The 57671-nt window shown below is 68.7% G+C and carries 47 protein-coding genes, 1 tRNA gene and 8 pseudogenes (1 of these 56 running past the window's edge); 28 read left to right on the top strand and 28 right to left on the bottom strand.

Annotated elements, in window-relative coordinates:
* Positions 1-257 carry the 5' end (the start) of a class I SAM-dependent methyltransferase gene (locus VS93_RS11765; RefSeq protein ID WP_046470005.1) on the bottom strand. The gene continues 577 nt to the left of window position 1, outside the view, so only the first 257 of its 834 coding nucleotides appear in the window; its start codon is at positions 255-257; its stop codon lies off the left edge, out of view.
* A 416-nt stretch (positions 258-673) separates the two neighbouring features.
* Between VS93_RS11765 and VS93_RS11760 the strand changes: the two genes are divergently transcribed.
* The 5 genes and pseudogenes from VS93_RS11760 (at position 674) to VS93_RS11740 (ending at position 5269) form a co-directional block, all read left to right on the top strand.
* Positions 674-1318 (top strand): sigma-70 family RNA polymerase sigma factor, encoded by a 645-nt coding sequence (locus tag VS93_RS11760; protein ID WP_046469987.1) that lies wholly within the window; start codon positions 674-676, stop codon positions 1316-1318.
* Positions 1315-1599 carry a mycothiol system anti-sigma-R factor gene (gene rsrA, locus VS93_RS11755; RefSeq protein ID WP_046469986.1) on the top strand — a complete coding sequence of 95 codons (285 nt, stop codon included), beginning with the start codon at positions 1315-1317 and terminating at the stop codon, positions 1597-1599. Before VS93_RS11760 ends, rsrA begins: the two co-directional genes overlap by 4 nt.
* Positions 1600-2326: 727 nt before the next feature.
* A pseudogene (locus VS93_RS11750) lies at positions 2327-3675 on the top strand (HD-GYP domain-containing protein).
* Between the two features lie 56 nt (positions 3676-3731).
* Entirely contained in the window at positions 3732-4973 is a 1242-nt protein-coding gene (locus VS93_RS11745) for an HD-GYP domain-containing protein (protein WP_236700495.1), read from the top strand.
* An 83-nt stretch (positions 4974-5056) separates the two neighbouring features.
* A complete protein-coding gene (locus VS93_RS11740; protein WP_046469985.1) occupies positions 5057-5269 on the top strand; it encodes a biotin/lipoyl-binding carrier protein in 213 nt (70 codons plus the stop codon).
* An 89-nt stretch (positions 5270-5358) separates the two neighbouring features.
* On the opposite strand, the gene VS93_RS11735 is transcribed toward VS93_RS11740, so the two are convergent.
* Both VS93_RS11735 and VS93_RS11730 read right to left on the bottom strand, forming a co-directional pair.
* Entirely contained in the window at positions 5359-7026 is a 1668-nt protein-coding gene (locus tag VS93_RS11735) for an acetolactate synthase (RefSeq protein WP_046469984.1), read from the bottom strand.
* Between the two features lie 148 nt (positions 7027-7174).
* Positions 7175-7918, bottom strand: coding sequence for a GntR family transcriptional regulator (locus tag VS93_RS11730; RefSeq protein WP_046470003.1), 744 nt, complete (start codon positions 7916-7918; stop codon positions 7175-7177).
* Positions 7919-8079: 161 nt separating this feature from the next.
* On the opposite strand from VS93_RS11730, the gene VS93_RS11725 reads away from it, so the two are divergent.
* On the top strand, positions 8080-9630 hold the full coding sequence (locus VS93_RS11725; RefSeq protein ID WP_046469983.1) for a sensor histidine kinase: 1551 nt from the start codon (positions 8080-8082) through the stop codon (positions 9628-9630).
* A gap of 110 nt (positions 9631-9740) precedes the next feature.
* Here VS93_RS11725 and VS93_RS11720 read toward each other — a convergent pair.
* Both VS93_RS11720 and VS93_RS11715 read right to left on the bottom strand, forming a co-directional pair.
* Positions 9741-9996: pseudogene (locus VS93_RS11720) on the bottom strand (WhiB family transcriptional regulator).
* A 343-nt stretch (positions 9997-10339) separates the two neighbouring features.
* Positions 10340-11274, bottom strand: a pseudogene (locus VS93_RS11715) (diacylglycerol/lipid kinase family protein).
* Between the two features lie 70 nt (positions 11275-11344).
* Here VS93_RS11715 and VS93_RS11710 point away from each other — a divergent pair.
* The gene (locus VS93_RS11710) at positions 11345-11749 is read left to right on the top strand and encodes a hypothetical protein (RefSeq protein WP_173434299.1); all 405 of its coding nucleotides are present in this window, start codon (positions 11345-11347) and stop codon (positions 11747-11749) included.
* Positions 11750-11767: 18 nt separating this feature from the next.
* Here VS93_RS11710 and VS93_RS11705 read toward each other — a convergent pair whose 3' ends face one another.
* From VS93_RS11705 to VS93_RS11680, 6 genes and pseudogenes are all read right to left on the bottom strand, one after another.
* Positions 11768-12526, bottom strand: coding sequence for an RNA polymerase sigma factor SigF (locus VS93_RS11705; RefSeq protein WP_173434298.1), 759 nt, complete (start codon positions 12524-12526; stop codon positions 11768-11770).
* Between the two features lie 41 nt (positions 12527-12567).
* Positions 12568-12993 (bottom strand): ATP-binding protein, encoded by a 426-nt coding sequence (locus VS93_RS11700; protein ID WP_046469981.1) that lies wholly within the window; start codon positions 12991-12993, stop codon positions 12568-12570.
* Positions 12994-13137: 144 nt separating this feature from the next.
* Positions 13138-13620: pseudogene (locus VS93_RS11695) on the bottom strand (N-acetyltransferase family protein); the annotation flags it as partial.
* 85 nt (positions 13621-13705) lie between these two features.
* Complete coding sequence (locus VS93_RS11690) at positions 13706-14518, bottom strand: amino acid ABC transporter ATP-binding protein (RefSeq protein ID WP_046469980.1); 813 nt, start codon at positions 14516-14518, stop codon at positions 13706-13708.
* Entirely contained in the window at positions 14515-15483 is a 969-nt protein-coding gene (locus VS93_RS11685; RefSeq protein WP_082126824.1) for an amino acid ABC transporter permease, read from the bottom strand. Before VS93_RS11685 ends, VS93_RS11690 begins: the two co-directional genes overlap by 4 nt.
* Before the next feature lie 6 nt (positions 15484-15489).
* Entirely contained in the window at positions 15490-16449 is a 960-nt protein-coding gene (locus VS93_RS11680; protein ID WP_046469978.1) for an ABC transporter substrate-binding protein, read from the bottom strand.
* Positions 16450-16801: 352 nt separating this feature from the next.
* Here VS93_RS11680 and VS93_RS11675 point away from each other — a divergent pair, with 352 nt between their 5' ends.
* Positions 16802-17986, top strand: coding sequence for an NAD(P)-dependent malic enzyme (locus VS93_RS11675; protein WP_156184787.1), 1185 nt, complete (start codon positions 16802-16804; stop codon positions 17984-17986).
* Between the two features lie 127 nt (positions 17987-18113).
* Here VS93_RS11675 and VS93_RS11670 read toward each other — a convergent pair whose 3' ends face one another.
* Positions 18114-18314 (bottom strand): DUF397 domain-containing protein, encoded by a 201-nt coding sequence (locus tag VS93_RS11670; RefSeq protein WP_046469977.1) that lies wholly within the window; start codon positions 18312-18314, stop codon positions 18114-18116.
* Between the two features lie 24 nt (positions 18315-18338).
* Positions 18339-19178 carry a helix-turn-helix domain-containing protein gene (locus tag VS93_RS11665; RefSeq protein ID WP_269082843.1) on the bottom strand — a complete coding sequence of 280 codons (840 nt, stop codon included), beginning with the start codon at positions 19176-19178 and terminating at the stop codon, positions 18339-18341.
* Between the two features lie 251 nt (positions 19179-19429).
* Here VS93_RS11665 and VS93_RS11660 point away from each other — a divergent pair.
* Positions 19430-20397: pseudogene (locus VS93_RS11660) on the top strand (zinc-binding dehydrogenase).
* A 15-nt stretch (positions 20398-20412) separates the two neighbouring features.
* Here the strand turns inward: VS93_RS11660 and VS93_RS30065 are convergent.
* From VS93_RS30065 to VS93_RS11630, 7 genes are all read right to left on the bottom strand, one after another.
* Positions 20413-20574, bottom strand: a complete 162-nt coding sequence (locus VS93_RS30065; RefSeq protein ID WP_173434297.1) for a hypothetical protein — start codon at positions 20572-20574, stop codon at positions 20413-20415.
* A gap of 48 nt (positions 20575-20622) precedes the next feature.
* A complete protein-coding gene (locus VS93_RS11655) occupies positions 20623-20910 on the bottom strand; it encodes a type II toxin-antitoxin system RelE family toxin (protein WP_046469974.1) in 288 nt (95 codons plus the stop codon).
* Positions 20907-21179 (bottom strand): type II toxin-antitoxin system Phd/YefM family antitoxin, encoded by a 273-nt coding sequence (locus VS93_RS11650; protein ID WP_236700493.1) that lies wholly within the window; start codon positions 21177-21179, stop codon positions 20907-20909. The genes VS93_RS11655 and VS93_RS11650 overlap by 4 nt, the downstream gene beginning before the upstream one ends.
* A gap of 93 nt (positions 21180-21272) precedes the next feature.
* Positions 21273-22259 (bottom strand): PadR family transcriptional regulator, encoded by a 987-nt coding sequence (locus VS93_RS11645; RefSeq protein WP_046469972.1) that lies wholly within the window; start codon positions 22257-22259, stop codon positions 21273-21275.
* The gene (locus VS93_RS11640; protein WP_046469971.1) at positions 22256-23110 is read right to left on the bottom strand and encodes a DUF4097 family beta strand repeat-containing protein; all 855 of its coding nucleotides are present in this window, start codon (positions 23108-23110) and stop codon (positions 22256-22258) included. Before VS93_RS11640 ends, VS93_RS11645 begins: the two co-directional genes overlap by 4 nt.
* Positions 23111-23324: 214 nt before the next feature.
* The gene (locus VS93_RS11635) at positions 23325-23504 is read right to left on the bottom strand and encodes a DUF6104 family protein (protein ID WP_046469970.1); all 180 of its coding nucleotides are present in this window, start codon (positions 23502-23504) and stop codon (positions 23325-23327) included.
* A 32-nt stretch (positions 23505-23536) separates the two neighbouring features.
* Positions 23537-27172: a multifunctional oxoglutarate decarboxylase/oxoglutarate dehydrogenase thiamine pyrophosphate-binding subunit/dihydrolipoyllysine-residue succinyltransferase subunit gene (locus tag VS93_RS11630; RefSeq protein ID WP_236700492.1), complete on the bottom strand. Its 3636-nt coding sequence runs from the start codon at positions 27170-27172 to the stop codon at positions 23537-23539.
* A gap of 645 nt (positions 27173-27817) precedes the next feature.
* Between VS93_RS11630 and VS93_RS11625 the strand changes: the two genes are divergently transcribed.
* From VS93_RS11625 to VS93_RS11595, 7 genes are all read left to right on the top strand, one after another.
* Complete coding sequence (locus tag VS93_RS11625) at positions 27818-28723, top strand: SDR family oxidoreductase (RefSeq protein ID WP_046469969.1); 906 nt, start codon at positions 27818-27820, stop codon at positions 28721-28723.
* A 178-nt stretch (positions 28724-28901) separates the two neighbouring features.
* Positions 28902-29276, top strand: a complete 375-nt coding sequence (locus VS93_RS11620) for a BlaI/MecI/CopY family transcriptional regulator (RefSeq protein WP_173434296.1) — start codon at positions 28902-28904, stop codon at positions 29274-29276.
* Positions 29277-29308: 32 nt separating this feature from the next.
* The gene (locus VS93_RS11615; protein ID WP_269082842.1) at positions 29309-30487 is read left to right on the top strand and encodes a pyridoxal phosphate-dependent aminotransferase; all 1179 of its coding nucleotides are present in this window, start codon (positions 29309-29311) and stop codon (positions 30485-30487) included.
* 62 nt (positions 30488-30549) lie between these two features.
* A complete protein-coding gene (locus tag VS93_RS11610; protein WP_046469967.1) occupies positions 30550-31191 on the top strand; it encodes a class I SAM-dependent methyltransferase in 642 nt (213 codons plus the stop codon).
* Positions 31192-31375: 184 nt separating this feature from the next.
* The gene (locus VS93_RS11605) at positions 31376-32686 is read left to right on the top strand and encodes a M16 family metallopeptidase (RefSeq protein WP_046469966.1); all 1311 of its coding nucleotides are present in this window, start codon (positions 31376-31378) and stop codon (positions 32684-32686) included.
* A gap of 59 nt (positions 32687-32745) precedes the next feature.
* A complete protein-coding gene (locus tag VS93_RS11600) occupies positions 32746-34092 on the top strand; it encodes a M16 family metallopeptidase (RefSeq protein WP_046469965.1) in 1347 nt (448 codons plus the stop codon).
* A 312-nt stretch (positions 34093-34404) separates the two neighbouring features.
* A complete protein-coding gene (locus VS93_RS11595; protein WP_046469998.1) occupies positions 34405-35661 on the top strand; it encodes a serine/threonine-protein kinase in 1257 nt (418 codons plus the stop codon).
* Between the two features lie 124 nt (positions 35662-35785).
* Here VS93_RS11595 and VS93_RS32495 read toward each other — a convergent pair whose 3' ends face one another.
* Both VS93_RS32495 and VS93_RS33370 read right to left on the bottom strand, forming a co-directional pair.
* Positions 35786-35908, bottom strand: a complete 123-nt coding sequence (locus VS93_RS32495) for a hypothetical protein (protein ID WP_269082841.1) — start codon at positions 35906-35908, stop codon at positions 35786-35788.
* Between the two features lie 82 nt (positions 35909-35990).
* Positions 35991-36323, bottom strand: a pseudogene (locus tag VS93_RS33370) (ABC transporter permease); the annotation flags it as partial.
* Positions 36324-36653: 330 nt separating this feature from the next.
* On the opposite strand from VS93_RS33370, the gene VS93_RS11585 reads away from it, so the two are divergent.
* Entirely contained in the window at positions 36654-37526 is an 873-nt protein-coding gene (locus tag VS93_RS11585; protein ID WP_046469964.1) for a helix-turn-helix domain-containing protein, read from the top strand.
* Positions 37527-37698: 172 nt separating this feature from the next.
* On the opposite strand, the gene VS93_RS11580 is transcribed toward VS93_RS11585, so the two are convergent.
* Positions 37699-38082 (bottom strand): type II toxin-antitoxin system VapC family toxin, encoded by a 384-nt coding sequence (locus VS93_RS11580; protein ID WP_046469963.1) that lies wholly within the window; start codon positions 38080-38082, stop codon positions 37699-37701.
* Positions 38069-38311 carry a type II toxin-antitoxin system Phd/YefM family antitoxin gene (locus VS93_RS11575; protein WP_236700490.1) on the bottom strand — a complete coding sequence of 81 codons (243 nt, stop codon included), beginning with the start codon at positions 38309-38311 and terminating at the stop codon, positions 38069-38071. The genes VS93_RS11580 and VS93_RS11575 overlap by 14 nt, the downstream gene beginning before the upstream one ends.
* A 225-nt stretch (positions 38312-38536) precedes the next feature.
* Here VS93_RS11575 and VS93_RS11570 point away from each other — a divergent pair, with 225 nt between their 5' ends.
* The 4 genes and pseudogenes from VS93_RS11570 (at position 38537) to VS93_RS11555 (ending at position 41810) form a co-directional block, all read left to right on the top strand.
* Positions 38537-39079 (top strand): histidine kinase, encoded by a 543-nt coding sequence (locus VS93_RS11570; RefSeq protein WP_173434294.1) that lies wholly within the window; start codon positions 38537-38539, stop codon positions 39077-39079.
* 80 nt (positions 39080-39159) lie between these two features.
* The gene (locus tag VS93_RS11565) at positions 39160-39954 is read left to right on the top strand and encodes a DUF4097 family beta strand repeat-containing protein (RefSeq protein WP_046469960.1); all 795 of its coding nucleotides are present in this window, start codon (positions 39160-39162) and stop codon (positions 39952-39954) included.
* 100 nt (positions 39955-40054) lie between these two features.
* Positions 40055-41023, top strand: coding sequence for an ATP-binding cassette domain-containing protein (locus VS93_RS11560; RefSeq protein ID WP_046469959.1), 969 nt, complete (start codon positions 40055-40057; stop codon positions 41021-41023).
* Positions 41020-41810 (top strand): annotated as a pseudogene (locus VS93_RS11555) (ABC transporter permease). The gene VS93_RS11560 and the pseudogene VS93_RS11555 overlap by 4 nt, the downstream one beginning before the upstream one ends.
* A 261-nt stretch (positions 41811-42071) precedes the next feature.
* Here the strand turns inward: VS93_RS11555 and VS93_RS26945 are convergent.
* On the bottom strand, positions 42072-42698 hold the full coding sequence (locus VS93_RS26945) for a response regulator transcription factor (protein WP_052745698.1): 627 nt from the start codon (positions 42696-42698) through the stop codon (positions 42072-42074).
* A 2248-nt stretch (positions 42699-44946) separates the two neighbouring features.
* On the opposite strand from VS93_RS26945, the gene VS93_RS11545 reads away from it, so the two are divergent.
* From VS93_RS11545 to VS93_RS11535, 3 genes are all read left to right on the top strand, one after another.
* On the top strand, positions 44947-49242 hold the full coding sequence (locus VS93_RS11545; protein WP_052745697.1) for a non-ribosomal peptide synthetase family protein: 4296 nt from the start codon (positions 44947-44949) through the stop codon (positions 49240-49242).
* A gap of 1075 nt (positions 49243-50317) precedes the next feature.
* A complete protein-coding gene (locus VS93_RS11540; RefSeq protein WP_052745696.1) occupies positions 50318-50896 on the top strand; it encodes a GNAT family N-acetyltransferase in 579 nt (192 codons plus the stop codon).
* Positions 50893-51465 (top strand): CGNR zinc finger domain-containing protein, encoded by a 573-nt coding sequence (locus VS93_RS11535; RefSeq protein ID WP_046469958.1) that lies wholly within the window; start codon positions 50893-50895, stop codon positions 51463-51465. Before VS93_RS11540 ends, VS93_RS11535 begins: the two co-directional genes overlap by 4 nt.
* Positions 51466-51780: 315 nt before the next feature.
* On the opposite strand, the gene VS93_RS11530 is transcribed toward VS93_RS11535, so the two are convergent.
* Together VS93_RS11530 and bcp are read right to left on the bottom strand one after the other, a co-directional pair.
* Positions 51781-51854, bottom strand: a tRNA-Leu gene (locus VS93_RS11530).
* A gap of 128 nt (positions 51855-51982) precedes the next feature.
* Positions 51983-52468, bottom strand: a complete 486-nt coding sequence (gene bcp, locus VS93_RS11525; protein WP_046469957.1) for a thioredoxin-dependent thiol peroxidase — start codon at positions 52466-52468, stop codon at positions 51983-51985.
* 359 nt (positions 52469-52827) lie between these two features.
* Between bcp and VS93_RS11520 the strand changes: the two genes are divergently transcribed.
* The gene (locus tag VS93_RS11520) at positions 52828-53907 is read left to right on the top strand and encodes a CDP-alcohol phosphatidyltransferase family protein (RefSeq protein WP_046469956.1); all 1080 of its coding nucleotides are present in this window, start codon (positions 52828-52830) and stop codon (positions 53905-53907) included.
* Between the two features lie 17 nt (positions 53908-53924).
* Positions 53925-54329, top strand: a complete 405-nt coding sequence (locus VS93_RS11515) for a DUF3618 domain-containing protein (RefSeq protein ID WP_046469955.1) — start codon at positions 53925-53927, stop codon at positions 54327-54329.
* A 67-nt stretch (positions 54330-54396) separates the two neighbouring features.
* Here the strand turns inward: VS93_RS11515 and VS93_RS11510 are convergent.
* A pseudogene (locus tag VS93_RS11510) lies at positions 54397-55601 on the bottom strand (amino acid deaminase/aldolase).
* Between the two features lie 141 nt (positions 55602-55742).
* Here VS93_RS11510 and purU point away from each other — a divergent pair.
* Positions 55743-56624, top strand: a complete 882-nt coding sequence (gene purU, locus VS93_RS11505; RefSeq protein ID WP_046469954.1) for a formyltetrahydrofolate deformylase — start codon at positions 55743-55745, stop codon at positions 56622-56624.
* Between the two features lie 340 nt (positions 56625-56964).
* On the top strand, positions 56965-57570 hold the full coding sequence (locus tag VS93_RS11500) for a DUF6286 domain-containing protein (RefSeq protein ID WP_046469994.1): 606 nt from the start codon (positions 56965-56967) through the stop codon (positions 57568-57570).
* Positions 57571-57671 lie beyond the last annotated feature (101 nt).

The raw sequence follows: 57671 nt of genomic DNA, 5'->3' as shown, positions 1-57671 counted from the left end.
ATCTCCGCAGAGGGCAGCAACGTGACGACGTCATGACCCGCGGTCGTCGCACGCTGGGCGCCGCGGAAGTCCGGGCTGGACAGGTCCAGGATGCGTCCTGGAGACCTAGGGAGCCAGCGTGCGAGCTGCGCGCCGGCCACCGCCCAGTAGAACCGCCAGTACGCCGACAGCGAGTCGGTCGTGGCGAAGTGGGCCGCAGGCGAACGGTCCGGCTGCGGGGCGGTTCCCGATTCGGCGGCCGTTCCGGGTGCTGATATGCGGGCCGCGGAGTCGGAGGACGGTCGCACACTCGCTCCTCTCCACGCCTTCCAAGAAAGTTTTACCCGTACTCTTCCACGCTTCACCTGCCGGGCTCAGCCGAAAACGCAAGTTCGGCGGGTACGTCGACGCACGCCGGCCGGAATCAGCGGCACCGGGCCGTTGTTGAGACGTGGCATCACTGCACGACGGGCCGTCCCCAGAGTAACCAGGACCGTCTCTGACTCTCACGGGGATGTCAATGGCGCGTCGATAAGGAGGTTGAGGCGGATCTATGCCGGCTGCCACAGATAGCCCGCGGGAAGCACGCCCGGACACGCGTCCGTCTGGTGTGGATGTGCGGTCCGCGCCGTTCGAGTCGTATCGTGAGATTACGGTTGCTCCACGGGAGACCAGCACAAGGAGGCCGGCGGGCTTGGATCAGGTCGAGGAGACAGTCGACGAGCGTGGAGCTCGGTTCGAACGGGATGTACTGCCGTACTTGGATCAGCTGTACTCGGCAGCCCTGCGGATGACACGCAACCCGTCCGACGCCGAGGACCTCGTCCAGGAGACATTCGCGAAGGCGTTCGGTTCGTTCCACCAGTTCAAGGAAGGAACGAACCTCAAGGCGTGGCTCTACCGGATTCTCACCAACACCTTCATCAACTCCTATCGCAAGAAGCAGCGGGAGCCGAAGCAGGCCGGCACCGAGGACGTCGAGGACTGGCAGCTCGCCCAAGCGGCGTCGCACTCGTCCAGTGGGCTGAAGTCCGCAGAGGCCGAGGCACTCGAGCACCTGCCCGACACCGACGTCAAGCGTGCGCTGCAGGAGCTGCCCGAGGACTTTCGGATCGCCGTCTACCTTGCAGACGTCGAGGGCTTCGCCTACAAGGAAGTCGCCGAGATCATGGACACTCCGATCGGGACTGTGATGTCGCGGCTGCACCGCGGTAGACGCCAGCTGCGCTCGCTGCTGGAGGGGTACGCGGTGGACCGCGGAATCCTCGAGGAGGCGGAGCGCGACTCCATGGCGTTGGAGGCGTCTCAAGGTGGGGTAAATCGGAGGGACCAACGATGAGCTGTGGAGGACCGCACGCTACACCCTGTAGCGAGGTACTGGCCAAGGTCTATGCCTACATCGACGGCGAGCTCGAAGAGACCAGTTACACGGAGATCCGCGTCCACCTCGACGAGTGCTCGCCGTGCCTGGAGGAGTACGGCCTGGAAGAGGTCGTCAAGAAATTGGTCGCCAAGCACTGCGGGCATGATACGCCCCCCAGTGACCTGCGAAGCAAGGTTCTGAGCCGGCTTGAGGCGGCCAGGGCGGATCTGAGGATCCGGGAGGCGCACGCCGAGTAGCGGAAATCCGCAGACGTGAATTATCGGGACAGGGCGGACAATGGCCGCAATGGCGGCGGTCGATGACATCGGCCGCCGTCTTGGTGTATCCGGACATTGTGCTGGTTTCGCCTCCGAAGGGTCTTCGTATTTTGGAGAAGGGTCCCGTCCCGCCACGGGCGCACGGGGGCGACACGCCGATGGGATACAGGATTTTTAGTCCGGTCAGATCGGCTCACCGGAAGAGCCGATACATCTCGCCCCTGTTAATTGCCGCTACTTAGAGTGACTGCAGCCTGGTCGTGTCAACTGGGATTCTATCCGTCCTCCTCGGGGTGGGGGGCGTTTCCGTTCCCGGCGTGTTTTCGTCGGGGACTGCGTAGCGTCACATGGCGCACTTCTAATTAAATTAGTATTTCCGTAGTTTGAAAATCTGCTCGGAGATGTTTTCCCGAGTTCGTCTCGGCAGTTCGGGAAGAAGGAATCGGACGGCTCTTGTGCACCGTTAAACTGGCCGTCAATCCACCGTATGGGGTAATTCGCGTGCCGGGTCCCGGCATTTAGGTGGGGCCCGGTTCAGGGAAGGGGAGAGGCGGAATGTTCATGAGCGTACTGATCGTGCAGCTCGTTTACCTGGTAATCAACGCCGTATGGCTCATCGCGACGGTCTCCGGGTGGTCGTGGTGGTAGAACGGAACAAGTGAAACCGTGACAGTTCGGTCGCCAACGGGGCAGGAGGTGCCGGGGAATGCGTTCGCTTCCTCTGGCGGCGCGTTTGTACGTCGGCCTCGTCGCCTTGAGCGCGGCCGTCATCGTTCTTCTTGGCCGTTATGACGAGATCGACCCGGCGACGTTGATCCTGGTCGCGATCCTGTTCGTGATCGCGGAATCCATTAGCACGATGGTCGACAGCGGAAAGGCCGGCATCTCCCCGAGCTCGTCGGCGTCCCTGGCGGCCGTCGTGTTGGTGGGGCCTGTCGGCGCCGCTGTGGTGGGCTTCTCCTCATGTCTGATCTTCCGGCGCCAGAGCATCGTCAAACGCGTGTTCAACGGCGCCCAATTCGCTCTCGCCGGGTACCTGGCGGGCAAGGTCTTCCTGCTACTGGGGGGTGGAATCGGGGTTCCCGAACGCGGGGACTTCCCCTGGATCGTGCTCCCCTTCACCGCCGCGATCCTGGCGCACACGGTCGTCAACGCCGCGCTCGTCGCCGGACTCATGTGGTGCCTGGGCGTCGTGCGCATCCAGCGGCCGCACAAGATCCGCTGGCGCCCGCTGGCCACCCTGGAGCTCTCCTCGATCGGCTACGGGACGCTGGGCCTGTTCATCGCCGCGATCTGGGGGGTGGTCGGGCCCTTCGCCGTGCTCCTGGTACTGCTGCCGCTGTTCATCGCGCGCTGGACCTTCGACCAGTACATCGCCGAGCAGCGTGCGCACGACGCCACTCTCGCGACTCTCTGCCAGGCCGTCGAGACCAAGGACTACTACACGCGCGGCCACTGCATGCGGGTTTCCAAGGCGTCCGGATGATCGCCCAGGAGCTGGGTATGCACGCCGAACGCGTGCAGACCATCCGCTACGCCGGGATGCTGCACGACGTCGGGAAGCTCGGGGTGCCCACGAAGGTGCTGCAGAAGTCCGGTCGGCTCACCGAAGAGGAGTTCGCGGCCATCCAGCTGCACCCGATGCGCGGGTATGAGATCGTCCGGGAGATCGGCTTCCTCGACGAGGCCCTCGCCGGGATCATGCACCACCATGAGCGCATGGACGGCCGGGGGTACCCGATGGGCCTGGCGGACAAGGAGATCCCGGAGTTCGCCCGGATCATCTCGGTGGCCGACGCCTTCGACTGCATGACCTCCACGCGCTCCTACCGCAAGGCGCGCTCCGTCGAGGAGACGATCGCCGAGCTGCGCCGCTGCGCCGGAACGCAGTTCGACCCGGTGATGGTGGACGCCCTGATCAGCGCGGTCGGCCGCGACGGCTGGGAGACTCCCGACATCGTCGAGCCGCCCGATGACGATATCGCGGAGATCGCCCAGCAGGACCACGACGACCCAAGCGTCCCGCTCCGTCTCACAGAGGAGGCCGAGCGGTGATAACGCTGGGTTCTGCGAACGAGGCGCCGCAGCGCCGCTGGCAGCAGAATAGCCGGATCAACCCGACGCGATCGCTAGTGATCATCGTTGCGGCGGTGTGCGCCGGCGGCTCGCTGCTGTGGACGCTCTTCACCGGGTTCGTGGAGCCGAACGCCGCGCTCGCCTTCGGCGCGCTCATCGCGGCCGGCGAGCTGGCCCGCATCACACTGCCCGGCCATCGCGAGATCGCGCCGATCGCGTCGGCCGGCGCCCTCGGCTACACCTTCCTGCTCGACATCGGCGGGGAACCGGTCCACCATTCGGCCTGGCAGGCCATCGCCCTGGTCGCCCTCGGTCTCGCCTTGGGGGAGTTACCGCACATCGCTGTCGGGCGCGGCCCCCGCTGGAGCGACCTCGCCCGCCGCGTGCTGATCGTCGTGGTGATCGCGCTGGTGTTCCGGCCCTTCGCCGAGCAGGTGGTCCCCGAGTCCGGCCGCTGGTGGCTCGTGCTGTCCGTGATGGCCGGCCTGGTCATGATGGCGTGGGTGATCGACTCCGGTATCGCCGCGGCGATCCGGGCCGAACGGTTGCGGACCCGGCTCAACGTGGCGTTCCGCGACGAGCTGCGGGCGCAGTTCGCGATCGGTATGGCCATCGGCTCCTCGGGCATCCTCATAGCCCTGGCCAGCACCGTGACCGGGCTCGCGGGGCTGCTGGTGTTCACCGCCCCGCTCCTGGTCACACAGGTGGCGTTCCGGCGCTACGCCGAGATCCGGTTCACCTACCTGCAGACCGTGCGCGCGTTGTCGCGTGTCACCGAGGTCGGCGGGTACGTGGAGACGGGCCACTCCCGCCGGGTGAGCCGACTGGCCGGAGAGATCGGCTGCGAGATGGGTTTGCGGGAGTCGGAGCTGCTGGAGCTGGAGTACGCCTCGCTGATGCACGACATCGGGCAGCTCTCCCTCCGCTCGCCGATCGCCAGTGGGGCGACGGTGCTCGCCTCGCCGCGCGAGCAGCGTCGGATCGCCGAGCTCGGGTCGGCGGTGATCCGGGAGACCGGGGTGCTGGACTCCGTCGCCGAACTGGTCCGCCGCCAGTGCGAGTCGTGCCACGGCGACGGGGACGAAGGCCCGCCGCCGCTGGGCAGCCGTATCATCAAGGTCGCCAACGCGTTCGACGACCTCGTGGGGGAGTCCACCGACCGCGAGCGGACCGAGGCGGTGCTGCAGCGGCTGTGCATGGACGCCGGTCACGAGTACGATCCCGCTGTCGTCGAGGCGATGGCCCGGGTGCTCGATCGGCCGACACCCCGGTGGTGACCGGGAGTTCTACCTGCGGGTACTGCCGTAAGATCAGCCCCGTCGGGTAGGAAGCAGTCACCGGGTAGGAAAAGGGGCGCGAGATGGCGGAAATCCGCGCGGAAATGGTCGCGAACGTCTTCAAGGTGACGGCGGCCCCCGGCGACGAGCTTGAGGAGGGGGACGCGGTGGTGATCCTGGAGTCCATGAAGATGGAGATCCCGGTTCTGCTCGAAGAGCCGGGCCGGATCGTCAGCGTCGACGTCTTCGAGGGCGACGTCGTGCAGGAGGGCGACCTCCTGGCGGTGGTCGGCTAGCGTTTCCGTTCCGCCGGTCCCGGCGGAACCGGTCCCAGCGCTCGCCGGGGCACCGGTTCCGCCGAGAGTGGCGACGGAGGCACTGGCCGTTAGACCCCCATCGTCTTCCGCGGGTAGACGTTCTCCGGGTCGGTGGCGATGTTGACCATGTACGGCACGCCCGAATCGAAGGCGCGGCGCAGAGCAGGGCCGATCTCACCGGGATCGGTGACCAGCTCCCCGCCGCCGCCCAGCGCGCGGACGACCTCGTCGTAGCGGGTCTGCGGGGCCAGTTCGGCGACCACGTCGTAATCGTAGATCATCTGCATCGGCGCCTTCTCCAGGCCCCAGATCCCGTTGTTACCGCAGATCATGACCACGGGCAGCTCGTGCCGGACCAGCGTGTCCACATCCATCAGCGAGAACCCGGCCGCGCCGTCGCCCATCAGCGTCACGACCTGCGCGGACGGGCGGGCCAGCCGGGCGGCGATGGAGTAGCCCATCCCCGTTCCCAGGCAGCCGAACGGGCCCGGGTCGAGCCAGGTGCCGGGCTGGCGCGGTTCGACGTATTTGCCGGCGTAGGAGACGAAGTCGCCGCCGTCGCCGATCACCACAGCGTCGTCGTCCAGTATCCGGTTGAGCTCGCCGTAGATCCGGGCGGGGTGGATCGGGTCGGCGTCGCTGGCGAGCGCTTCGGTGTCGTCCCCGGACGCCGCGGCCGCCGCCTCGGCGAGGGTGCCGCGCCACCGGCCGACCCCGGGGCCGGGCTTGGCGGTGTCGCCGATGCTCCGCAGGATGGCCGACAGGTCACCGCAGGCCGAGCCGGCCAGTGTCAGGTGGGTCGCGACCTGGCCGGGGGAGTCGGCGATGTGCACCACCTTCGCCAGTGGGGCGCCGTCCCTTCCGCCGAACAGGCCGTGGCCGAGGCGGAAGTCCAACGGTGTCCCGACCACCACGACCAGGTCGGCCTGGCCGAACGCCGTTCCGCGCGCGCGGGCGGCCAGCAGCGGATGGCCCGCGGGCAGCACACCGCGTCCCTGGCCGTTGGTGATGACGGGCAGGCCGAGCTCTTCGGCCACCTCAAGGGCGGTGCGCTCGGCGCCGTCGAGCCAGACATCGGAGCCGTAGACCAGGACCGGGCGCTCCGCCTCACTGATCAGCCGGGCGATCTCCTGGACCCGGTCGGGGTCGGCGGCGCGTTCCGCGGGAGCGGCGGCCCCTTTGACCTCGACCTCCGCCTGGTCGTAGAGCCGGTCCATCGGTATGTCCAGGAAAACGGGGCCGCGGTGGGCGGTGTTGGCCAGGGTGAACGCCTCGTCCACGTCCACGCCGATCTCGTCGGTGCCGTGCACGGTCCGGGCGCGCTTGGTGATCGTCTCCAGCAGCGGCGGCTGGTCGAGCTCCTGGAGGAGTCCCTGCCCCCAGCGGCCGTCCGGGGCGCGGCCGCCGATGAGGACCATCGGCGAGCCGTTGAAGTGCGCCGTGGCGACGCCGCTGACGCCGTTGGTGACGCCGGGGCCCGCGGTGACCACGGCCAGGCCCGCCCGGCGGGTGAGCTTGCCGATCCCCTCGGCGCCGAACACCGCGGTCTGCTCGTGCCGGACGTCCAGCAGCCGCATCGTCGGATCGGGCCGCACCGCGCCGTCGTAGAGGGGGAACACGTGCCCGCCGCTCAGCGTGAACATCGTGTCGACGCCGTGGTGCCGTGCCGCGGCGACGGCGTGCGATCCTCCGTGGCCCGTGAGGCGGCCGGTGAACGGGGGCGGGGACGGGGGCATAACACTCTCCTTAGGCGCCTTGCCGGACACCTCCATAACTTACCAGTCAGTAGGGTCGGGGGTGAGCCAGTCCACACTTCCCGAGCGGGGAGTCTCGGGGCCGGCTCCCACCGATCTTGAGCATTGCGTTCCTTCCCGGCGGAGCGCCTCACTCCTCCGCCGGGGGGCGCAGGCGGGTGACGAACTTGTACCGGTCGCCGCGGTAGAGCGAACGCACCCACTCCACCGGGTGGCCCTCCGCGTCGAAGCTGTGCTGGCAGTGCAGCACCAGCGGCAGGCCGACGTCGACCCCGAGCAGCCGGGCCTCGTTCGGTGTGGCCAGCACGGTCTCGATGGACGCCTCGGCCTCGGCCAGTCGGACGTCGTAGGCCCTGGCCAGCGCCTCGTACAGCGACGCGAAGCGCTCAAGCTGGCGGCGCAGCCCGGGGAACCTGCGCGCCGCCAGGTGCGCGGTCTCCACCGCCATGGGTTCGCCGTTGGCCAGCCGCAGCCGTTCGATCCGCAGCACCCGGCCGCCGGAGCGGATCGCCAGCAGTTCGGCCAGGTGGTCGTCGGCGTTGATGTAACTCACATCGAGGATGCGGGTCGCCGGGTGCAGACCGTGCGAGCGCATCTCCTGGGTGTAGCTCGTCAACTGCAGGACCTGCGCCACCTTGGGTTTGGCGACGAAGGTTCCCTTGCCCTGGATGCGGAGCAGCCGGCCTTCGACCACCATCTCGGTCAGGGCCTGCCTGACCGTGGTTCGCGACGTGCCGAACTGGGTTGCGAGCGCGCGTTCCGGGGGCACCGGATTGCCCGCGGGCATCGCCTCGATCAGGTCCAGAAGCTGCTTCTTGACCTGGTAGTACTTGGGGACACGGGGATTCTCCTCGAGCGTTCGCTGACCCGTCACGTCGGCTTCCTCCACCACTTCCCACCCCGTTCGGCGACTCGTCGCGTCCTCGCCGGGTCGGGCCCCGGGTCGGCTGCGGGCTGCCGAACCGGCTGCCATTGGTTTGGACCACTGGTCGAGTCCGTCCCTTGAGTATGCCCTCAACCATGGATGATTTGTGAGTGCCTCACCTCAGCGATCTGATCCGGCGCTACACGGCGCTCAAAACGGGCGACCTCGAGTGGTTCCACTCGCTGGTCTCCGACTGGCAACTGCTCGCTGACCTGTCGTTCGCCGACCTGGTGCTCTGGGTGCGGTTGCGCGACGACACCGGCTGGGTCGCGGTCTCGCAGATGCGCCCGACCACCGGGCCGACCGCCTTCCAGGACGATCTGGTGGAGACCATTCTCCGGGATGACCCGGCGGGAACCGCGGGCGGGAGTGGCCGGACACGTCCCAGCAGCAAGCGCGTCCTGATCGACCACGCGTGGCGCGAGGGCCGGATCTGCCGCGAGGGCGATCCGGACTGGTCCGGAGGCGTGCCCGTCCGGGAGGAGACGATCCCGGTCCGCCGCGACGGGCGGCTGATCGGTGTGATCCAGCGCAGCACCAACCTCAGCGCGGCGCGCACGCCCAGCCGCCTGGAGCTCACCTACCTGCAGAGCGCCAGCGACCTGGCGCAGATGATCGCGGAGGGCGAGTTCCCGTTCAGTGACCAGGGTCCGCTGATGGTGCGCTCGCCGCGCGTCGGCGACGGTCTGCTCCGGCTCGACCAGGACGGAGAGGTCATCTACGCCAGTCCCAACGCGCTGTCGGCCTACCGCCGTCTCGGACTCGCGGCGGACCTGGTGGGCGCCCGGCTGGACCGGACCACCCTGGACCTCGCCGCCGCGGGGGACGCCCGGGACGAGGTGCTCACCTGGACCGCGGGTGGCCGCGTCCCGCAGGAGGCCGAGGTGGAGGCGCGCGGCTCGACGGTACAGCTGCGTTCGATCCCGCTGGTCATCGGGGGAGTCCGGATAGGCGCGCTGGTCATGGTCCGAGACGTGACCGAGCTGCGCAGGCGTGAGCGCGAGCTCATGACCAAGGACGCGACGATCCGGGAGATCCATCACCGGGTCAAGAACAACCTGCAGACGGTGGCGGCGCTGCTGCGCCTGCAATCGCGGCGGTTGCGGCACCCCGAGGGCAGGGCGGCGCTCGACGAGGCCGTGCGCAGGGTGGGGTCGATCGCGATCGTGCACGAGATGCTCTCGCACACCCCGGACGAGGTCGTGGACTTCGACGACATCGCCGACCGGGTGATCGAGATGGCCGCTGAGGTCTCCTCGACCGGGGATCCGGTGGAGCCGCACCGGGTGGGCCAGTTCGGTCTGCTATCGGCGCTGGTCGCGACACCGCTGTCGATGGTGCTGGCCGAGCTGGTGCAGAACGCGGTGGAGCACGGTCTCGACTACGGTCCGGGTCGGATCGAGGTGCGGGTGTACCGGGAGGACGCCCGTCCCGACGAGGAGGAGAACGGGAGCCGACTGCTGGTCGAGGTGAGTGACGACGGCGGGGGGCTGCCCCCGGAGTTCGACATCGACGACACGGCGAGCCTGGGACTGCAGATCGTGCGTACCCTGATCGTGGGGGAGCTCGGCGGGCAACTGGAGATCAAGCCGCAGGAGAGCGGGGGAACAAAGGTCTCGATCGAGCTCCCGGTCGAACGGGATGTAGAGTCCTACGTGTGAAGTGGATTACCGTCCCTGTCCCCCCGCGGCCCCGGGCGTCGTCGTACCGCTGGTGGACGCCCGGACTCGGCCGCCGGAAGATGGGGTTCTCGGGTAGCGGGTGCGCGGCTTCAGACGGCGGTGCGCAGCATCGGACGCGAGGTGCGGCGGCGCTTGATCGCACGGCGCTCGTCCTCGCTCATGCCGCCCCAGACACCGCTGTCCTGCCCGCTCTCAAGTGCCCACTGCAGGCAGGAGCTGCTCACGGGACAACTCCGGCATACCTCTTTGGCTTCCTCGATCTGGATCAGTGCCGGACCGGAATTCCCGATAGAAGAACAGCTCCGGGTCTTCGTCACGGCAGGCGGCGTGGTAGCGCCAGTCCATGCGGTCCACTCCTCACGTGAAGCAATCTGGGGGACGTGCCCTTGTGAACAAATTCACGAAGTTGACGATGCTTCAGGGCCACGCCGTTGTCGGTCCCCGTTCCGTGTCGCTGAACGAGCGCGGTGATACCAGTCTGATCCGACAGTCCCAGCGGCGCCGCCGAGTCAGTGTCGGGGTGCGGGCTGTGACCGCGGATTCATTCGTTTTACTCGTCCGTAACGTGCGGCGACACTTTTGACTGTGGCAGGGTTGACGGACGGGCGCAAGGGTGAGGATTGTCTATCTGCGACAACGCGATGTCGTGTGCATCACATGCGGTATGACCTGCATGCTTTGCCCTGACTTAGCCGAATATTCGTAATACCTTCGGTATCGAGTGGAAATTGACCCGTTTGCGGGGTCCGAGGTATTCACCGTCGATCTGGAACGCTCGGGGATGGTGCGAACTGATCGTTAAGGTGTCCTCGTCATGCCACCCGACGTATCCGCGGCCGTGCGGCGGAACCCCCTTACGCGACATCATCCGCAGCAGTAGCCGTGCCGTCGTCACCGTGTGCACCTGGGTGAGCGCGAACGCGTCGAGGCCGAGCTGGAAACCGGAGCGCGGTGTCGGCTGGACCGGAACCGAACCGGCGTAGGTCCACGGTGTGGTGTTGGTCACCAGCGCGGAGTACAGCCCGCTTACCGGGTCGTGTCCGGGAACCTCGACCCGCAGCGACGGGGCGCGGACGTCGCCGCGCAGGAACAGCTTCAACGCGGTGCCCGCGTACAGCGAGGGCGACGCGCGGCGGCCGGCCAGGCGCTGCCGCTCCACCTCCTGAACGACTTCGGCGTCCCAGCCGAACCCGGCGCAGAAGGTGAAGTAGCGGTCGTCCTCCTCACTGGAGATCCGACCGAGTCCGACCGTGCGCTGGCGGCCGGACCGCAGCGCCTCCAGCACGGCGCCCGTCGCCTCCACGGGGGCGCCCGGAAGTCCGAGTGCCCGGATGAAGACATTGGCGCTTCCGCCGGGAAGGGCGGCGAAGCTGGGGCGTGTGAACTCGGCCGGTGTGGCGAGCAGTCCGTTGACGACTTCGTTTATCGTCCCGTCCCCACCGAGGCTGACCACCAGCTCGTATCCTGCTGCGGCGGCGTCGGCGGCCAGTTCCCGGGCGTGGCCGCGGTACTCGGTGTGCGCGACGTGCAGTTCGACGTCACGCGCGATGCTCCCGTGATCACGTCCCGGGCGCGGGGCGTGGTGGCGGTCGCCTGGGGATTGACGATGAAGAGGGCGCGCACCCGCGACAGTGTAATGATCATTTCCACTGGGTGGGCGGCTCGGGTGCGGGGAGGCCGATATCCTCGAAGTGTGTCGCCGCGTCCCGTCACCATCGTCCTCGCGGCCGCTGTGGAAGCCCTGGTCGGGTTGGTCCTCGCGGCGGGAGGACTCTACGTCCTGTACAACACGCCCCTGGGGAGGGCGGGTGATGTCTCCGCGGCCCTTCCACTGGCGGTCCTGGCGTTCGGGGCCGCGGCCGCTGTCGGCTACGCCGCGTGGGGGCTGTTCGAACTGCGGGACTGGGCACGGACACCGGTGCTGCTGACGCAGATCTTCGTGCTCATCATCGCCTACTACATGTGGACCAGCGAACAGTACGCGCTCAGCGTGGGCATGGCGCTGGTCGCCGCGGCCGGGGCCGCACTGGTACTGGCGCCGTCGACCACCGCCACCTTGTTTTCCGGTGAGCGGGGGAGGCGGGACCGGACGAATTGAGATCCTCCGGCCTGGCGGTCATTCCTCGGTGGTCAGCGCCTGGCGCAGTTGCGCCAGCGTGCGGGCCAGCAGACGCGAGACGTGCATCTGCGAGATCCCGAGCTCCTGGGCGATCTGCGACTGGGTCATGTTGCCGAAGAAGCGCAGCAGCAGGATGCGCTTCTCCCGTGGAGGTAGCTGCTCCAGCAGGGGCTTGAGCGACTCGCGGTACTCCACCCCCTCCAGGGAGTCGTCCACGATACCGAGCGAGTCGGCCACCGCGGGAGCGTCCTCGTCGCCGCTGTCGGGAGCGTCGAGCGACACCGTGGAGTAGGCGTTCGCGGACTCCAGGCCCTCGAGCACCTCCTCCTCGGTCATCTGCAGGTGCTCGGCGAGTTCGTGGACTGTCGGCGCGCGCCCCTCGCGCTGCGAGAGGTCGCTCACCGCCTTGGTGAGCGAGAGCTTCAGTTCCTGCAGTCGGCGGGGAACGCGAACCGCCCAGCCCTTGTCGCGGAAGTGCCGCTTGATCTCACCTACGATGGTGGGTGTCGCGTAAGTGGAGAACTCGACCCCGCGATCCAGGTCGAACCGGTCGATCGACTTGATCAGGCCGATCGTCGCGACCTGTGTGAGGTCGTCGAGCCATTCGCCGCGGTTGCGGAAGCGCCGTGCCAGGTACTCGACCAGGGGCAGATGCAGCTCCACGAGCTCGTCGCGGATGCGCTGCCGTTCCGGTGCGTCCGGCGGCAGCTCGCCCAAACGCTCGAACAGCTCTCGTGCACGGGCCCGGTCAGGCACAGAGTACTCCGTCTTCGCTGTCAGAGCGGGCCCCCTTTCGCTCACGCCGACTCCACCGCGTCGCGATGTTTGTGCAGAACGATGGTCACGCGGTCGTCGGGGCCGGCATGTGCGCTGACATCGCCGGCCAGTGCCGAGAGCACGGTCCAGGCGAAGGTGTCCCGGGCCGGCAGCCGGCCGTCAGCGGTCAGCACCGAAACAGCAACGCGCATCCCACCGCCGTTGAGTTCGAATTCGGTCGTCAGGTCCGTTCCGGGCAGCGCCTGGGAAAGCAGCATCGCACAGGCCTCATCAACCCCGATGCGGAGGTCCTCGATCTCATCCAGGGTGAAGTCGAGCCGCGCCGCGAGGCCTGCCGTGGCTGTGCGCAGAACCGAGAGGTACGCGCTGTCGGCCGGCATGCGCACGGTCACCGCGTCGCGTACTCCCATCGCGCCCGCCACTGGCGCCGCGGTTTCTTCAGTCACGTCCCTCCTTAGGGAAGCGAGATTTCCGCTTGAGAGCAATCTATCTTGTTTCCCCTAGCCTCCGGTGCACTCCGGTCCACGTCGTGTCCCGTCGCCTGGCCGCGGCAGGTCGGGAGATGGGCGGCGCGTTCCGGTACCGGTTCGGCGGCGGCCGAGTGAGGAGAGGGCGTCGCCGTCGAGCCGGAAAACGGTCCAGTCGTCCATCGGATGCGCGCCCAGGGGCCTGTAGAAGTCGATCGAGGGCGTGTTCCAGTCCAGCACCCACCATTCGAGCCGCGTGTAGTCTCGCTCGACGCAGATCGCGGCCAGCTCGGTGAGCAGGGCCTTCCCGTAGCCGTGGCCGCGTAGTTCCGGGCGTACGTAGAGGTCCTCAAGATAGATACCGTGGCGTCCGGTCCAGGTGGAGAAGTTCTTGAACCACAGGGCGAATCCGGCGACGACCGGTTCGCCCTCATCGGGTACGTGCTCGGCGATGTGGGCGAACACCGCGGGATCGCCGCAGAACAGGGCTTCCTTGAAATCGGCCTCCGTGGCCACCGCGGCATCGGGCTCCCTCTCGTATTCAGCCAGGTCGCGAACGAGGCGGTGGATCACGGGTACGTCGTCGGGACGGGCAGGGCGGATCACGGCGCTCCCCAAGGCAGAACACGAGGCTGACACGCCCCACGGTATCGGGCGCCGGCCGCGCGGCCGGCGCCCGAAAGGACGGGGTTCAAAGGACCTTCGACAGGAACGCCTGGGTGCGTTCGTGCCGCGGATTCGTCAGGACCTCGCGCGGTGGTCCCGACTCCACCACGACGCCCTCGTCCATGAAGACGAGCGTGTCGCCGACCTCGCGGGCGAAGCCCATCTCATGGGTCACCACGAGCATGGTCATCCCCTCACGGGCGAGGTCCCGCATCACGTCCAGCACCTCGCCGACGAGCTCGGGGTCGAGCGCGCTCGTGGGCTCGTCGAACAGCATGAGCTCCGGCCGCATGGCCAGGGCTCGGGCGATCGCCACGCGCTGCTGCTGACCGCCGGAGAGCTGGCGGGGGTAGGAGGCGGACTTGTCGGCCAGCCCCACACGGTCCAGTAGGGCCAGGGCGCGCTCCCGGGCCTCCTGCCTGCGTTCCCGCTTCACCTGCACCGGCGCTTCGATCACGTTGCCCAGCACCGACATGTGCGGGAAGAGATTGAAGTTCTGGAACACCATGCCGATACCGCGGCGCTGCGCGGCCACCTGGGTCTCGTGCAGCTCATAGAGCTTGCCCCGCCTCTGCCGGTACCCCATGAGCTCGCCGTTGACCCACAGCCGGCCGGCGGTGAGCTTCTCCAGGTGGTTGACGCACCGCAGGAACGTGGACTTGCCGGAGCCCGACGGTCCGACGACGCACATCACATCGCCGCGGTGCACCTCCAGGTCGATGCCGCGCAGCACCCGGAGGCGGCCGAAGGTCTTGTGCACGTTCTCGGCCACCACCATGCGGTCGTCGGTGGTAGCGGTCACGTGGTCGTCCGGGACCGTCGACGCGTTCTCACTCATGCGCCAGCCTTACTCTGCATCGCCTTCACACCGGTCTGCGCCTGGCGGTCCCCCTTTGTGAAGGAGCGTTCCAGGAAATACTGCCCGACCATCAGCAGGCTGGTGATCGCGAGGTACCACAGACAGGCGGCGACCAGCATCGGGAACAGGTTGAACGTCCGGTTGCCGACGGCCTGGAGCTGGAAGAACAATTCCGTTGTGAGCGGGATGGCCGACACCAGCGATGTGTCCTTGAGCAGCGCTATCGTCTCGTTTCCGGACGGGGGGACGATCACCCGCAGCGCCTGCGGCAGCGTGATGCGCCGCAGCACCTTGCCCCGGCTCATGCCCAGGGCCTGGGCCGCCTCCGTCTGGCCCTTGTCCACTGAGAGCAGCCCGGCGCGGACGATCTCGGCCATATAGGCCCCCTCGGAGAGAGCCAGCGCCAGAAACGCCGCCATGAACGCGGTGAGCAGGTCGTTCATCGGAACGGAGAAGAAGCGGGCGTCCCCGTCGAATCCGAGCCACGGCATCCAGTAGTTGTCGAAGGGCAGCCCGAACTCCAGATGCGAGTACAGGATGCCGAGGTTGCCGAACACCACGCACAGCACCAGGCGCGGCACCGCCCGGAAGAACCAGGTGTAGAGCCACGCCATGGCGACCAGGATCGGGTTCCCGGACAGCCGCATCACGGCCGCGATGATCCCGAGCAGGATGCCGATGGCCATGCACAGCACGGTCAGGATCAGCGTGGTCCGTACGCCGACGAGCACGGGCTCGGTGAACATGTTGTCGAGCATGAACGGCCAGTCGAACGCGTCGTTCGTGACCAGCATGTTGACCAGCATTCCGGCGAGGACCAGGAGGATCGCGGCGACTATCCACCGTCCGGGATACCGGACCGGTACCGCCTTGATCGGTTCGGGCTCGGGCCGCCCCGGCACCGGCTCTCCCGGGGGCCGGGGCGGTTCGGTGGTCGTACTCACATTCCCCTATTCCTCGGCCTCGTCATCTCCGCTGCCGTCTTCTGTGACATCCGGGTTGACTTCGGCCGTTTCGAGGAGCCCCTGTCCCGCGAGATCCCAGTTCCCGAGGATCTCGTCGTAGGTGCCGTCGTCCATGACGGCCTGGTAGCCGGCCGCGATGGCCTCGGCGAGCTCGGTCTCCTCCTTGGGGACGATCGCGCCGTAGGGGGCGGCCTCGTACTGCTCGCCCAGGGTCTCGAGCTGGTCGCCGGTCTGTTCGACGGCGTAGACGGCGACCGGCATGTCGGCGAGCCCGGCGTCGTTCCGGCCCGAGGTGATCGACTCGGTGGCCTGGTCCTGGCGCTCGTACTGCTGGACGTCGATCGCCGGTTCCCCGTCCTGCTCGCACTGCTCGCTGCGCTCTTCGATGTCGGGGACCTGGACGGTGTCCCGCTGCACGGCGATCCGCTTGCCGCAGGCGTTGTCTGGGTCGACGTTCTCCGGATTGCCCGCCGCGGTGAACCACTGGGTGCCGACGGTGTAGTAGCTCACCATGTTCACCTGCTCCAGGCGCTCCTCGTTGATGGTGAACGAGGAGACGCCCACGTCGTACTTGCCGGTGTCGACGCCTTCGACGATGGTGCCGAAGGTGGACTCCTCCCACTCGGTCTGCAGGCCGAGTTTGGCGGTGGCGGCGTCGAAGAGCTCCACGTTGAACCCGATGACGGTCTCCCCGTCGGCGTCCAGGAACTCCCCCGGTGCGTAACTGGGGTCCACCCCGACCGTGAGGGTGCCCTGTTCGCGGTACTGCCCGGGAACCATCTCTTCGAGTTCGGGGTCGGCCTCGACCTGCGGTGTGGCCTCTTCCTCCGCCTGGGTGCCCTCACCGTTTCCGCAGGCGGAGAGCGCCAGGGCGGCGGCGAGCCCGCCGGCGAGGATGCTTCCGGTCCGGAAGATCGAGGTGATCGGATGCTTCGACACGGCCATGTTCGGCCTCCTTGATCTGTGCTGAACGGCCGGCTGTGTCGCCCGACCGTTCATGCCCGTGACTGGGCACATAATCCAAACACGGCTTGTGACGTGGGATTACTATCGTCCCCAACCCGGATGAAGGCTGTGGTCACTGTTGTGAGAGGATTGGGTAACGGGTCAACCCCGTACACACGGCGGCGCTGAGCTCGCATAGGAGCCCAGCGGAGAGCACATTCCCTCCGAACCCCGGTCGCGACCGACCGTTGTGGTGGAACATCCCCTAGCATTCACCTCTCCGCGCGCTGTCTTTGGAGAAGCAGGCCGTCCGCGTCATGGCCGTCGCGGACGAGCGTGAAGACCGAGGGGTTTGAAGTTGACCACCGATCCATATGCCCATCTGGACGAAGATCCGGCGTTCGCCCTGCATAGAGGCGGTAAGTTGAACGTCGGTTCGTCCGTCAGCGTCAACGACCACGAGGGGCTGTCCCTCGCCTACACTCCGGGCGTTGCACGGGTGTGCAGCGCCATCGCCGAGACCCCCGAGCTCGTCGGCACCTACACCTGGAAGAGCAACCTCGTCGCCGTCGTCACCGACGGGACGGCCGTTCTCGGGCTGGGCGACATCGGACCCGAGGCGGCCCTGCCCGTGATGGAGGGCAAGTCCCTGCTGTTCAAGCAGTTCGCCGGCGTCGACTCCGTGCCCGTCGCGCTCTCCTGCAACGACGTTGAGGACGTCGTCGAGACCGTCGAGCGGATGGCGCCCTCCTTCGGCGGCATCAACCTTGAGGACATCTCCGCGCCGCGCTGCTTCGAGATCGAGAAGCGGCTGCGCGAGCGTCTGGACATCCCCGTGTTCCACGACGATCAGCACGGGACGGCGATCGTGACGGTGGCCGCGCTGCGCAACGCGGCCCGGGTGACCGGCCGGAGCCTTGGTGACCTGCGCGTCGTCGTCTCCGGTGCGGGCGCCGCCGGTATCGCGGTCACCAAGATGCTGGTCGACAGCGGCATCGGCGACATCGCTGTGGCCGACAGCAAGGGTCTCATCTACGCGGGGCGCGAGGGGCTGACCCCGTTCAAGGAGGAGATCGCGGCGATCAGCAACAAGGCCGGGCTGCGCGGGTCGATCGAGACCGCGTTGGCCGGGGCCGACGTGTTCATCGGGCTGTCGGCCGGCGAGGTGCCGGAATCAGTGGTCGCGACGATGGCCGAGAACGCCGTCATCTTCGCGATGGCCAACCCCAACCCGGAGGTCCACCCGGACGTCGCGCACAAGTACGCGAGCGTCGTGGCGACCGGGCGCAGCGACTTCCCGAACCAGATCAACAACGTTCTCGCCTTCCCGGGGGTGTTCCGGGGCGCACTGGATTCCGGCGCCGCCGACATCACCGAGGGCATGAAGCTGGCCGCCGCGAACGCGCTCGCGGACCTGGTGGGCGACGACCTGTCCGCCGACTACATCCTGCCGAGCACGTTCGACGACCGTGTGGTTCCGGCGCTCTCCGCCGCCGTTGCCGAGCAGGCCCGCACGGACGGTGTTACCCGTACGTAACCGGTTGATTATCTAAAGTGGCCGATCCGGAGCGGGGTTTCCGCTCCGGATCGTTTTACCGGGCTCTGTGCGGGTCAGCGGAACGCCGGGGAGCTCGCACCGGCGGGGCCGGGCGGCTGAAGGGGAGTCAGAGGTCCGCACGCGTGGCGGCCTCGATGAAGGCCGTCCACGAATCTGGGGAGAAGCTCAGCACCGCACCACCAGGGGTCTTGGAGTCGCGCATCGCGACAGTCCCGGGCAACCTCGCGACCTCGACGCATTGCCCTCCGGAGGTACCGCTGTAGGAGCTCGCGCGCCAGCGCGGGCGGTATGGATCTTTCTTGGTCATGTCGCGCCCTTTCGGTGTGTGTCGTCAGCCCCCGGCTTCCCGCGTCCGTATGCGCTGTTCCGCCTCGGCGATGAGTTCTCGGCTCTGCTCCGGGAGCAGGGCGGTGGCACGCAGGTACTCGAAGGCGAGTATGTAATTCTGGACCTCTTTCGCCTTTTCTATGTAGAGACTGTTCGTCAGATTCTCCAAATGGACAAGGCGTGGTGCGTAGACATCCGCTTCCGGGAACTCGAGGATGTCGAATGATCCGTTGAGTCCCGAATGGGCTCCCGCGCCAAAGGGCAATACCTGCACGGTGATGTGCTGTTCCGTGGATATCTTCATCAGGTGTTGGAGCTGTTCGGCCATCACCTCGGGACCGCCGATCGGGCGGTGCAGCACCGCCTCGTCCAGTACCACCCAGGTCTTGGGTGGATTCTCCTGGAACAGGAGCTCCTGACGGCGGATCCGCAGCTCCACGCGCCGCTCGATCTCGCGGGCGTCGACCTCCATGGGGTGCGCTTGGAGGAGGGCGCGGGCATACCTCTCGGTCTGGACCAGACCGGGGACGACGACCGACTGGTAGAAGTGGAGAGCGTTCGCCTCCGGTTCCAGGCCGAGATAGACCTCGAAGCGCTCGGGCAGCACATCGCCGTAGACGTGCCACCAGCCGCGCCGCCGTGACTCGCGGGCCAGCATCACCAGTGTCTGGCGAAGGCCGGGCTCGTTGACTCCGTAGAGTTCCAGCAGGTCACGGATGTCGTCGGAGTTGCTGGCCACCTGTCCCCGTTCGATACGGGAGAGTTTGCTGCCGGACCACGACATCTTCTCCGCGGCCTCTTCGCCAGTCATTCCGACGTTTTCCCGTAAACGTCGCAATTCCACACCAAGACGGCGACGGCGGACCGTCGGGTTATACCAGTGGCCATCAGGAGCCTCCTTATTCCGGGGAAGGGCTACTTCCGGAACGAAAGCAGGTTACTCGACACAGAGAGCAGAATGATCATGCCGGAAATTCCGCGGGGCAATTGCAGCGGGTGATTCACAGGGAGCGACGTGCCGCGCCGGCCCACATCGTGGAGCCGGCGTGCCGGGCCCCGTGCGTGCGCCCATGGCGGATCGCTAGTGTCGGGGGCATGTTCGCTATCACGCTGCGCGTATCGACAAGGACACTCCCTCGGCCGGGCTGGAGGCGGGCGAGCGACCCGACCCCGTGCCGGGGGGAGACTGGACCACGGTGAGCGTGCGGGCCGCCGCACTCAACCACCACGACATATGGAGCCTGCGCGGGGTCGGCCTGTCCCAGGACAAGCTCCCTATGGTGCTCGGATGCGACGCCGCCGGCGTGGACGAGGACGGGCGCGAGGTCATCGTGCACGCCGTGATCGGCGACCCGGACGCCGGCGGGGGAGACGAGACTCTTGACCCGCGTGGCTCTCTGCTGTCGGAGGTCTATGACGGCACGCTCGCCGAGAAGGTCGCCGTTCCCCGGCGCAACCTGGTCCCCAAGCCCGCGGAGCTCTCCTTCGAGGAGGCCGCCTGCCTGCCGACGGCATGGCTCACCGCCTACCGGATGCTCTTCGAGAAGGCCGGGCTGCAGCCCGGTTCGACCATCCTGGTGCAGGGCGCCGGAGGGGGCGTCAACAGTGCCCTGATCCGGATGGCGAGCGAGGTCGGCCACCGCGTCTACGCCACGAGCCGCGGCGAGGCAAAACGCGAGCGCGCGCTGGAGCTCGGCGCCTACGCGGCCGTTCCTTCGGGCGAGCGGCTCCCGGAGAGGGTCGACGTCGTCTTCGACAACGTGGGCCAGGACACCTGGCGCCATTCGCTGCGCTGCCTGCGTCCCGGCGGCCGCATCGTCACCTGCGGGGCCACGAGCGGTGACGCGCCATCGGCCGAGCTCACCCGGGTGTTCTTCCTGCAACTGTCGGTCGTGGGGTCCACTATGGGGCCCCGGGGCCAGCTGCACCGCCTCGCCGAGTTCTGCGCCCGGACCGGTGTCCGCCCCGAGATCGACCGCGTGCTCCCTCTGGACCAGGCGCGGGAAGGCTTCACCGCCATGGAGAAGGGCGACCTGTTCGGCAAGATCGTGTTCACAGTGTGACCGAAGAAGCGCGGGCTACGTGAGGTCTTCGGTCGACCCCGCCAGGGCGACCCGGAGGTCGGCGATCGCGGACTCAGGGTCGGTACCTTCACCATGCGCGCCCACACCTGGACGCAGCCGCGCATGCGCACACCACACGCCGTCCTCGTCCTGCTCCAGCACATAACAAACGTCCATCGTCAATCCGGGGCTCAGGGGCGTTCGCCTGAACGATGTCGCGGAACGTCAACGAGATCGGTAGGCGTCGGCGCGATGTTCGATCGAGGTCACCGTTACAGTGCGCTCGTCCTCATCGATCTCGTACAGGACCCGGTAGGCGCCGCGCCGCGCTGACCGAGTACCCGCGTACGGCGGCAGCAGGAGGAGTTTTCCCAGCCGGTGAGGACGTTCGAGCAATGACGTGGTGATGAATTCATGCACGGCGGCGGCCACCTTCTCCGGAAGGCGGCCGCTGAGCGCTCGGGCGGTCGTGCGGGTGACGACAAGCCGGTACCGGGGGGAGCCGTCGGTCATGCGTCGCGTCGCTGCCTCTCCAGCAGAGCTCCCAGCTCGTCAGCGTCCAGCACGTCGCCGGCGGCGATGTCGTTCCGTGATTCCGCCAGCTGCCTCATCGCCTCAGGGCTCGCGAGTACGTCCAGCGTCTCTTCCAGGGTGGTCAGATCGTCCGGGGAGATGAGCACCGCGGCGACTTCGCCGTGTCGGGTGATCGCCACGCGCTCATGCGTACGCTCGACATCGTCGATGAGTTCGGAGAGGTGGTTGCGCACTTCTGTGAGCGACATACTCGTCATGTCTTCAGTGTAGCTCGTTTCTGGCGCGAATTCTGTACAGAATCAGGGCGCCGCCCGCGGGCGGCGCCCTTCGGGTGGTCGGGGTCACCGCTGGCCGCCGGGGCCGGGCTCGTCCCGGTCCTCGCTCTCGGCCTCCTGCTCCTCGTGGATCGCGGTGCTCCAGGGATCGCCGGACGCGGGCGCCTCCCCGCGGTCCTCGGTCCGCGGATCGGCGGTGGGCTGACTGGTGGGGCCGTATGCGGTTCCCGACTTCGCGGTGGTGTCCCTGTCCTCCTCTTCCCGCTCCGCGGTGCCGGCCGTGCCCTCTCCCGTGCCGGCCGCCTCCTCATCGCTTTCGCGCGGTCCCCATGAGGCGAGGTCGCGCCGGATCACCTCGATGGTGTCGTCCAGGATGCGGCGCAGGTTGTGCGACGTGGACTCGCCGGCGTGTCCGGCGTCGCGGACAACGTTGCGGACGCGCTCGGAGAAGTCGCGCAGCGCGTGCTCGAAGTCAGGGCGCTCCGAGGTCTTCTCGTGCTTGCCCCAGGATCCTCCCCAGGAACCGAGGCCCTGCGCGAGCTTCTCCCAGTCGCGCTCCCACCAGGTGCCGCTCCGGCCCTCGCGCTCCTCCTCCCGGTGTTCGCCGGTGTCCTGTTCGGAGTCCTCCGCGCCGGAGCCGGCCTTCTCCCCGGCGCCGCCGGAGCGGCGGCCACCGCCGGCGGCGAACTTCAGTTCCTCGCGCAGGGAGCTGATGGTGTCGCGGACGTCCTGTTTCACCGCGCGGGCGACATCGCGCACCGAGTCGGTGATCTCCCGCTCCAGGTCGTCAAGGTCGGAGCTGCGGTTCCGCAGTTCTTCGCGGCCTTTGTCGGTGAGGCGGTAGACCTTGCGCCCGTTGACCTCCTCGTGGGTCACCAGGCCCTCCTCCTCCAAGCGGGCCAGGCGCGGGTAGATGGTGCCGGGGGAGGGGGAGTAGACACCAAGGAACCTGTCACGCAGCAGGCTGATGATCTCGTAGCCGTGCCGCGGGCTCTCGTCCAGCAGTTTCAGCAGGTACAGGCGGAGCCGGCCATGGCCGAAGATGGTGCTCATCGGGTCCCCCTCGGGATCGCGGCGGGGGCGTCGGGTTCGCGTCGGAGCAGCGAGACCGAGCCCGAGACGGTCGTTGTGGTGATGTTCGCCGGATCCACCCCGTCACCGATCTTGCCGCTGACATAGCGGCGTCCGCGCATCTCGCGCCGGTTCAGGCCGAAAGCCGTGTCAAGCGTTCCGGTGGCCGAGCGCAGCTCGACCGCGGCCGATGTCCCGGCCGGAATGCGCAGCGCGACCTCGCCGGAGATGGACGCCAGGCGGACGCGGGACGACGGGGCCAGATCGATGTCGGCGAGCAGTTGGCCCGAAGCGGTCTTGCCGGAGAAGTCGGCAAGCCGTCCGCCGGCCACGGCGATCTCGCCGCTGACGCTGTTGAAGTGCAGGCTGCCGTCGAGGTCGCGGACGTCCAGGTTGCCGGAGACGGTGTTGACATCGACCTCACCGCTCATGTCGTCGAGGGTCACATCCCCGGACGCGGTGCGCAACTGGGTCTTGGAGCTCAGGCCCGCGGCCACGATCGGAGCGGAGAGCGTGGTGACCTCGACCGGGCAGTCGCGGGGCACTCGCAGGCTGACGGTCGAGGCGCGACGCCCCATGCTCTTGTACCCGGACAGCTGGATCGGGCGCAGCCGATCGAGCAGCCCGCTCCCGGTGAGGTCCTCGTAGGTGACGGTGAGGATGCCGGCCTCTTGGGTGACGAGAACCGGCTCGCCCACGATGTCGGAGACCTCGAAGGTGACCGGATCGTCGGTGGGAAGGATGTTGACGTAACCGCCGATGATGCGAACGCGCAGCGCCACGATCCCGTCGAGGGTGCGTGTCATCGGCTGGTCGATGGTCCATCGCGCCATCGCGGGCCCTTTCGACTCGATATACCTATAGGAACACGATATGTCGCGACCGTGCGGTACTCAAGATATGTCGTGAAGAATCAGCGGCGTGTCGGGGAGCGGTGGGACGCGGTGCCGCCGGGGAGCACGGCCTCAGCGCCGGCAAAGCCAGAGGGGATCCCGGCCGGTGACCGGGATCCCCTCTACGGTGGCACGGCGCTCGGCGCCGCCGCGCCTACTCCTCGTCGTCGTCCTCCAACCGGGCCAGCCACGTGGCCAGCCGGTCGACGGCGGTCTCGAACTCCGGGTGCAGATCGGTGAACGTGCGCAGCTGATCGGAGACCCACGCCAGGGAGACCTCTTCGTCCCCGCGGCGCTTCTCCAGCTCCTCGATTCCGCGATCGGTGTAGTACATGGCCTACTCCGCCGGCGGGAACACCGTGTTGATCAGCGCCTGCTGCTCGACCTCGTGCCGCTTGCCCGAGCCGGCCGCCGGCGCGGAGCCCGCCGGGCGCGACACCCGGGTGAACGGGCGGTCGAGCTGCTCGGAGAAGACCAGCGCCACGAACGGCCACGGCCCATGTTCGCCGGCTCCTCCTGCACCCACAGCACCTCGCCGGAGTTCGGGAAGGAGGAGAGCCGCTGCCGGATCTCCTCGGTCGGCAGCGGGTACAGCCGCTCCACCCGGATGATGGCGGTGTGCTTGTCGCCCGTGCGCTCGCGCGCCGCCTCCAGGTCGTAGAAGACCTTGCCGGAGCACAGCACCACGCGCCGAACGTCCTCGGGGCTGATCCCGGAGGAGTCGGGGATGATCGGCTGGAACGAACCCGACGTGAAATCGGCCGCGGCCGACGTCGCGGCCTTCAGCCGCAGCATCGACTTGGGCGTGAACACCACGAGCGGGCGCCGGTACGGCGACTTCACCTGCCAGCGCAGCAGATGGAAGTAGTTCGCCGGGGTGGTGGGCATGGACACGGTCATGTTCTCCTGGGCGCACTGCTGCAGGAAGCGTTCGATGCGCGCCGAGGAGTGGTCCGGTCCCTGCCCCTCGTAGCCGTGCGGGAGCAGCAGGGTCACGCTGGAGCGCTGGCCCCACTTCTGCTCGCCGGCGGTGATGTACTCGTCGATGACGCTCTGCGCGCCGTTGACGAAGTCGCCGAACTGCGCCTCCCAGCACACCAGCGCCTCCGGGCGGACGGTCGAGTAGCCGTACTCGAAGCCCAGCGCCGCGTACTCGCTGAGCAGCGAGTCGTGCGCGTAGAACCGCGATGTCCCGTGGTCGAACTGCTTGAGCGGGGTGTACACCTCGCCGGTGTGCCGGTCCACCAGGGCGGCGTGCCGCTGGCCGAACGTCCCTCGCCGGCTGTCCTGGCCGACCAGCCGGACGGGGTGGTCCTCGATCAGCAGCGAGCCGAAGGCGAGGGTCTCGCCCATGGCCCAGTCGATGGCGTCCTCTTCGACCATCTGCGCGCGGCGCTGCATCTGCGGTTGCAGGCGCGGGTGCGGCGAGAAGCCTTCGGGCAGGCTGACCTGGGACTCGACGATTCGCTTGACCGTCTCGGTGGAGATCGCCGTGTCCACGGCCTCGTGGTCGATGCGGCCCTCGTCGAACACCTCGGGCTTGATCACCGCCCCCGGCTCGACCGGCTTCTTGTCGGCCTCGCGGGTTTCGGTGAAGGCGTGTTCCAGCTGGGTCTGGTAGTCGCGCAGCGCCTGCTCGGCCTCCTCGACCGTGATGTCGCCGCGTCCGATCAGCGCCTCGGTGTACAGCTTGCGGGTGGACCGCTTGGCGTCGATGACGTCGTACATCAGCGGCTGGGTGAACGAGGGGTTGTCCGCCTCGTTGTGCCCCCGGCGCCGGTAGCAGATCAGGTCGATGACGACGTCCTTGGTGAACGCCTGCCGGTAGGCGAAGGCCAGTTGCGCCACACGGACGACCGCCTCGGGATCGTCCCCGTTGACGTGGAAGATCGGCGCCTGCACCATCCGCGCGACGTCGGTGGCGTAGACGCTGGAACGGCTGTCCGCCGGCGACGTGGTGAATCCGACCTGGTTGTTCACGATGACGTGGACGGTGCCGCCGGTCCGGTAGCCGCGCAGCTGCGACAGGTTCAGGGTCTCGGCCACCACGCCCTGCCCGGCGAAGGCCGCGTCGCCGTGGATCAGCAGCGGGAGCACCGTGAAGCCGTGCGGCCCCTTGTTCAGGATGTCCTGCTTGGCGCGGACGATGCCCTCGGTGATCGGGTTGACCGCCTCAAGGTGGGAGGGGTTGGCCGCGAGCGAGATGGTGATCTTGTCGCCGTCGAAGGTCTCGAACGTGCCCTCGGTCCCCAGGTGGTACTTGACGTCACCGGAGCCGTGCGCGCTGCGCGGGTCGAGGTTGCCCTCGAACTCGCCGAAGATCTGGCCGTAGGACTTGCCGCAGACGTTGGCCAGCACGTTCAGCCGTCCCCGGTGCGCCATGCCGATGATGACCTCGTCCAGCTCGGCCTTGGCGGCCTTCGAGATGACACCGTCGAGCAGCGGGATGAGCGACTCGCCGCCTTCGAGCGAGAACCGCTTCTGGCCGACGTACTTCGTCTGCAGGAAGGTCTCGAACGCCTCGGCGCTGTTCAGCCGCCGCAGGATGTGCAGCTGCTCCTCGCGGCTGACCTTCTCGTGCTCCCGCTCGATGCGCCCCTGGATCCACTCCCGCTCTTCGGGGCTCTGGATGTGCATGTACTCGATACCCACTGTGCGGCAGTAGGTGTTGCGCAGCACGCCCAGGACATCGCGCAGCTTCATGACCTGCTTGCCGCCGAAACCCCCGGTGGGGAACTCGCGGTCCAGATCCCACAGGGTCAGGCCGTGCTGCAGGATGTCCAGGTCCGGGTGCCGGCGCTGCTTGTACTCCAGTGGGTCGGTGTCGGCCATGAGGTGGCCGCGAACGCGGTAGGCGTGGATCAGCTCCTGGACCCGGCTGGCCTTGTCGAGCTGGTTGCGGTCGGTGGAGATGTCCTGCGTCCACCGGACCGGCTCGTAGGGGATGCGCAGCGACCGGAAGATCTCGTCGTAGAAGCCGTCCTCGCCCAGCAGCAGCTCGTGGATCCGGCGCAGGAACTCGCCGGACTGGGCGCCCTGGATGATGCGGTGGTCGTAGGTGGACGTCAGGGTCATGATCTTGCTGACGGCCAGCCTGTTCAGGGTCTCGGGGGAGGCGCCCTGGAACTCCGCCGGGTACTCCATGGCCCCGACACCGAGGATGGCGCCCTGGCCCGGCATCAGCCGCGGCACGGAGTGCACGGTGCCGATACCGCCCGGATTGGTCAGGCTGATCGTGGTGCCCTGGAAGTCCGGCACGCCCAGCTTGTTGTTGCGGGCCTTGCGGACCAGGTCCTCGTAGGCGGTCCAGAACTCCCTGAAGTCCAGGGTCTCGGCGGCCTTGATACTGGGCACGACCAGTTGCCGGGAACCGTCGGGCTTCTGCAGGTCGATCGCGAGGCCGAAGTTGACGTGTTCGGGCTTGGCCACGCCCGGCTTGCCGTCGACCTCGACGTAGGAGTAGTTCATCTCCGGCATCGCCTGCAGGGCCTTGACCATGGCGTAGCCGATGAGATGGGTGAAGGAGACCTTCCCGCCGCGCCCGCGCCGCAGGTGGTTGTTGACCACGATCCGGTTGTCGAAGAGCAGCTTCACCGGTACGGCGCGCACGCTGGTGGCGGTCGGCAGCGAGAGGCTGGACTCCATGTTGGCGGCGGTGCGTGCCGGTGCGCCGCGCAACCGCTCCTCGTGGACCTTCTGAGTGTCGTCGGCCGGTTCCGCGGACTCCGATGCGGGCTTCTCCTTCTTGGGAGCCGCCGTCCTGGCCGGCTTCGCATCCGTGGCCGGGTCCGCGGCCGTGCTCTTCGCGGCAGGCTTGCCTGCGGCCGGGGTACCGCCGGTCGCACCGTTGGCCTGGGTGGTGCCGGACTTGTAGTCGGCGAAAAAGTTCCACCAGGCCTTATCGACCGAGTTCGGGTCGTTCAGGTACTTCTGATAAAGCTCCTCGACCAGCCACTCGTTGGGGCCGAAATCTGTCAGGGGTTGAGACGCCTCAGACGACACGGCGGAGATCGCCCTCTTCCGCAGCTCGCTTGTGAATGTTTATGTCAGAGATGGCCGCTCAGCAGGGCGGGCTCAGAGTCCGGCGGCCACACATTGCCATCTGGACACACGCCCGGCCAGCAATCTCGACTAACAGGCTACTTGTCCAGGCACGCCCGTGGGGAGCCCAGGACGATACAGAACTGGGAGATACCTAACAATCATTCACAAAGACATGAACGGCGGTGGCCGCTTCTGGCTGCGAACGGTGTTCTTACCGCTCGTGAAGGGGACGGCGACTACAAGGTCGCCTTCACCATGCCCACTTCCGGTCATGCCTAACCCCATGGATCCGCGGGAGTCGCCGGACCCCCCGGAACCGCGGCCGCGGTTCCGGCGTCCTACCAGACACACGAGGCCGGGCAGGACGGCCGGACCCTCGCTCGACGGACCTACGGGGGCTCCGCCGACGGGGGTCCGGGCCCGGCCGCGTTCCCGCCTCCGCCGAACCCTCCGGCATGCGGAACATATTCTGGTCGGCGCCGTTCCCGTGGCGCTCCCTCCACGCAGGCACATCCGGTGCCAGAACGGGTAATGATGCCTCTGGCCGCGGGAACCGCGGCCAGCAGCCGATACCACCGGCCACTGGAGAAAGACGGAGGAACCATGTCGGACCTGCGGTTCGATGGGCGAGTCGCCATTGTCACCGGAGCCGGCCACGGGCTGGGCCGGTCCTACGCCCTCGAACTCACGGCGCGCGGTGCGAAGGTCGTCGTCAACGATGTGCGGGACACGGGCGAGGACGCCCGGACCGCCGCCGCGCCCCCCATGGCCGCGGACGATGTCACGGCTGAGATCCGCAACCGCGGGGGCACGGCGCTGGCCGACCGGGGGGACATCTCGACCGAGGCCGGGGCGGAGGCGCTCGTGGAGGCCGCGCTCGACGCCTTCGGCCGGGTGGACATCGTTGTCAACAACGCCGGGATCCTGCGCGACAAGTCGTTCAAGAACATCAGCGTCTCCGAATGGGACGCCGTGCTCGACGTCCACCTGCGCGGAACCTTCCTCGTCTCCCGCGCCGCATTCGGTCATCTGCGCGAGCACGGCTACGGCCGGATCGTCAACACCACGTCGCGCTCCGGCCTGTTCGGCAACTTCGGCCAGAGCAACTACGCCGCGGCCGAGATGGGGGTCGTCGGCCTGACCAAGACGCTGGCCATCGAGGGGACCCGGTACGACATCACCGCCAACGCGGTCGCCCCGATCGCCTACACCCGGATGACCAGCGACCTGCTGCCCCCCGGGACCGAGGAGAAACTCGCTCCGGAGCGTGTCACCCCCGCGGTGGTCTGGCTGGCCCACGAGGACTGCGAGACCTCCGGCGAGATCTACACGGTCGGCGGGGGCCGCGTGGCCCGGGTCTTCGTCGCGGAAGGGCCGGGTGCCGTCTTCCGCGACGCGGCCCCCGAGGACATCCGCGACAGTTGGCCCGACATCAACGCCGAGCGCCCCTACGTGATCCCCCGCAGCCTCGCGGAGCACGCCCAAGAGCATTTCAGCAGGCTGTTCTGAGCGGCTCCGCCGTTGAATCGACGTCCGGAGTGGGCGCAATCCGCAGGCGGCGGCGCCGTCCCAATGACGAATCGCACTGACGCCTTGGCGCCGGCACACGGATCCGTACGATCGATCGTGTTTGCCGGTCCTTCGTGCACTCCCGCTCCTAACATTGCGGAAATGGAGGTGGGGGAGGGTGAAAGAGTTCGGTGAACTCGAAGCCGCCATCATGGACGCACTCTGGAAGGCCGACCGTCCGCTCGTGGTCCGGGAAGTGCGCGAGACGATGGCCTATGACCGCGACGTTGCCTATACGACCGTCATGACCGTGGCCAACATCCTGTACCACAAAGGGCTGCTGGAGCGGGAGAAGGCCGGACGGGCCTGGCGCTACTGGCCCCATGAGTCACGTGAGGAGTACAGCGCGCGGATGATGAACGAGGTTCTCAGCGGCTGCGGAGATCCGGGCACCACCATGCTCCGCTTCATCGAGAACTTCACGGACGAGGAGATGACACGTCTCCACAACGCTCTCCACGAGATCCGGGTACGACGCGGTATCGCCTCGTAGGCCCGGTGGGCGGTCGGTTTATGCTGCCTGCTGTGGACGAACCTCTTGTGGCACGCATGCGGCAGTTCGGCGAGACCATCTTCGCCGAGATGACACGACTTGCCGCCGAGACCGGATCCATCAACCTCGGTCAGGGCTTCCCCGACACCGACGGCCCGCGCTCGCTCCTGGAGGGCGCCATACGCCGGATCGAGCAGGGGGTGAACCAGTACCCGCCCGGCCCCGGGCGCGTGGAGTTGCGCTCCGCCGTCGCCGCCGACCGCGCGCAGCGTTACGGGCTGGAGTACGACCCCGAGACCGAGGTCTACATCACGGTCGGCGCCACCGCCGGGATCGCCGCCGGCGTGCTCGGCCTGATCGAGCCCGGCGACGAGGTGGTGCTGTTCGAGCCCATGTACGACTCCTACGCCGGCGTCATCGCACTGGCCGGTGGGGTGCGGCGCCCGGTCACGCTGCGACCCAGCGCGAGCGAGGGCGGGCGGTTCACCTTCGACGCCGACGAACTGCGCGCGGCGGTCGGGCCGCGCACCAGAATGATCATCGTCAACTCCCCGCACAACCCGACCGGTACGGTCCTCACCTCCGCCGAACTCGACGTGATCGCGCGGGTCTGCCGGGAGAACGACCTCATCGCCCTCACCGATGAGGTCTACGAGCATCTCACCTTCGACGACGCCGTCCACATTCCGCTGGCCACCCGGCAGGGGATGCGGGACCGGACCGTGGCGGTCTCGTCCGCCGGCAAGGCGTTCTCGGTGACGGCATGGAAGACCGGCTGGGTCATGGGGCCGGAACCCCTCGTCCGGGCGGTGCGCACCGTCAACCAGTTCCTCACCTTCACGGCCAACGGCGCGCTCCAGCTCGCGATCGCCGACGCGATCCGCGACGAGATGGCGTGGGTCGGTGCCCAGCGCGACGCCCTGCAGCGCAAGCGCGACCGCCTGGCGGCCGGGCTGCGCGAGGCCGGGTTCGAGGTCCTGCGCCCGCAGGGCACCTACTTCGTCATGACCGACATCCGTCCGCTCGGCTTCACGGACGGCATCGAACTGGCGCGCGCACTGCCGCGTACCGCCGGGGTCGCCGCTGTCCCGGCCCAGGTGCTCTACGACAACCTGGACGAAGGGCGGCACCTGGTCCGTTTCGCTTTCTGCAAGCGCGACGAGGTCCTGGACGAGGCCGTCACCCGCCTCACCCGTCACGCCGGCCGCTAGCGTCCCGCGAACCGCCTCCCGGAGGGGCGTCCCAGCCGTTCTCGCCGAGCAAAGAAGGCCCAATGCCCACACCGCCCACCACCATGCCCGCTGAACCGCTGCGCGCGGCCGAGGCCGCGAAGGGCTTCATGCCCACCGACGAAGGGTTCGCCCTGTACGAGGCGGCGCTGGGCTACGCCGGCCTCGGCCCGATACTGGAGATCGGCACCTACTGCGGCAAGTCCACCGTCTTCCTGGGAGCGGCCGCCCGGCAGGCGGGCGGGACCGTCGTCACCGTGGACCACCACCACGGCTCCGAGGAGCACCAGGAGGGGTGGGAGTACCACGACCCCACGATGGTGAACCCGGCTACCGGACGGCTCGACACGCTCGGCGGCTTCCGGGAGACCATGGCGGCCGCCGGCCTGGAGGACGACGTGATCGCGATCGTCGGGCGCTCCGCGGACGTGGCGCGGCTGTGGAACACCCCGCTGGGCATGCTCTTCGTCGACGGCGGCCACACCGAACAGGCGGCCCAGGCCGACTACGCGGGTTGGAGCCCGCACGTACGGCCGGGCGGGGCGCTGGTGATCCACGACGTCTTCCCTGACCCCGCTGACGGCGGCCGGCCGCCGTACAACATCTACCGCCGCGCGCTGGACACCGGTGAGTTCACCGAGGTCCGGGCGGTCGGCTCGATGCGTGTCCTGGAACGGCGGCGCTGACGCCGACACCGGCGGTGGCGCGGTGACGTGCGGCCCTCCGCGGCTCGGGGCCGGAACGCGCGGCACCGGCCACGCCCGGCAATCCACCGGACGGCTTTGTGTGAGCGAAAACCCGTCCGAGCGCATAGGCTCGGACCGCAGGGCGAGATCCTTCGAGAGCCGTGGACAAGGGGTGCATGGACTGGTGACCACGAACGGAGCGACCGGCCGGGTCGGTCAATACACGTTGGAGAACGGACTCCGCCTGGTGACGGCGCCGGCGGCCACCGGGCAGGTGGCGGCGGTCAACCTCTGGTACGGCGTCGGCTCCCGGTACGAGGTCCCCGGCCGGACCGGGTTCGCCCACCTCTTCGAGCACCTGATGTTCCAGGGCAGCGGCAACGTCAAGAAGGGGGAGCACTTCGACGCGGTGGAGCGCCTCGGCGGCGATATCAACGCCTCCACCTCCACCGACCGCACCAACTACTTCGAGACCGTTCCGGAGCACGCGCTCGACCTCGCCCTCTGGCTGGAGGCCGACCGTCTGGCCACGCTGCGCGCCGGCATGACCCAGGAGGTCCTCGACAACCAGCGCGACGTCGTCAAGAACGAGCGCCGCCAGCGCTACGACAACGTCCCCTACGGCACCGCCTTCGAGCGGATCCTCCGCCTCGGCTACCCGGAAGGCCACCCGTACCACCACCCGACCATCGGGTCCATGGAGGATCTCGACGCCGCCGACCTCGACTACGTCCTGTCCTTCCACGAGAGGCACTACGGTCCCGACAACCTCGTCCTCACCGTGGTCAGCGACCTCGACCCGGACGACGTCCACCAGCGCGTCGCCACGTACTTCGGCGGGATCGCCGCCCGGGAGACCGTCGCCGAGGCGCCCGACAGCAGCCTTGAGGGGCCCATAGGCGGCCCGGCGCGCGACATGGTCACCGAGGCCGTGCCCGCCCCCGCGGTCTTCCTCGGTTACCGCGTGGGGGCTTACGGCGAACGCGAATTCGACGTCATGCACCTCGTCTCGGCCGTTCTCGGCCAGGGCCAGGGCAGCCGCCTCTACCGGCGGCTCGTCGTGGAGCGGGGACTCGCCGTCGACGACGGCGGTGCGGCGGCCGACGTTCTGCCGTTCCGCTACACACCGAGCCTCATGCTGGTGACCATGATCGCCCGCGATGGGGTCTCCGGCGACGAGCTCGAGGCCGCCATCCTCGAAGAGGTCGCCGGCCTGGCCGACGGCGTCACCGAGGAGGAGCTCGACCGTGCCCGCGCGGTACTGGAGCGGGACCACCTGCAGTCGCTCTCCAACCCCAGCGGCCTGGCGGACACCATCGGGAGCTGCACCCAGCTGTTCGGCGACCCCGAGCTCGCCTACACCTGGCCGCAGCGCTGGGCCGACGTCACCACGGACGACATCGTGGCCGGCGCCAAACGGCTCCTTACCGAGGAGAACCTGCTGATCGTCCGATTCGACCCCGAAGACCCGGACACCCAAGGCGGAGACGCCTGACCCCGTCGCCGCGCCCTACCGGCCCGCTTACGCACGTCGAAGAAAGAGTCGATTTGAGCATGCTCCAGTCCCGTCCCGAGCTCGGCCCGCCGCAGCCCTACACCTTTCCCAGGCCCCGGCGCCTGAGCGTCGGCGGCGGAACCGTGGTCGCCATCGACGTACCCGGCCAGCAGTACGCCGCGATCCGGCTCGTCCAGCCGGTCGGCGGGGCCAACGAACCGCTCGACCGCATGGGTGTGGCCACCCTTACCGGCGAAGCGCTCGAGGACGGGGTGCACGGAAACAGTTCCCTGGCGCCCTCCCTGGAGCAGCACGGCGCCGAGTGGGTCTCCCGTGTCACCTGGGACAGCTTCGTCACCGGTGTCGACGCCCCCGTCAACCGGATCACCGACGCCACGGCGCTGTTCGCTGAGGCGGTCCGCACCCCGGCCCTGCGCGCCGAAGACGTCCTGCGCCGCCGGGACCAGCTCATCGAGCGGTTCTGGCTCGACGCCTCCGTCGCCTCCACTCTCGCCATGAGGACCATCGGCGGCCAGCTCTTCACCGGCCGCTACGCCACCCCGCTGAGCGGGGGCCCGGTGCGGTTGCAGGACGTCACTCCCGAGATCGTCACGGACTTCCACGCCCGCTCCGTCGCGGGCGCCGCGGGGACCCTCGTGGTCGTCGGCGACCTCGCCGACGTCGACCTGGAAGAGATCGGCAAGACCGTCTTCGCCGACGCGGCCCCGGCCCCCGCGCCCGAGATCACGGCGCCCGAACCCGCCACGGGCGAGTTCCCGCGCATCCTCGTGCTCGACCGGCCCGGGTCGGTGCAGTCCGCGCTGATCCTGGCGCACCACGCGCCGCCTCGCTCCGAGGTCGATCTGCCCAAGGCAGACGGCATGAGCGACGTCCTCGGTGGAATGTTCACGTCCCGGCTCAACATGGAACTGCGCGAGCGGCTCGGCTACACCTATGGTGTGGGATGCCGCTTCGACCTCCGCCGCGACAGTGGGGTGTTCCTGGTCAGCACGCAGGTGGAGGCACCCACGACCGCTCACTCGGTCACCGCGATCCTCGGCGAGATCGAGAAGCTGCAGACCGATGGTGTCACCGACGGGGAACTCGCCGCCGTGCGCGAGTCCAACACGGTCGGGCTTCCTGTGACCTACTCCACAGCCCGCGGCCTGGCCAACGCGCTGGTCGAGATGGTCGTGTACGACCTGCCCGAGGACCACGTGGACCGGCTGCGCGCCGGTTTCGAGCGGGTCACCGCCGAAGACCTCGCGGACGCGGCCCGAAACCTTCTGCGACCTCGGGAATCGGTCGTTATCGTGGCAGGCGACGCCGCGCAGCTCGAGGAGCCGCTGCGGGAGACCGGCTTCGGACCGGTCCTCGTACGCGATCCGGAATCCCTCTGGACCTGACCCGTGCCGCACCACGGGGTGCTGTCGGGGCGAGAACGAGCGAGGAGAGTAAGGCCGCTGCATGGGGTACGTTTCCGTTGGACATAACGAATCCGAACCTTTGTGCCGCTGGCCTGGTGGCCCTTTGCTCGGTTTTCGTTCTCACCTGATATAACGAGTGATCTGTCCGGCAACCGATGCGACCCCGAACGTAACAGCCCGCAGGAGGCCACCGTGGCCCGTGATCTGACTCGCTGACAAGCCGTGTCCTCCATTGAGAAGCCCCACGCGGAGCGGCCAGGGTCGCCGCAGGAATCCGCGCGCCAAGGCACGATCGAAGCCGGCCCGGGCGAGCGTGTACTCAAAGGGCGCTACCAGCTCCTCGAGGAGATCGCCCGGGGCGGTGTCGGCACCGTATGGCGAGCGACGGACCTCGCGCTGGAGCGCGAGGTCGCGGTCAAGGAGCTGCGGCTGCCCACCGACCTGAGCGAGACGGAGCGCGAATCGCTGCTCCAGCGGACCACACGCGAAGCGCGGGTCGCCGCTCGGCTGACCCACCCGGGCCTCATGACCGTTCTCGACGTCGTGGACGAGGACGGCCGGCCCTGGATCGTCATGGAGCTCGTCGTTTCGAGCACCCTTGACGAGATCGTCCAGCTGGCCGGCCCGCTGCCGTACCAGCGCGTCGCCGAGATCGGCCTGCAACTGATCGACGCGTTGAAGGTCGCCCACGACGAGGGCATCGTGCATCGCGACGTCAAACCCGACAACGTCATGATCAGTGAGGACGGCAGGGTCGTGCTGACCGACTTCGGGCTGGCCGCGTGGACCGGAGAGTCCGCGTTGACCAGCTCGGGCCGGATCATCGGGTCGCCGTCCTACATTCCGCCGGAGCGGGCGAAGGCCGGCCCGGTCGGCCCCGAGTCGGACCTGTGGTCGCTGGGCGCCACGCTGTACGCGGCGGTCGAAGGGCGCCCGCCCTACGACCGCAAGGGCTACATCCAGATCCTGCGGGGCGAGGAACTCGAGGAGCCGCCGGTGGCGGAGAACGCCGGGCCGCTCGCGCCGGTGCTCGCAGGCCTGCTGCACGTCCGGCCGGAGGACCGGCTCACCGCGGACAACGCGATGAAGATGCTGCGTATCGCCGCGCTCGCCCCGTGGGCGCCGGAGACCAGCCCCGAGACCGCCGCCAGGAGCGCGGCCGCGACCGGGGAGCGGCCGGTCATCGTGGAACGGACTGGGGAGGAGTCCGAGGACGAGTCGGATAAGGAGAACGACTCCGCGCGGGAACAGGCCAAGGAGCATTTCCGGCAGGGCGCGAACGTCCTGCGGAACTCGCTGCAGGAGTCGATGTCCGAATCGGTGTCGCAGGTGTCGGAGTCGATGTCGCACCTGCAGGAGAAACTGCAGCGGCACCGCCCCGAGTCCGTGAGCTCGCTGCTCACCTCCATCCGGGAGTCCACCGATACCCTCGGTCTGACCGCTTCGGGCCGGCATCGGAGCAGGAGCCAGTTGCCCATGGCCATAGCCGTGGGCGCGGGTGTCCTGGCGCTGCTGGCGATCGTGCTCTGGGCGCTGCTCTTCCGGTAGTGGCCGGTGCGCGAGGTTCGCCGCCATGAGCGGCTCCCCGGGCGGGGCCTCCCGGCTCGCCGGCGGCAGCGTCGGTGAGCCCCTGCCGCGGAACGGCCGAGGCGGATGCCGTGTGCCGGAGCGCCTACGAGGGGCGTCCGAACCTGCGGGGTGCCGCGGTCAGCGCGACCGCGGCGAGTAGCAGCACCACCCCCAGCTCCAGCGCGACCGGGGGCTGCCAGGTGCCCCACATCGGCCCGGCGGCCACCGGGGCCCGCCTCGAAGGCCGCCATGGTGCGCCGCAGCGCGTCCACCGCATACGAGAGGGGATTGGCGAGCGCGGGGACGGCGATCCAGCCCGGCAGCGAGGACAGGAGGAAGAACGCGCCCGACAGGAACAGCAGCGGCAGCATCGCCACCGTCAGGTCCGTCTGGAAGGTCTCCGGGCGGCTGATGCACACCGCGCACAGGGTGCCGAGTGTCGTCAGCGCGAACGCCGTCAACGCCATCTGGACCAGTAGTACCCCCAGCAGCAGCGGATCGTAGGGCACGCTCGCTGTCCCCGCCATCGCCAGCACCGCCCCGTCCGTGCCGGTGGCGACGGTCGCACCGCCGAGGCACTTGCCCGCCAGCAGCGACCCGCGCCGAACGGGTGCCACCAGCATCTCCCGCAGGAATCCCATCTCCCGGTCCCACACGATGGAGGCCCCGGCGGCGACCGCCGGGAACTGCGCGGCCATTTCGATTCCGGCGCGGGTTATGAGCGCGCGGATTCGTCGGTTGAGGACACGGAGAATTCCGGCCGCCGGTTCCCGGAGGGCGGGCCCGCGATCGGGAAGGCGGACCGCGGACTCCACCGGCGACTCCGGGCCACACCCGCTGAACGGGGCCGGGAACCTTCGCGGTGCGGCCGGAAGGCGGCCTTGGTGGCCCTACCGAACGCGGACGCGAGATGTCGGGTGCGGTCGGGGCCGTCCTCCGTAGCTTCGATGGTGAACGAAGGAGGGGACACCGTGCTGGACCGGCTGAACCAGGCCCTGGAGATGGTCGAGGAGGACACCGGGGAACCGGTGGACGCGGCGGCGATGGCCAGGGTCGCGCTCACCTCCGAGCACCACTTCCGCCGTCTGTTCGCAGCGCTGTCGGGAATGCCCCTGGCAGAGTACGTGCGGCGGCGCAGGCTGACCCTGGCCGGCGCTGAGGTCGTCGGCGGCAGTGACACGCTGCTCGACATCGCGGTGCGCTACGGCTACGGCTCAGCCGAGGCCTTCGCGCGGGCCTTCCGTGCCATGCACGGCGTAGCGCCCGGCGAGGCCCGGCGTACCGGCGCGGTGCTCTCCTCACAGCCGCGGATGGCATTCCGCCTCACTGTCGAAGGGAGAACCACCGTGCAGTACCGGATCGTGGAGAAGGGGGCCTTCCGCCTCGTCGGTCCCAGGACGCGGGTGCCGATCGTCTACGAGGGCCGCAACACCGCCATGGAGGAGTTCGTCACGGGCCTGGGCGAGGAGACCCTCGCCCGGATCGGGGAGCTGTCCGACCAGGAGCCCCGCGGTGTCCTGGGGGTCACCGCGGCCTTCTCCCCGGATCGCGAGGAGGGCAGCGAGATCGACTACTACCAGGCCGCGGCCACCTCGGCCCGGGGCGCCGAAGGCATGGAGACTCTGGAGGTGCCCGCGGGCGTCTGGGCGGTCTTCCCGAGGTCGGCTCCCTCCAGCGAGTGCCCCCAGGCCCTCCAGCGCATCTGGGCGGACGTCTTCGGCCAGTGGTTCCCCGCCAACCCGGCCTACCGGGCCACCGAGGGGCCGGAGATCCTGCGGGTGGACTACACCGGGGACGGCGCCACCGCCGAGGCCGAGCTGTGGATCCCCGTGGAGCGCGCCTGAGCGCAGTCCGCGGGGATCACGGTGCCCCGTACGGCCTTGACAGCATGCGAACCCCCAGACCGTGATCGGGGGGCCACACTTGGACTTCCCCCAGCGCACGTGAAGGTTCGTCAGACGGCTGCTTCGGGTGATGTACCGTCTGGCCGCGCCACGAGGTCGGGTTCGTCTCCCGTTACTCCCGGGCGTCGAGGATGAACGGGCGCTTGAGGTCGAGCAACACGGTATCGGCGGTCAGCATCTGCATCCCGGCGCGTTCGGCCTGGGCGACGATAAGCCGGTCGAATGGGTCGTGCCGCACGAGTTCCGGGTAGCCGCGGATGCCCTCGGTGTCCTGGGCGGCGATGCTCAACAACGTGAGCCCTTGCTGTTCGATGCGTTCGCTGAGCCGGTCTGGAACCACGAGCCTGCCGAGCATCGCCTTGATCGTGAGTTCCCACACGGTAGCCGCGGAGACGTGCACCCGGTCGGCGGCGCCGATCCGGGTGCGCGCCTGCCGGCCAAGACGCGGGTTGTCATCCATGACCCAGAGGGCGACATGGCTGTCAAGAAGCAGCATCGGCGTCGCCGTAGAACATCTGCTGGATGTCGGGGTCGAGTTCGTCGAACGCGGCGTCGTCGTAGGAAAGCTCGCCCCTGAGGCCGCCGAACACCACAGGAGTCGAGCGGTGCGGCACCAGGTCGGCGACAGGTCGGCCGGCCTTGGAGATGACGACCTGCTCACCGGCGGCGACCTGCTCCAGCAGCCGGGACAGGTGCGTCTTGGCTTCGTGGATGTTGACTTCCACAGTCATATCCTCAGCATAGTCAACATGACTAAGTTTAGTCTAGTCAGACTGCTCGGAGGTGTGTACGAAGGGGAGGTCGAAACCACTGTCGTGGTCGAGGGTCGCACCCAAGGCGATGCCGGGGGCCGGCAGTCGTCGGGTGTGCCGGGTGGAACTAGGGCCATGGCGTCAAGATGAGTCAGGAATGGCTTGACGTGACGTCATAATAGACGTCATAGTGAAGTCATGGATTTGATGCCGTATGTCGACAACCTCCGCCGCCAGCTCGTGGCGGCCGCCGAAGCCGGAGGCGAGGACACTCGGGCGGTCGCCGAACGCCTGACCGCGGCGCTGGAACCGGCTGCCCGATTGGCCCTGTTGGACGCGCTGGCCGACGCCGCGGACGAGATCACCCGCGACTTCGCCCCGGGCTCGGTCGAGGTCCGGCTGCGCGGGGGCCAGACTGACTTCATTGTGACGTCACCCCCGGTCGGCGAAGCGTTCGAGGACGCCGACGAGGACGGCCGCCCGCACGACACAGCGGCAGAGGGCCGGCCGCCCGCGGGATCGGTCCCGCCGGAGGCCGAGGAAGGGGGCACGTCGCGGATCACCTTGCGCCTGCCCGACCACCTCAAGCCGCGCGTCGAGGAGGCGGCCCGCCGCGAAGGGCTTTCGGTCAACGCCTGGCTGGTGCGCGCCGTGTCCGGCGCGCTCGACACCGGTACCCGCCGGGCCGGCCAGGCCGCGAGCCGCCAGGTCGGACGCGGCTACACCGGCTGGGTCCGCTAGCCGCCCCTGCACCCGACACCGCACCCACCACGTCTCCCACCAGCGGAGACGCCCACAAGCGCCATGACCGGGAGACCCCTATGCCTACTTTCGACACACCCGAACCGATCACCGCCGAGATCAACCTGGTCTTCGGCGCCGTCCAGATCAACGCCGGCGACCGCTCCGACACCGCCGTCGAGGTCCGCCCGCGCGACCCCGCCAAGGACGCCGACGTGCGCGCCGCAGAACAGATCCGCATCGAGTACGCCGACGGCCGACTGCTGGTCGAGGACCCCGCCACCACAGGGCTGGGCCGGCTGCTGCGCAAGGGCGTAGCTGACGTGACCGTGGACCTGCCGACCGGCTCGCAGATCCAGGCCAGTACCAGGGACGCCAACATCCGCTGCGAAGGCACCCTGGGCGCCTCCAAGCTCACCGCCTCCAGCGGCAACATCGCGCTGGACCGGCTGACGGGAAGCGCCGAGCTCACCTCGACGCACGGCTGGATCCGCGCCCGGGAGATCGACGGCAGCGCAGCGGTCAAGACGTCCAACGGCGCCATCACCCTCGGCACGGTGACCGGCAGGCTGCGGATGAAATCCGCGCACGGCGACATCACCGCCGAGCGCCCCCTGGCCTCCGTCGAAGCCAGGACCGCCCACGGCAACGTCCGGACCGGCGAGCTGGTCCGCGGCCGTGCGGACCTGAAGACCTCCTACGGAGAACTGGAGATCGGCATCCGCGAAGGCACCGCCGCCTGGCTGGACGTGGGCTCCAAGCACGGCAGCGTGAGCAGCTCCCTGGAATCGGCCGAGGACCCGGGCACCGCTGAGGAGACCGCCGAGGTGCGCGCCCACAGCGTTTACGGCGACATCGTCGTCCGCCGCGCCTGAGTCCTTCGCTCCTGCACGCCCGCGAGCCTTCGCAAGGCTCCGCCCGGACCCCCACCCCTTTCGAAGCCGCCGCCTGCGGCGAACGAGAAACGAGGCAGACATGACCTTGCACCCTCCCCAAGCGGCCATCACGGCCACCGGGCTGCGCAAGTCCTTCGGCGACCACGTCGTGTTGGACGGCATCGACCTGGACATTCCCGCGGGGACGATCTTCTCGCTCCTGGGCCCCAACGGCGCCGGCAAGAGCACCATCGTGAAGATCCTGTCCACGCTGATCAGCGCAGACAGCGGCCAGGCGCGTGTCCTCGGCCACGACCTGGCCCAGGACCCCGACGCGGTGCGCACCGCGATCGGCGTCACCGGCCAGTACTCGGCGGTGGACGGCCTCCTCACCGGCGAGGAGAACCTGCTGCTGATGGCGAACCTGCATCGCCTGGGCCGCCGTCGCGCCCGACGGCGCACCGCCGAACTGTTGGAGCGGTTCGACCTGGTCGACGCGGCCAAGAAGGCGGCCGCCACCTACTCCGGGGGCATGCGCCGCCGACTCGACCTCGCGATGACCCTGGTCGGCGACCCCCGCCTCATCTTCCTCGACGAACCGACCACCGGGCTGGACCCGCGCAGCCGCCGCGGCGTGTGGGAGATCATCCGCGCCCTCGTGGCCGACGGGGTCACCGTCTTCCTCACCACGCAGTACCTGGAAGAGGCCGACCGGCTCGCCGATCGGATCGCGGTCCTGGACCGCGGCACGCTCGTCGCCGAGGGCACGCCTGCCGAACTCAAGCGCCGCGTCCCCGGCGGGCATTTCCGCCTGCGCTTCGCCGAGGCCGGCGACCTGGAGTCGGCAGCCCGCACCCTCGACGGGTCGCGCGACGACGACGCGCTGGCGCTCCAGATCCCCGGCGACGGCGGAATCGAGTCGCTGCGGGCGCTCCTCGACCGCCTCGACGACGAGTCGATCAAGGCCGAGGAGCTGTCGGTACACGCCCCCGACCTCGACGACGTCTTTCTCGCCCTCACCGGCCACCCCAGCGCGGACAACAACGAGCGGAAAGCAGCCTCACGATGAACACCCTCACCCACGCCGCTGGCGACTCGGCCACGATGCTGGGCCGCCAACTGCGGCACATGCTGCGCTACCCGTCCATGACGCTCCTGCTCGCCGGCATGCCGATCGTTTTCCTACTGCTGTTCGTGTACGTCTTCGGCGGTGCCATGGGCGCCGGACTCGCCGGCGCGTCCGGCGGCCGCGCCGAGTACCTCGACTACATCGTCCCCGGGATCATGCTGATCACCGTGGCCTCAGCGGCCCAGGGCACGGCCATATCGGTGGCCACGGACATGACCGAAGGCGTCGTCGCCCGGTTCCGCACCATGCCCATCGCCCGCGTCTCGGTGCTGACCGGCCATGTCGTGGGCACCCTGGTCCAGACGCTGATCAGCGTCGCGATCGTGACCGGGGTGGCGCTGCTCCTCGGATTCCGGCCCGACGCCGGCCCTGTCGAGTGGATCGCGGCCGCCGGCCTGCTGTCGGTGGTCACCTTCGCCCTCACCTGGCTGTCGGTTGCGCTCGGCATGGTCTCCGAGAGCGTCGAGACCGCGAGCAACCTCCCTATGCCCCTGGTCTTCCTGCCCTTCCTCGGCAGCGGTTTCGTGCCCACCGACACGATGCCGACCGGGCTGCGGTGGTTCGCCGAGTACCAACCTTCACCCCCATCATCGAGACCCTGCGTGGGCTGCTGATGGGCACCGAGATCGGCAACAGCGCGGTACTCGCTGTCGCCTGGTGCGCCGGCATCACACTGGCCGCCTACATCTGGGCGAAGAAGCTGTACAACCGCGACCCCGCGAGATAGCCGCACCGTGCTCCCGCCGAGGGCCCGCCCCAGCACCGCCGTATCCTCGCGCGGTGCTGGAGCGGGCAATGAGTTTTCGGCACGCCAGTGGGAGGTGTGCTGCCCACCTCCGTCGCGCACACGACTGAAGGGGTGTTCGGGTTCTCCTGACCAGGGCTCGACCGCGTACCGGCCGTGACGCTGAGAACGCGGCGGCCGGCCACGCGGGCTACCGCACTGGTCAAGGATTCGTTCGTCACGGGCGTCCACTCCGGATCGCGATCAGATGATTTTCAGCCGTACGGCTTCGGCCGCCGCCATCGTCCGGTTGGGGCAGTTGAGTTTCGCGAGGATGTTTCCCACATGGCGCTTGACGCTGTTAATGCCTATTCCGAGGTGCTTCGCGATCTGCTTGTTACTACAGCCCTCGACCAACAGTTTCAAGGTCTGTGTCTCGCGCGGGGTGAGGAGGTTGGCGCCGGCTTTCCCGGGGCGCCGGAGCTCAGTCAGCAAACCCCGGGTCAGTTCCGGAGACATGAGGATGCGCCCCTGCCTGAGCGCGCGTATGGTCTCCAGCAGCACCGCCCTGCTGACGTCGCCTGCGCTCAGAAACCCGTCCGGGCTCAGGTCCGCGGCGTCCGTGATCTCCCTTCCGTCGGCCCCGTGCAGGAGAAGGATGACCTTCATCCCCCGAGACTGGAGCATCGGCACGCGGTCCGGATCCTGGCGCACCACAGTGTGGGAGACGATCCATATGCTTCCCGCGGTGAAACTTCGCAGTACCGGGGCCACCGCGGACCAGTCTGAATATGATTTCGAGTGACTGACCTGTGGAATTCTGTCGATTATCGTTTCGAGCCCGGATCTGATGACCTCGTCCTGGTGCAGGATAACGACAGAGGATTCCATTCCGCCAGTCGGAACATTGGCTACGGTACCTGACCTACAGGGGGAAGATGCTGAATAATCAATGAATTTCACGTGCAGCCTTCCTGCCTTATCGCTGTCTCGATGAAAGGCGCCCCTTCCGCGATGTCAGCTTTTCTCGCCATGACTATCTTGGTTACGGACTCCGTGCGATGGCACCACGGAGATACCGGAACTCTTTGCATCTCGGGCCTGGTGGTCGTCACGAGCCTTCTGGCGGTAGAGGTCGTGACCGCAAACAGAGCGTGAGCGACGGAGGCAATAGTGGGGTCCGGGCGTGCCTTCCCAGGTAAGGACGAGCAACTTCCAGCAGCCCGGCGCCGGGACCGCGGCGACCCCCGGACAGGCGAGGGGCGACAGTACAGTACGTGCTCACCAGGCTCTTTGGCGTTCTGTCCGTGGGCCGATGCCGGGGCGAACTCCGCGACGCGCCTTTCCGCCGGGATAGGCGGCCGAGCCCTCTCCTGGTGTGCGCGACGAGCGCACAAAGAGTTCGAGATCAGACGCGATCAGGGCGGCCCATCTGTTCGGCGGAAACCGGGGTGAGGGGAGCTCCCCGTATCGGGGCGGTGTCGACCGCGACTGATAGCGCCTCCGGCTCTCGGGGCTCGTCGACGGTTCCCGGTGGCGACATCCGCCGCCCTGTTTGGACGAGGCATGTGCGCCGCCCTCGCGCGGTGCGGGTCGGCAGCCTCGTACCGAACGTTTCGGCGCTGCGTGTTAGGGGTTTCGCCGCCGCATGGGACACCGTGGCCGGGAATAGCCAAGATGAGCCCCTCCACGCCTCTCGCAGGCCGGTGAGGAATGTCAGCAGTTCATGGTCATGTCCCACGAATGGCTGCATCTGGGAGCTACCTCTTCACTATCTCAGGCGCCGTGGTCGTGACGCCGTCTCCGCAGAGCACCTCGACGCCGACGCGGAGGAGTCCTGAACAGCGGCCCCGGCCAGGATCAGATCACCGAGCGCCCCCCGTACGACCCTCATACTTTTATAGAGCGTATTTCGGATATCGCATGATTCAAGTAGAAGGCCTCGGCGACGTGAAGCATAGAACGAGTCTACGGAAATCTCAACTGCCATGATGAGGAAACTCGCCTATACCCAACACCAGTAGAAACGCGTGATAGGGGAGAACTCGCCGCCGCGCTCCTCGCCCGTGTGTCGCCCCCTGCGCCGACACGACACATCACTACTGGATGCAGTTTAGATTTCCGGACGCTGTTGATGGTCCTGGTCTAAAAGGACGCCGATAGTACCCGCTGGCACAACTCTTGGGGAGGGGAGGAGGGGCGGGGCGGCGCGCGTCGGTCCGATGAGGGGATGCCCCTGCGCAGCGCGACACCGTCCGCGCCTGGTACCCGCGGTACGGCCGACGCGACCGGCTGCGCCAGCATCCTCCGGCTGAGGACATCTCCCGGCCGCCTAGGAGCCATCGGGAAGTCCCGCACCGTGCGCGGGCCGCGAAGTACCCGCCCGCCGTACTCACGGTGTGCCCCGCCGCGTTCCTCGCCGGCCCCACTCGCCGCCCTCGCCGCTCGCCGAGATATGCGGCTAGCCCGCGCCCAGGCTGGCAGCCCCCGCGCCGCTCCTGTCCGGCTTCGGCGGACGCCTGAGGAGTCGGGGCGCTGCGCTCTTCCAGGGGCGGTCCGGTCCAACGGTCCGGCGGAGGGCGCTTCTCCCAGGGCACGGGGGTGTCAAGCCCCGGCAGCGCTGGCGGGCCCACTCGGGCTACCCGATTGGGGGCACCATAGGTCGACCTCCACAGGGCTGTGTCGAGCGCTCGCTGTCCCGGCAGCCTGGGTGCTCTCCGACACCGCGGAAGGATCCATGGATGGGTTTTCGGTAACCGGAACGAGCACAAGCACGTCGTCGAGCTGCGGAAACCTGGCGCCTTTCCGCCTACCTTCACCGGCGTGACCGCTCACGGCGGGTTCCGCTCGGCCTATGAGTTGGGCCGGTTCGGCCCCCGACCTGAGCTTTCCGGTTTCCCTCGGAAAACCGAACAGGGCACCTGAGTCCCGACGCACGGGAGTAGCCGTAATCGCCGGTCCGGCTGCGCATACGTCCCGGTACCAACGCCGTGGTTTATCGCGTGGCTACCTCGCATGTCGCAGGTGAGAGGTCCGGTTTCCGGAGGGCGTGGTGCAGCGGAGCAGCCTGAACTCCCCTCCCCCTATTCCCTAACTCACGAGGTGAAATATGCACAGGCCAACGTGGAGCTCTTCGGCGATGGACAGATTCTGGCCTGGTCAGGCCACGGATCTCGCGTCTTTCCCGGACACATTCCGCCGGTTGACCGCCGCGCGTCCCACCGCTGTCGCGCTCAGGGAGGGCGACCGGACCCTGACCTACGGTGAGCTGGACACGCGATCCGAGCGGCTGGCGCATTACCTGACCGCGAACGGTGTCGGCCCGGAGAACGCGGTCGGGGTCTGCGTACCCCGCTCGTTCGACCTGATAATAAGCTTGCTGGCGGTTTTGAAGGCGGGAGCGGTGTACATGCCGCTGGATCCGTCCAGCCCGCCGGACCGGATCAAATTCCTACTGGCCGACGCCCGCCCCCGGACGATCATCGCGACCGCCGCGACCGCGCCGGTGCTGACCGGGGCGACGGCACCGGTTATCGACCTGGAAGCGGAGCGGGACAACATCGCCGCGCATTCGCGGGACGTTGCCCTCCACCGCCCGGCTCCCGGCGACGCGGCCTACCTGATGTACACGTCGGGCACCACAGGGAAGCCCAAGGGCGTTCTGAACCACCATGGCGGGCTGGCGCTGGCGACGCAGCGCATGCGCGACGTGTTCGCCCTCACCCCGGACGATACAGTGCTGCAGTTCCTCCCCATGAGCTTCGACGCCTCGTTGTTCGAGATCGGACTCGGGCTGTCCGCCGGGGCCGCGCTCAGTCTGCCGGAGCCGGGAGAGCTGCCCGGTCCCGGCCTGACCAAGCTGATCAACGAGCATGGGGTGTCGGTCGTCGCCATGACCCCGTCCGCGCTGCAGTCGCTGCCGGCCGATGTGCCGCTGCCGTCCGTGCGCATCATCATCACCGGCGGGGAACAGTGCAACCGCGGTCTCGTCCGCACCTGGGGCGCCGGCCGGAGCTTCTACAACGTGTACGGACCTACCGAGGTGGCCCTGTGGGCGACGTACGCGGAGGTCGGCCACGGTGACGGCGAGCCCACCATCGGCCGGGCGGTCGAGGGGCTCAGCACCTACATCCTCGACCCGGACGGCCGACCGGTCGCTCCCGGAGTCGCCGGCGAACTGTACGTGGCCGGGCCGACGGTGGCGCTCGGCTACCTCGACCGGCCGGAGCTGACCGCCGCGCGCTTCCTGCCCGACCCGTTTGACGCCGGACCGGACGCGCGCATGTACCGTACCGGTGACCTGGTCCGCCGCACCCCCGACGGGGAGCTGGAGTTCCTCGGCCGGGTGGACCGGCAGGTGAAGGTCCGCGGTTTCCGGATCGAGCCCGGTGAGATCGAGCACACGCTGCTCGCACACGACTCCGTGACCGCGGCGGCGGTGACCGCCTACGGTGCGGAGACCGACCGCTACCTGGCCGCCTACGTGGTCCCTTCCGAGCCGCCGGCGAATACGCACGAGGAGACCGACAAGCTCACCGGCGAGCGGCTGCGGCACTGGACCGCACTGAGCGAGCAGATGTACGGGGCCTCTGCCGACCGCGGCGACGCCACGGTCGGCTGGCACAGCAGTTTCACCGGGGAGGCGATGCCGGCCGCGGATCTCGACGAGTGGGTGACGACCACGGTCGACCGCCTGCGCGCACTGCGGCCGCGCCGGGTGCTCGAACTCGGCTGCGGGTCCGGACTGCTCGCCGTGCCACTGGTCGAGGACGGCGTCGAGTACTGGGGTCTGGACATCTCCGAGAACGCGCTTGACCAGTTACGGCGGCAGCTGGACGCCGCGAGCGGAACTTCTGGGGCCAGGCTCCTCCGGCAGGCGGCGGACGACTTCACCGGGCTGCCCGAAGGGTACTTCGACGTGGTCGTGCTCAACTCGGTGGCCCAGTACTTCCCGAGCCTGGAGTACCTGCGCCGGACCGTGGAGAATGCGGCCCGCGCCACCCGGCCCGGTGGCCACGTCTTCCTGGGAGACCTCCGCCACCTCGGCTTGCTGGAAGAGTTCCACCTCGCGCTGGAGCTGTACGGCGACCGCGGCGACCGGGCTCCGGCGGCGATCTGGAACGCGGCCAAACAAGGGGCGCGCGGTGAGACCGAGCTGGTCGTGCACCCGGACGCGGTCAGGAGGCTGGCCCGGGAGCTCCCCGGGGTGTCTGCCGTTCGGCTGCTCCCCAAGCGCGGGCGCCTGGAGAACGAACTGACGTGCTTCCGGTTCGACGCGGTCCTCACCATCGGTGAACCCGGCCAAGCCGGCCACCATCTCGCGGTGCTCGACTGGGATCCGGGCTCACTCTCCCTGGAGGAGCTGCACCGCCGGGCCCGGCAGCTGACCCGGCCACTCCTCATTCGCGACATTCCGAACGCCCGGGTCGCACAGCTGTGCGACCTGGCCGCGGAACTTCGCGCGGGCGGGACCGGCGGGGCGCTGCTGGGCGGGCTGCGTTCGGAGCCGACCTGGACCGGCGCGGGGATCGCCCCGGAGGAGCTGTGGGCGCTCGGGGGCGACTTTCCCTGTACCGCCGAAGTACTGCTGTCGCCGCACCGCTCCGACCGGCTCCACCTGCTGCTCACACCGGCCGATGACTCCGCCGAACCGTACCTACGCCTGGCCTGCGTGCAGGAACCGCCCTCTGGCACCGTCGTGGCCAACGATCCGCTTCGCCCGCTGCGGGAGAACGCGTTTATCCGCGGCCTCCGCGGCCAGCTGTGCCGCGATCTGCCGGCGCATCTGCTCCCGGACGTCTTCGTGGTGCTCGACCAGCTGCCGCTGACCCGCCATGGCAAGATCGACTACGGCGCGCTCCCGGAGCCCCGGGCCGGGCGGACGGCCGCGAGCCGGGCAGCGTCCGGCCAGGCACCGCGGGACAGGACGGAGGAGCTGGTCGCCGACGTATGGGAGCAGGTGCTCGGGGTGCGTCCGAACGACGTACACGACGACTTCTTCGGACTCGGCGGGCAGTCGCTGCAGAGTGTCCAGGTGGCAACCCGGCTGGGCCACGAGCTGGGTTTCGAGGTTACGGCCGCCATGCTGTTCCGGTACTCGACCGTCGCCGAGCTGGCCGCCTCCCTCGCAACCGCCGAGCGCGGCATGCCGACCCCGGCAGGGGGGACCGGCGCGGCCGGCGCGTCGACCCCTGAGGACGCGGCGACTCCGGCCGGTGCGCCCGGCGAGGGGTACATGGTCGACACCGAACTGCCGGACGACATCACGCCAACGCCGGCGCCTGGCAGTCCCGCCCGGACGGCTCCCGCCGCTGCGACCGTTGTGCTCACCGGCGCCACCGGCTTCCTCGGGCCGCACCTGCTCACCGAACTGCTGGGCCAGACGGACGCACAGGTCGTCTGCCCAGTGCGGGCGAGCGACACCGGCAACGCCGCCGAGCGGATCACCCGGGCCCTGGCCGACCAGGCGCTGCCCTCGACCGCGCTGGACGGCCGGGTGGTTCCGGTACGGGCAGACCTGGCCCAGCCCCGGCTGGGCCTCGACGCCGACCAGTTCGCCGCGTTCGCGGCCGAGGCCGACGCGGTGGTCCACAACGCGGCCATGGTCAGCGTGGTCCGCGGCTATACGAGCCTGCGCCAGATCAACGTCGGCGGCACGCGCGAGGTGCTGCGCCTGGCGTCCGCCGGCCGCCCCAGCGCACTGCATCACGTCTCCACCCTCGCGGTGGCCCCGCCGGACACGGTGCTGCCCGAGGTGCCGGAGGACTTCGTGGCCGCTCACCCCGGCCTGCAGGACGGTTACCAGCAGAGCAAATGGGTCGCCGAGCAGCTGGTCGAGCAGGCGGGGCAGCGCGGGCTCCCAGTGGCGGTGTACCGGCCGGGCCGGATCGTCGCCGCACCCGGAACCGGCCTTGCCAACCCCAACGATCTGCTCTGGCGGATACTCCGCGTGGGCCTGCCCGCCGGGGTACTGCCGGAGCTGGACGTGACCGAGCCCTGGACGCCCGTCGACTACGTGGCCCGCGCCGTGGTGCGGCTGGCCATGGCGACTACGCCGGCGGAGACTCCTCAGCCGAGGGTGTACAACGTCGTGCCGGTACGGCAGGTCCGGCTGACCGAGGTGTTCGACTGGGTGGCCGACTACGGTTACCCGGTGCTCCGGTTGCCGGTCCCGGCCTGGCTGGACCGGCTGCGGGACACAGACGACGAGGCGGCGGCCACCCTGGCGTTCTTCGACCTGCACTCCGGCAGCGCGACCGGTCTCCGTCTGGGACCGGTGCGCACGGAGAACCTGGACCGCGGGCTCGCCGGTACCGGTATCCGATGCCCGCGGATCGACCGCGAACTGGTGTACCGCTACCTGGACCACAGTGTGAAGGCCGGTACGCTGCCGCGGCCGGAGGAGGTGGACCGCGTCGAGACGGAACCATGCTGAACGCCGAGGTGCCCGGAGCCGAAGGACCGGACCGGCCGGAGTGCGTGGTCGTGGTCGCCCCCAACACTTCGGAGCCCTGACGACATAGCGATGAGTGGGGCAGGCGGGTAAGACGGTCTGGAGGTCCTCTGCGGTGGAAGGCCGCTTCCCAGCGGAAAGCCGGGGGCGGGAGTCCTCCTGCGGGGGTGCCCGCTTTGGGCTTCACCGCCAGTGGATCGGGCGGCCGGGAGGAACTCACCGTAAGGGTGTGCAGGGCAGCGCAGCGTCGCTTTCGGTGAAGGGCTTGTTCTCCGGCCCGGCGGCTGAGCCGGGCCGGAGAACGGCCCGAAAGCGGGCGCGCTCGATGCCCACCACGGCGGCGGCATACCCTCCCGCTCCGCCCCTCGGGCAGGAGCCGGGCAGGCCCGGTGGCGCGATCGGCGAGACCGGCAGCGGGTGAGAAGGACGCCTCTTCCGGCGTGCTCGCCGGAGCCGCACAAAGGGCGACCGCCGCCAGGTGCAGCGCCACGGCGAGCCCGCCTGGTGCGCGGCGGCCGCACACGACACCGCCGCGCCGCCCTGACCGTTGGCCGAGCCCTGGTGTCCATCCTCTTACGGTTTTCAGGAGTAACCCTTAAAATGCCGTAGTGCGGTTATTCTGGAGCATGGAGGGTCCTGGCCTCGATAGGGAGTCCGGTGAAGTACGCAGCGAAGACGAGGCATTTGTTCCGGGTGCTGGACGGAGTGAAGGCGCACTACCGCGAGGCGGGGGTGCCATCATCGGCCGCGGTCCTCCTGCTCCACGGCTTCCCCGGCTCGTCGTACTCGTTCCGCGGTGTGCTCCCGACGCTGGGGGGCAGGTGTACGCGATCGCGCCGAACACACCCGGTTTCGGGTTCTCGGATGCGCCGCCGCCCGATGAGTACGAGTACACCTTCGGGCACTTGTCTCACGTGATCGAGGCCCTGATCGATGACCTCCCTCGAAGCTCACCTCTACGACGCCGGGCACTTCCTGCTGGAGGCGCACGCCACCGAAGTTGCACACTGCTCGTCACCTTCATCGGTGACGTGCTCGACCACGCGGGAGTTCACTCGTGAGCACGCTGGACATCACGGTCAGACCGCTGACGTCGGACACCTGGGACGACGTCGAGACCGTCATGGGCACCAACGGCGGAGCCCGCGGCTGCTGGTGCATGCACTGGCGCCTGAGCATCGAGGAGTGGATGGAGGGCAAGGGCGACGGCAACAAGGCCGCGATGCGGAATCTCGCCAAACGCAAGACACCACCGGGGGTCGTGGCGTACGTGGATGACGAACCGGTCGCCTGGTGCGGGTTCGGAGACCGCTCGGACTTCCCGCGCATGCAGCGCTCCTCGCTGCTGAAACCGATCGACGATGAGCCGGTCATCTCCTTGACGTGCCTGCTCATCAAGAATGGGCATCGCGGGGAAGGCTTGTGTTCGGAGTTGATCGTCGCAGTATGCGACTACCTCGCTGAAACCGCCGAGACACGAACGGTCGAGGCCTATCCGGTGGAACCGGCGAAGGGCCGCAAGGCAGGCGCGGACAACGCGATGACAGGTATAGCCAGCGCGTTCCTTGCCGCCGGGTTCACCGAGATCGCTCGTCCTCGAAGCGACCGCCCCGTGATGCGATACCCACTCCGATGAACACCGCCACCGCCTGGAGCGATGACCACTTCATCGCTGGTGACGTCGCACTCGACTTCGCGAACACCGTCTACCGCCGCACGCCGGAGATCGGCATCGACCTTCTCGATAGCGCCAACGCCCTGACCGCCTGGCTCCATCACGCCAAGCTGCTGCCGGCGCTCGACGACGCGCGAGACCGCTTTGACGGCTCCCAGACCGCACTGTGCGAGGCGCGCAGGATGCGTGAGCTTTTCTGGGGGATCTTCGAGGCGAAGACGGATGGTCGCGATCTCCCCGCGGACGCCCTCGCCGATCTCCTCGATACGGCGCGTCGCGGCATCGGTAGCGACGTCGCCGTAGGTCCGGACGGCTCCACGGCGCCCCTCACCGCTCAGGGGGCGCTCACCGTCCTCGCGCTGCACGGAGTCAGGCTGGCGCTGAGCCCATCGTCCCAACCGGTACGTTCCTGCGATCGCTGTGGCTGGTTCTTCACCGACACCTCCCGCGGCCGACGTCGCCGGTGGTGCAGCATGAAAACCTGCGGGAACCAGGCGAAAGCGGCACGCTACCGCTCTGCCCACCCGTGATCAGCTACGCGGCCTCCGGCCCCCGAAGGTATCGACGACCCCGACCTGACCATGGGCAGACATTAGCTGCGGACGCCGAGGGTTTCGTTCGCTCCAAGGAGTTGCGACCGGAGCAAGCTCGCGCTGACTCGTTTCTCCGGCGCGAAGCGGGTTCGAGCCCTCAGTGGGTGACTTCGGGGTCCCTGTGTCGCCCAGAAAGCGACGCTGGACCGCCGCGACGTGCCCCCGCGTCACAACGGTTGACGGCGGTTCCCTGCGCTGGGGTTCGGATGCCGTTCCCTGGCCGTCTGTGGAACCCCAGCGCAAGACCCATTGTGGGGCCGGCGGGACTCGAACCCGCACTGTCACGGACCTAAACCGTGTGCCTCGACCTATTGGGCTACGGCCCCGTGCGCTCGACGTATCGCTGCCGTTCGGTCCGTCAAGCGATCGGAGAATTACGGCTCTGAGAATGGCAGTCGGGACAGAGCAGCCGCAAGTCGTCGCGGCGGCCCGGCGGGCGCCGGGCCGGCGCGTGTCACAGCCCCAATTCGCGCTTGATGCGGTCCACGTGCCCCGTGGCCTTCACGTTGTAGAAGGCCTTCTGCACCTTCGCGTCGGTGTCGACGATGAAGGTGGAGCGGATCACCCCTTGGACGGTCTTTCCGTAGTTCTTCTTCTCGCCGAAGGCGCCGTAGGAGCGCAGTACCTCCTTCTGCGGGTCGGCGAGAAGGGGGAAGGTGAGCCCTTCCTTGTCGCGGAACCGGGCGAGCTTCTCGGGGCTGTCGGGGGAGATGCCGAGGACGGTGAACCCGGCGGTCTCGAACTCGCGGAGGTTGTCGCGGAAGTCGCAGGCCTCCGTGGTGCAGCCCGGGGTCATCGCGGCCGGGTAGAAGTACAGCACGACCCGTTTGCCACCGGACTTCAGGACCTCGCTGAGGCTGGTCGGATCGCCATCGGCGCCGTCGAGGGTGAAATCGGGGGCGGTGTCGCCGGGTTCCAGGCGGACGGTGGTCTCGCTCATCGTGTTCCTTGCTCCCTTTCCCGAGGTCGGCTTCGGTCCCAGCCTATGGGCGCGCGGTGACCGCCGGAGAGGACACCGGCATGTTCGGGCGGGCGCGGCTTTCCGGATGGCGCCGGATTGTTCCAGAGCGGGTTGGATTCGGTCGCCCTTCGGTTTCGATCTGTGTTCGGTTCCCCGGGGGCGCCGCCATTCCGCTGACTCATCACTTATCGTTGAGCAGATCCGTGCATCCGGCCTCGCCACCACCGGCCGACACCTTGTGCGTAGACGCGTGTGCCACGTCCCCGTCTCTCGACGCTCAAGGTCGGCGCTATTGGACCGGAGGCACGTCCGCTTCGCGTTTGGGAGTTCAGGCAACGATGGCTGGTTTCACTCTGGACGATGTCAGGGAACGCACGTGCCGGGACCGGGACTCCTGGTGGACCGTGTGGATGGTCGATCCGCTGGCGGTGCGCCTGGTCCGGTTGGTGGCCAACCGGACCTCGGTAACGCCGAACCAGTTGACGGTCGCCGTGCTGTTCTTCGGGCTTGGGGCGGCGGCCTGCTTCGCGCTGGGCCTGTGGCAGTTCCTCATAGCCGGCGCGGTGCTGTACTACCTGTGCTTCCTGCTGGACTGCATGGACGGCAAGCTGGCGCGGTTGACGGACCGGGAGTCCCTGTTCGGGTCGTGGATGGACTACCTCTTCGACCGGTTCCGGGTCCTGGTGTGCGCGATCGCGCTGATGGGCGGGCAGTACGTACTGACGGGCAACGTCGCGTTCGTCTGGCTGGCGCTCGTCGTCGTCTTCGGCGACATGCTGCGCTACCTGAACGCGCTGCAGGTCTACAAGGTGCGCCGGGAGATGCGTTCGCACCTCGCGGGAGCGCTGGAGCGGTCGCGGGCGACGCTGTCCATGCTGGAGCCGGCGGAGGACGCGCCGTCCGCCGGCCGGCGCCCGATGAGCGACCAGGGTGAGCAGGCGGTGCTGCGGCACGGGATCGCCGTGCTGGAGCAGATCCTGCGCACGCAGACGGAGAAGGAGAGCACCTACGACCGCCGCGCCGGCAAGCAGCCGGACGTGGCGCTGCCGAAAGTGGACCTGCACCAGGAGTTCCGCAGCCGCTTTCCCTGGTACCAGCGGTTCTGGGACTTCCTGCGCGCCCGGCGGATCCGCACCCACCTGGTCAGCGGCATCGAGTTCCAGATGGCGGTCTTCGTCCTGGCACCGCTGGCGGGGGTCGTGTCGGCCGCGGCGATCGGGTGGATTACCGTCGTGGTGGGCGTTGTGCTTCTCGCGTTCGAGATTGCGGTTGTCTATAAACTGTGGTTGTCCACGCGGGATTTCTTCCGTGTCGTGGACGGAATCGAAGGCGCGTTGGGGTACAGGCGTCCGTCTGACGATGAGGTGGCCGAGCGGCGGGAGCCGGCCGCGAGTGGTTCTCAGGCGACCCTGCGTTAGCGAAAGGGAGCGGCTGCATGGAGGGACGCGACCCTGCGGAAGCGCGTCGGGATCCGGCCGGTGTACAGGCGGAGATCGAGCGGACGCAGCGGCGGCTCGCGTGGGCGGTCGATGAGATCGTCGACCGTACGAGCCCCCGGAACGTGGCGCGGCGCGGCTGGCAGCGGATGCGCGACACCGGTGTGCACCTGGCCGGCGGTGCTCGTGCCATGGCGACCGGGGACGGCACGATCCGGCTGGAGAGCCACGTCGTCGAGCCCCCTGAGGGGAGCGTCCTGCTCAAGGGCGACGACGAGGTCGTCTCGACCTACGCCTCGCGCAGCGCGGTGCCGACCGAGGCGGTGCTGCTCGGCCTGGGAGCGGGTCTGGTGGTCACCGTCGGCCTGGTGGTCATGTGGCGGCGGCGTTCGAAGAGGCGCTGAGTCCGCGGTACGTGAGCGCGGGGGCGGAGTCCGGCGACTCCGCCCCCGCGCTGTTGCTCCCAAGGGGTCAAAGGAAGGCCTGCCCCTCGCCGCGGTAGGTGGGGACGCTGGCGGCGACCTGCGGCGGAGCGCCGTCGACCAGGTGGAGTTCGGTGAAGCGTTCGCAGAGTTCGCCGGCCTTGGCGTGGCGCATCCAGACGCGGTCGCCGATGGCGAGGGCGCCGGCGCCGATGAGCGGTGTCTGGACCTCGCCGGCCCCTTCGGTCGGGCTGAAGGAGAGGCCGGCGGGCAGGTAGGGCTGGGGTAACCGCTGGCAGTCGGCGGTTCCGGAGGCGAGGTAGCCGCCGCCGAGCGCGGTGGCGACGCCGGGGGCGGGGCGGCGCACGACCGGGAGGGCGAAGAGCGCCGCGGGCGTTGCGGTGAAACCGCGGTAGTGGTCGAACAGTCGCGGCTGGTAGAGGCCGGACCCCGCGCCGAGCTCGGTGACGGCGCGTTCGCGGGCCGTGGTGTGCAGGCTTCCGGTGCCGCCGCCGTTGACGAAGCGGATGTCGGCGATGTCCTGGACGGCGCGGACGACGGCGGCGCGGCGGCGGGCGAGCTCGATCCGGGAGCGGTGCTGGAACCAGCGCAGCGCATGCCCGTAGGCGGGGTGGCCGGGCGGGGCGTCGCCGACGCCGGCGATCTGGGCCTCGTAGGCCATGATGCCGTCGAGCTGGAGCTGGGGCCGGCGAGTGACGGCGCGGGCGAGCGCCGCGGCCTGGGCGGGGGTGCGCACCGGGGAGCGGTGCGTGCCGAAGCGGAGGCGGGGGCCGAGCGGCTGCCAGCTGGTGTCGATGTCGATGCAGACCTTGATGGGGCGGACCGGGTCCGGGTTGGCCCGGGTGATCAGGTCGAGGTGGTGGGGGTCGTCGACCATGACGGTGATGCTCCGCGCGAGGAGGGGCTCCCGGCCGAGCCGGGCGAGGGCGCGGGTGTCGGCGGTGGGGTAGCCGACGAGGATGTCGTCGCTCAGGGGGCCGTCGGGTGTGCCGGCCGCCAGCCAGAGGGCTTCGGGGAGGGTGTAGGCCATGATCCCGGCGAAGCCGGGGAGGGCGAGAGCTCCTTGATCAGGTGCCGGCAGCGGACGGATTTGCTGGCGACCCGGATGGGCTTACCGTTCGCGCGGCGGACGAGGTCGGCCGCGTTGGATCGGAAGGCGGTCAGATCGACGATGGCGAACGGCGGTTCGATGTCCCGCGTCGCCGCGTCGTACTGCTTCTGCACGCTTTTCATGGTGTGCAGCATGCCATATTTTGTGAAATATATTCACTTTTGGTCGCGCAACTCGGGGGCGTTGTTACCCGCGGGGAAGGACGGGGGCGGATACGCTGAAGAGCCGCGCTGATCAGCGGGAGTCGTCCGGGGGCCTGACCTATGAGTGACCGTGCGAGTGATCGCGAATACGTGCTGACGGTGTCCTGCCCGGACACCCGCGGGATCGTCGCGGGGGTGGCGACCCTGCTGGCCGGACACGGGTGCAACATCACCGAGAGCCAGCAGTTCGGAGACCGGTACACGGACCGCTTCTTCATGCGGGTCCAGTTCGTCGCCGAGCCCGCGTCCGCGGGGGAGGCCGTCGGCGAGGACGTGCTCCGCGGGGCGTTCGCGTCCCTGGCCCGCGACTTCGGCATGGAGTGGGATCTGCGGCGGCGCGATGTGCGGCCCCGCATGCTGGTGCTGGTGTCGAAGTTCGGGCACTGCCTGAACGATCTGCTGTACCGGCAGCGCAGCGGGCTGCTGGACATCGACATCGTGGCCGTGGTGTCCAACCATCCCGATCTGGAGTTCCTTGCCCGGTCCTACGAACTGGACTTCCACCACCTGCCGGTGGGGCGGGAGAACAAGCGGGAGCAGGAGGCGCGGCTGCTGGAGCTGGTCGACTCCTACGACGTGGACCTGGTGGTGCTGGCCCGCTACATGCAGGTGCTCTCGGAGGAGCTGTGCGCGAAGATGCCGGGCCGGATCATCAACATCCACCACTCGTTCCTGCCGAGTTTCAAGGGGGCGCGCCCCTACCACCAGGCGCATGCCCGCGGGGTGAAGCTGGTCGGCGCGACGGCGCACTATGTCACGGCCGATCTGGACGAGGGGCCGATCATCGAGCAGGAGATCTCGCGGGTCGACCACACCCACAGCCCGGAACAGCTGGCCGCTCTCGGCCGTGACATGGAGTCGGTGGCGCTGGCCCGGGCGGTCAACTGGCACGCCCAGCGCCGGGTGCTGCTCAACGGGTCGAAAACGGTGGTGTTCCAGTAGCCTCCGCTTCCCGCTCCGGCCCATATGCCGGGCCGGTGTCTCGCGCGGCCGCACAGATCATCACCCCACAGCCATTGGCGATTACGATAAGTAGTTATAGGGTGCAGGAGCGTGACCGATTCGGCCGGAGAAGGCCGCGACCGGGGTGCGAGTGCGGTGGGAGCAGGACGTCCCGCAGGGTGCCGGGGGCGCCGCCATCCCGGGGCGCGGGCCGCCGCGCCGCGGTCCCGCGAAGCGGCGGATGCGGATCGCCGCCGAGCCGGTGCGCAACACGTGTGTCGAGTGGTACCGCCCTGCCCTGAGCGGAGCGGTCCGGGACGCGGAGGGGGGAGAAGAAACCGTGACGACCGTGGAAGACGTACTGGGCCGGCCGGAACCGGCCACGGTCCGGCGCGCACACCGTGTGGCCGTGCGCACCTTCCGGCCGCGCAGGTCCTGGCCGGAACTGATCATCGGTGTGCCGATCCTGGTCCTGGCCGGGGTCGCCGCGGCCGAGGTCATCTCCGGACTCGCGGGCCACCCATTGCGCCTCCTGCCGTTCGAGGGCGCCGCCGGCTACACGGGGGAGGCGCGCTGGAGCGATCCGCCGGTGCAGGGGGCATCCGTCATGCTGGCGGTGGTCGGCCTGGCACTGATCGTTCTGGCGCTGCTGCCCGGGCGCGCACCGTGGACCGCGCCGAGTACCGACGCCCCGGACCTCGTCGTGGGGCTGGAGCGGTCCGCGCTGCGGCGGGCGCTGACCGCGGCGGCCCACGATGTCGACGGAGTGCGCAGTGCCTGCGTCTCCGTGGGGAGGCGCCGGGTGCACGTCCGGGTGCGTACCGAACCGTGGAGCTCGGCCTCCCCGGCCGAAGACGTGACGCGGGCCGTGGAACGCCGGCTGGCCGCTCTCGGACCGCTGCGCGCGCTCAAGGTCTCCACGCGTGTACGGCAGATGAAAGCGTGACGGCCGGGGCGCGCGCCGCCGGCGGATGCCGGGCCGGGTGACCCCGCGGCGAGTCCACGGAAAACCTCGGCGCCGCGAGGCCGCGGACGGCGCCCCCGGCG

Origin of the sequence: Allosalinactinospora lopnorensis (assembly GCF_000981225.1) — a bacterium.
GTDB lineage: Bacteria > Actinomycetota > Actinomycetes > Streptosporangiales > Streptosporangiaceae > Allosalinactinospora > Allosalinactinospora lopnorensis.
The sequence above is the reverse complement of the archived record's forward strand: the minus strand, read 5'-3'. Positions and strand labels throughout refer to the sequence as shown.

Excerpts from the sequence above, each read along its gene's own strand:
- VS93_RS11545 (WP_052745697.1), top strand. The coding sequence starts at position 44,947 with ATGGACAGATTCTGGCCTGGTCAGGCCACGGATCTCGCGTCTTTCCCG.
- VS93_RS11535 (WP_046469958.1), top strand. The coding sequence starts at position 50,893 with ATGAACACCGCCACCGCCTGGAGCGATGACCACTTCATCGCTGGTGAC.
- VS93_RS11515 (WP_046469955.1), top strand. The coding sequence starts at position 53,925 with ATGGAGGGACGCGACCCTGCGGAAGCGCGTCGGGATCCGGCCGGTGTA.
- VS93_RS11640 (WP_046469971.1), bottom strand. The coding sequence starts at position 23,110 with ATGGCGCGATGGACCATCGACCAGCCGATGACACGCACCCTCGACGGG.
- VS93_RS11670 (WP_046469977.1), bottom strand. The coding sequence starts at position 18,314 with ATGACCAAGAAAGATCCATACCGCCCGCGCTGGCGCGCGAGCTCCTAC.
- VS93_RS11635 (WP_046469970.1), bottom strand. The coding sequence starts at position 23,504 with ATGTACTACACCGATCGCGGAATCGAGGAGCTGGAGAAGCGCCGCGGG.
- VS93_RS11690 (WP_046469980.1), bottom strand. The coding sequence starts at position 14,518 with ATGAGTGAGAACGCGTCGACGGTCCCGGACGACCACGTGACCGCTACC.
- VS93_RS11650 (WP_236700493.1), bottom strand. The coding sequence starts at position 21,179 with ATGTCGCTCACAGAAGTGCGCAACCACCTCTCCGAACTCATCGACGAT.
- VS93_RS11580 (WP_046469963.1), bottom strand. The coding sequence starts at position 38,082 with ATGCTGCTTCTTGACAGCCATGTCGCCCTCTGGGTCATGGATGACAAC.
- VS93_RS11610 (WP_046469967.1), top strand. The coding sequence starts at position 30,550 with ATGCCCACACCGCCCACCACCATGCCCGCTGAACCGCTGCGCGCGGCC.
- VS93_RS11740 (WP_046469985.1), top strand. The coding sequence starts at position 5,057 with ATGGCGGAAATCCGCGCGGAAATGGTCGCGAACGTCTTCAAGGTGACG.
- VS93_RS11600 (WP_046469965.1), top strand. The coding sequence starts at position 32,746 with ATGCTCCAGTCCCGTCCCGAGCTCGGCCCGCCGCAGCCCTACACCTTT.
- VS93_RS11570 (WP_173434294.1), top strand. The coding sequence starts at position 38,537 with ATGGATTTGATGCCGTATGTCGACAACCTCCGCCGCCAGCTCGTGGCG.
- VS93_RS11645 (WP_046469972.1), bottom strand. The coding sequence starts at position 22,259 with ATGAGCACCATCTTCGGCCATGGCCGGCTCCGCCTGTACCTGCTGAAA.
- VS93_RS11520 (WP_046469956.1), top strand. The coding sequence starts at position 52,828 with ATGGCTGGTTTCACTCTGGACGATGTCAGGGAACGCACGTGCCGGGAC.
- VS93_RS11560 (WP_046469959.1), top strand. The coding sequence starts at position 40,055 with ATGACCTTGCACCCTCCCCAAGCGGCCATCACGGCCACCGGGCTGCGC.
- VS93_RS11655 (WP_046469974.1), bottom strand. The coding sequence starts at position 20,910 with ATGACCGACGGCTCCCCCCGGTACCGGCTTGTCGTCACCCGCACGACC.
- rsrA (WP_046469986.1), top strand. The coding sequence starts at position 1,315 with ATGAGCTGTGGAGGACCGCACGCTACACCCTGTAGCGAGGTACTGGCC.
- VS93_RS11735 (WP_046469984.1), bottom strand. The coding sequence starts at position 7,026 with ATGCCCCCGTCCCCGCCCCCGTTCACCGGCCGCCTCACGGGCCACGGA.
- VS93_RS26945 (WP_052745698.1), bottom strand. The coding sequence starts at position 42,698 with ATGGAATCCTCTGTCGTTATCCTGCACCAGGACGAGGTCATCAGATCC.
- VS93_RS30065 (WP_173434297.1), bottom strand. The coding sequence starts at position 20,574 with ATGGACGTTTGTTATGTGCTGGAGCAGGACGAGGACGGCGTGTGGTGT.
- purU (WP_046469954.1), top strand. The coding sequence starts at position 55,743 with ATGAGTGACCGTGCGAGTGATCGCGAATACGTGCTGACGGTGTCCTGC.
- bcp (WP_046469957.1), bottom strand. The coding sequence starts at position 52,468 with ATGAGCGAGACCACCGTCCGCCTGGAACCCGGCGACACCGCCCCCGAT.
- VS93_RS11565 (WP_046469960.1), top strand. The coding sequence starts at position 39,160 with ATGCCTACTTTCGACACACCCGAACCGATCACCGCCGAGATCAACCTG.
- VS93_RS11625 (WP_046469969.1), top strand. The coding sequence starts at position 27,818 with ATGTCGGACCTGCGGTTCGATGGGCGAGTCGCCATTGTCACCGGAGCC.
- VS93_RS11680 (WP_046469978.1), bottom strand. The coding sequence starts at position 16,449 with ATGGCCGTGTCGAAGCATCCGATCACCTCGATCTTCCGGACCGGAAGC.